Origin of the sequence: Acinetobacter sp. YH01019, from assembly GCF_013420285.1 — a bacterium.
Taxonomy (GTDB): domain Bacteria; phylum Pseudomonadota; class Gammaproteobacteria; order Pseudomonadales; family Moraxellaceae; genus Acinetobacter; species Acinetobacter gandensis.
This window is the reverse complement of record NZ_VOYM01000021.1, coordinates 1-44,131: the sequence shown is the minus strand read 5'-3', so window position 1 is coordinate 44,131 and position 44,131 is coordinate 1. Positions and strand designations below refer to the sequence as shown.

Below are 44,131 nucleotides of genomic sequence, written 5' to 3'. Positions count from 1 at the left end.
TTTAACAATAATATTTTAAGTAATGAACAACAAAGATATTTAATACGACATTCCATGTCGTATGGCTTACGCCAGTCGCTTATATCCTCGTGCTGAACCACGAGGTTTTACGCTCCAAGTGATAAAATTTTATTTTTTAATTTGGGGCTCACGTTATGGATTTTAACGGCTTACTTGACTATATGGTCGAAAAGAAAGCATCGGATTTATTCATTACAGCCGATGTAGAACCGTCCATTAAAATTAATGGTCAAATTCTGCCTATTGGCTCAACCAAACTTCCGGGGCCAATGGTTGGTCAAATTTTAAATTCCATTATGTCGGAAAAACAGCGTAAGGAATTTGCAGATACTCGCGAATGTAACTTTGCGATTAGTAATAACAGCAAATCCGCGCGTTTTCGTGTCAGTGCATTTCAACAACGCGACCAGCCCGGTATGGTGCTTCGTCGTATTGAAACCGTTATTCCAACCATGGACGAGCTGAAATTACCGCCGATTCTCAAAGAATTAGCGATGACTAAGCGTGGCATTATTATCTTTGTAGGTGCAACGGGTACTGGTAAATCAACGTCATTGGCGTCATTAATTGGTTATCGTAATGAAAATACCAAAGGTCATATCATTACCATTGAGGATCCGATTGAATTTGTACACCAACATCGTGGTTGTATCATTACCCAACGTGAAGTGGGTATTGATACCGACTCATTTGAAGTTGCACTAAAAAATACCCTGCGTCAGGCACCTGACGTGATCTTGATTGGTGAGATTCGTTCACGCGAAACCATGGACTATGCCATTGCTTTCGCAGAAACTGGTCACTTGGTTTTTGCGACCCTGCATGCCAACAACGCCAACCAAGCCATTGACCGTATTATCCACTTCTTTGAAGCAGATCGTCACAGTCAGTTGTTTATGGACTTGTCTTTAAACTTAAAGGCGATGGTTGCGCAACAGCTTATTCCAACGATTGATGGTAACTCACGTCGTGCAGCCATTGAAATTTTGATTAACTCGCCATTAATTTCAGACCTTATCCGTAAAGGTGAAGTACATGAAATTAAAGACCTGATGAAACGCTCGCGTGAATTGGGCATGCAAACCTTTGACCAAGCTTTGTATGATTTATATAAAGCTAAACAGATCAGTTATAAAGATGCGCTGAAACATGCCGACTCACCTAACGATCTACGTTTACAAATCAAATTATCGGAAGAAGGTGGCGAACATTTACTTCGTGCCAATTCGAATATTACCTTTGATGGTCAACATTAAGTTTGAGCTATATTCAGAATATAAAAAAACAGACTTCAAAATGAAGTCTGTTTTTTTATTCATTCTAAACTAACAAATGTTAGTTTATTTTTTACGATATGCTTCCTGACAAGCAGGCGCATCGCAATAACCATATAGGTTTAAAGAGTGACCTGTAAGTTCAAAGCCGAACTTTTTAGCCACTTCATGTTGTTCATGTTCAATCACGTCATTGGTGAATTCAACCACTTTATTACAGTTTTGGCACACAATATGATCGTGATGATCTTCTTGCATAATTTCAAAAACTGAATGGTTATTCTCAAAATGATGGCGCTGGATGATACCTGCAGCTTCGAACTGTGTTAACACGCGATACACAGTTGCTAAACCCACATCTTCACCCTGTTCGAGTAAAGTTTTATAAATATCTTCCGCACTTAAGTGATGTTGTCTTGAATTTTCAAGCAATTCCAAAATTTTAATTCGTGGAAGTGTTACTTTAAGTCCAGCTTTGCGTAAATCTTGGTTTGAAATAGGCATGAAAAAAGGTCTCTCAACAAAATTAAAGTTGGAATATGCAACAAAGTTTAGATGCAGTATGATCTATCCTTGGATCAAATGCATCATAATTAATTTGGGATAGTTTAGCAAAATGCAAAAAATCATGCTGACGTTATTCGTCACTTCATTGCTCGTAGGCTGTTCGACCTTGGGCGTTTATAAAGTTGATATTCCACAAGGTACACCATTAACACAAGCACAAGCATCTAAAATTCAGGTGGGAATGAGCCACCAACAAGTCCGCTTTTTGCTAGGTAGTCCAACCATTGCCGATCCCATGAATCCGCTACGTTGGGACTACATTTATAAGTATACCCCAGGAACATATGCTAAAAAAGCCAAGATTCCTGCCGCACACGGTCAACACCTAAAAATCTTCTTCGATCAAAATGGTATTGTGCAACAAGTTGAAGGACTGGAAACGATTCCTGAATCTCAACCAGGCTTACCAGGTTCTAAAGAAGCAATTTTAAATGCGCCACCACTATAGTCGCTTTAAGATAAAAATAAACCCCTTAAATAAGGGGTTTTTTTTATGAGTACAATTGTTTAAAGCGATTACCTCGACAATAACGCCCCACCGGATTTTTCTTCGCTCGATTACGACGAATATCCTTTGGATTAATGGTTAATGCACGATAGATTTCAACACGATCACCGGCTTCTAATACCTGATTTAAGTCCTTTAAACGCGTGCCAAAAATACCAACGGGTAACTCATCGGGCAATTCAACTTGCTGACGAATACCACTTTGTTCAATTGCCTGTAGTGCTGTCATACCAGGGGTAAATGCCAGCGGGATCAAATACTGCTGAGCCTCACCCGCATAAGCAATCCAAACTTGTTCGATGATAGTCATTAGATTAACTGTCCAAGTACAGAAACCAATGCAAGTACAATCGACAATGGCAATACGATTCGTACCGCTATCCGCCAAATATTATAAAAAACTTCACTGCTAAAATTCATAGATTTACGCAAATGGCTTATTTTCATAATCCAGCCTGCAAAGATCGCGTAGATCAAGCAAATGATCAAGCCCCAAACCAATAGCGCTATATTTAATACTGGCACAACTGCATTTAATGTCCACACCAATACAGCAATCGCTAAAACAGCCCATTGCACAATCACTGCTAATTGACGCTGTTGTAATTGTTCACGTGCCATTTGCACCAGTAATGCAGCAGCCGCTACTAGCCCGACAACCAAAGCCAATGCAGGAACTTGCGCTTTTGCAGCAAAATATGCAAATGCAATCACAGCCAACAGTTGCGCAATCCAAATTGGAAATACGGTTTTAGTTGCAATATCTTGTTGTTTTACTGCGGGCAAACTTGACTGCCAATACAATCCTAAACCTAAACCACTAGCAACCAATGCCAATACTGTTGCATTGCCCCATTCGCTAAATTCAAGTGCAGTCATCTTCCATTCTGGCAACGCTGTTCCCATAACATTCGCTACAATTAAAGATGCGATTACTGCAAGCGCGGTAACAATCACCAAGAACTGGCGTGGAATAAAAGAAAAAGCAAATGCAATTACAGCCAATACCGCCAAAATCAAACTATGCGATCCATTATTTAGCGCATGTACACCGACATATTGTGCAGCAGCAGACAACATTCCACCTGCTAAAAATGGAATGAATACGACAGCTAACCAGCCGACTAAACGCCATTTCGGTGAAGCATCAGCATCACGTGTTAGACTTGAAAGCGCTTGAACAGCAGTGGTCTTTGAACGTTTCGCAAGTGCAATTTCTAAATAGCATACAGGCAAAGCCAAAATAAGCATTGTACCGAGCCATAACAGCCAAAAATCTAACTGACGTTCAATCTGAATACCTGTTACTGGTGCAAGCGTTGCAATAATAATAAAAGATAAACAGAATGCCATTAGAGGCGATAACCACTTTGACATCGCATTGTCCTGCATGACAGATTCCTTTAAAAATTCTTGTGCTATTTTGCCTTGCCGAGCTATGAAAATCAAAAACAAAAAGCAAACCACCGTTAAGATGATTTGCTGCGCAAATTTTTTATTAGATTTTAATTTTTTTTATCTCGATTTCACCCTTAAGAAAAGAAACGAGCGAACCAATTTTTACCTTTTTTCTTCTCTTTTTCTTTGATGATACCCATCATATTTTCTTTCACTGCACCTACGTAGTCTGCATCATCGTGTTGAATATGATTAATCAACCATTTAGAAAGCACTTCATGTAGTTCGCCTTCAATCGCTTGACCCATTTCAAAACGATCACGGTAAGATTCAATCTTTTTAATAAATAAATCATGTACACGCTTATGTGGTACACGGTATTTATAACCCGCTTCTTCTTGTAAAGACTCTTCAAAAGTAAAGTGCGACTGTGTGTAATCAATAATGTTTTCCAAAATTTGTTTTACACGGTCACGATCAGTATTAGCGTCAATACCATCGATTTCATTGATGTAATCAAGAATACGTTTGTGCTGATCGTCAATCACATCGATGCCAGTATTATATTCTGGAACCCATTTCATTTTCATTACGACCACCTGCAAATATAAAAGACTTATCACGTAAAATTCATCATATAGATAAAGCACTTAAATAAAAATGAAGTGAAAAGGTTGGTTTTATCGCTTTAACTGCTAATTTAAATGTAATTGTTTGTTTTTATTATGTAAATTTAATTTATCCCGACCATAAAGATCAGATATTTTTTAATCAATTCAATATGTTATAAATATATATTCAATTTTTCTTAATTAAACAGTATTCAACTCTGCATGAATACTGTTCATGTCAAATTAACTGTATTTAATATTGATCTGCGCGTGTGACACGTTTCAACGATGGATCAAGGCGTTCACGTTCTAAACGTTCGATATATGTGAGCGCAGAGCGGATTGGTCGGCCATGCTGAAATAAAATCATTTCGCCAGGTTGATAGGGCTGCCAAACTTCATTTTGAGTTAATGGCTCAGTCGTAATCACAGCTACACGGTCATCCGCTGTCGTAACTTCACTAAAATCCACTTCTACATCTAAATCAATAAGCTGTGCGGGCTGAAATGGATATTCACGCACGAGCCAATGTAATTTGGTGATGGCATAACTAAATAAGGCTTGCCCATTAGATAGACAAAAATTAAAAGTACCATGCTCAGCAATTTGCGGAGAGATCTCTAATAGTAAATCGAAGATTTGATCCAATGTAGGTTCGGTATAGCCGAAACGTTTCACCAGTTGTTCAAGCAAATAACAAAACGCCAGCTCGCTGTCCGTATTACCGACAGGGGTAAAACGACCAGTCAGCTCAGGCTGAAAGCCATGCAAGTCACCATTATGCGCGAATATCCACTGTCTACCCCATAGTTCACGACTAAAAGGGTGTGAGTTTTCGAGGTTGATTTTACCTTGCGTGGCTTTACGAATGTGGGCAATCACATTACGTGATTTGATTGGGTAATTACGAATAAGTTCCGCAATCGGTGATTCTACAGCAGATTGATTGTCGACAAATAAACGACAAGCTTTATCTTCAAAAAAAGCAATACCAAAGCCGTCACAATGATCTGATGTGACCCCTGCTCGCTGCGAAAAGCCCCGAAATGAAAAAGTAATATCGGTGGGTGTCGCACAATTCATTCCGAGCAGCTGGCACATGTTCTATCATCAAGCTAGTAAATCTATGATTTCACTATTGTGCATGACCTTTTTAGCACTTGTAAATCGTTAAAATCATTGCTGATGCTATTTTTGTGCCTTTGTCGTCAGATTACATACTTCATCATTGCATTTGAGTCCAACAGCTATTTGATAAATAATAAAAAAGCCTCAAATGAGGCTTTTTTATTATTTATCAAAACATGCTAAGCATCTTAAGCTTTTTTCACATTCGCACGGTTGGTAATCAGCGTCCCTACACCATGATCAGTAAAAATTTCAAGCAATGTCGCATGTGGAACTCGACCATCGACAATATGCGCACTGATCACGCCACCTTTTACTGCATCTAGCGCACATCCGACTTTAGGAATCATGCCGCCATAAATCACGCCAGTTTCAATCAGACGGTCAACTTCTTGCGTGGTTAAACCAGTTAATAAGTTTTTATTTTCGTCCAATACGCCTGTGATATTGGTCAATAAAATCAACTTTTCCGCGCCAAGCGCTTCAGCCACTTTACCAGCAACAAGGTCAGCATTGATGTTGTATGTATTGCCTTCTTCATCTACACCAAGTGGCGCAATCACAGGAATGAAATCACTTTGTGTGAACATTTCAAGCACATCAGTTTTCACACCAACCACTTCGCCTACTAAGCCAAGGTCGATTTGTTGCACAGAACCATCTTCGGTAGTTTTTTCCATCAATAATTTTTGTGCACGAATCAGGTTGCCGTCTTTACCGGTTAAGCCAATCGCACGACCACCGTGTTTGTTAATCAAATTCACGATCGATTTATTCACGCTGCCGCCCAACACCATCTCTACAACTTCCATCGTTGCAGGATCTGTTACACGCATACCATCAATACGGTCAGACTCACGACCCAGCTGTTTCAGGAATGAATCAACCTGTGGGCCACCGCCATGCACGACAATTGGGTTTAGACCGACTGTTTTTAACAACACGATATCACGTGCAAATGAGCTCTCAAGCTCAGGATCAGTCATGGCATTACCACCGTACTTCACCACCAGCGTTTTACCCGAAAAACGTTGAATATACGGTAAAGCTTCCGTCAGGATTTGTGCCTTGTCGATGCCGGTATGTTGATGTGGCATTTGCCTCTCCTTATTGAGCATCTAATATGTCTTGAGCAATCACTGGATATTGCTCTTTTAACATGGAAACAAACAGTTCTCGTATTTCCTGTAAACGCTCTGGATGATCGGCATCAAAGCGCACTGTGAAATACTCCCCTGTATTCGATGCTCGAATGATGCCAAATCCATCATCAAAATCAAGACGTATCCCATCGATTTTACTCATTTGTGCAGAAATCGCCTGAGATTTTTCCTCAACATGTTTGAGTAGCTGTAAGGGATCATGGTGATGAGTGCTGATATAAAGATCTTCTGTACCAGCGCGTTCAGGGTAAAGTGCTAAGGCTTGGGAAAGTGTTAATCCTTTATCCTGTATAAACTCAATCACTCGTAATGCCGCATAAAGACCATCATCGTAGCCTGCGCCACGTCCATCGTTAAATACATAGTGGCCAGCATATTCGCCACCAAAAACAGCTTTGGCTTGCGATTGGGAAATGTACTTTCGTAAAAAGCTACTTCCTGTTCGAATCATAGTGGGTTGTCCACCCATGCTTAAAACTGTGTCACGAATCATGGTCGAGCATTTCACATCATAAACCACTTCAGATGTAGGCTTAGCCTCCAAACAAATCTGCGCAAATAAACATAACAAACGATCTGCCGAAATGATTTGGCCTAATTCATCCACCAATACTAAGCGGTCACCATCACCATCAAGTGCGATACCAATGTCAGCCTGTTGACTAAGCACCATCTCACGCATTTTTTCTAAATGTTTAACTTGGGATGGATCTGGGGCATGATCTGGAAAATGGCCATCAGCATGACAACGCAAAGCGGTCACCTGCCCGCCCAGTTTATTCAAAAGTAATGCAGCACAATGCCCAGCAGAACCGTGCATGCCATCGATTACCACATTAAAGGGTTGTCGGATATGAATATCATTTAAAATATATTGTTGATATTGCGAACAAAACTCTGGGCGAATCTCATGTTGAGGCAACGCCTGCATTAACGGATTTTTTTGTGGTATGAAAATGTGTTTTGCTTCTTCAGCAACCTGCTGAATCATTGCAGGACAAGGCGGTTCCCCTTGAATAATCCATTTAATACCATTATCTGACTTTGGATTATGGCTTGCAGTCACCATAATGCCATTGCCTCCAAATTGACGTGCAATGTAATACAGCATTGGACTTGAGCAGCAGCCAATGATTTCGGCATCAATATGATGATGTAAGCAAACATCTTGAATAATTTGAGCATAATAAGGACTGGTCAATCGTGCGTCATAACCAATTGCAATACGGTATTGATTGGCTTTTTTATATTGCTTCACTAATCCATGTGCAATTGAATGGACAATATCTGCATTCAGCAGCGATACTTTTCCCCGAATATCGTATGCACGGAAAATATGTGTAGGAAAATTGAACAGTGAACCCATAGTACGTTCTTCTAATCATGCTTAATTTATTGCTACGTTCAATTCTGTGTTGAATTTGAACCTTCAATTAAATTATGAAAACCTGAAAAAGGTGTAGCGTTTTTATAACAAATTAATTTAAGAATCAATTAATAAAAATTAAACAAATGATAAAAAACAATTTATATTATTGCAAAATGTTTCTTAAGATTAAAATACTTTTATTAAAAATATCCGAAGCTTAGAAGCTGAATATTCTATACAACTTACAAAACTCAGAGATTCTCTAAACAATTTATTTTAGTGATAGATGACAGTATTTTATATTTCAATCTGTACAAAAATAGTTAAGCTTGTTTCAGAACGACATCAATTGCATTCAAATAATTGATTTTTGCCGTAATAATCGTTAACCAATACGCATAATCAACCAAATAAAAAACAGATCAAGAGCAAATTGAGATCAACAAAGCTCTACAATTCATTTTCTCTGATAAATTCGATGTATCAATTAACTAAAAAAGGGCAATTTTAATTGCCCTTTTTTAGATCAATTTATGCATATGAAAAATGATGACAATAATTGATTTTTCTTAGACTGTTAAATGCAACTACTTAGTTTTTACCCGTGTGTCCAAAACCACCTGCACCACGCTCAGTCGCTTCAAACTCATCCACAATGTCAAACTGTGCTTGAACTACAGGAACCAAGACATATTGAGCAAGACGCTCACCTGGCTCTAAACTGAATGCAGTTTGGCTACGGTTCCAAACCGATACCATAAGCTCGCCTTGGTAGTCCGAATCAATTAGACCAACAAGATTACCCAATACGATACCGTGTTTATGACCAAGACCCGAACGCGGCAAAATTAAACCTGCAAAATTACTATCTTCGATGTAAATCGATAAACCTGTTTTAACTAGAACAGTTTGGCCTGGTTCAATGACTGTTGTTGCTTCTACACATGCACGTAGATCTAGGCCAGCTGAACCTGTTGTTGCATAAGTCGGCATAGGCCATTCTGTACCTAAACGTGTGTCGAGAACTTTAACTTGAACTTTCATGGTTCATTCCTGTTTCAATAAAACGAATTTCAAAAATAAATAATATTTTCTACGCTTTAAGCTTTAACGCTTAATCAGCGCACGTAAATTTTCTAAATAATGCTGTGCTTGCTGTTTAGGATCGATATCACCGGCCAGTTTTTTCTTGCGACCTAACCATTCCAATTCATCCTGTGGAAGCTCGTCCAAGAAACGGCTTGGTGTCATCTGACGCATTTGACCACCCGCTTTACGCTGCTCAGCCAATGTCATGGTTAAGCCTTGACGTGCACGGGTAATACCTACATACATCAAACGACGTTCTTCCTCGACAGTATCCGCAGCGATTGAGTTTTTATGCGGTAGAATTTCTTCTTCCAGGCCAATCAAGTAGACAAAAGGAAATTCCAAACCTTTCGATGCATGCAAGGTCAACAAATTGACTTTATCGGTATCTTCTTCTTCTTGTTGCTGTTCTAACATATCGAGCAGCACCATTTTACGAATCACACTTTCTATGTTCTTTTCATCGACATCTTCAGCTCGGTTAATCAAACTTTGAATGCTGCTATAAAGTACTTCAATATTATCCAGTTTGGTTTTTTCCTGCGCTGGCGTTGCTGCCGACTCTTTCACATAGTCGATATAACCCGCTTCAATCATCATGCGACGAATAATCGGTACTGGCTCATCATCTTCTAACAATTCACGGGTAAAGGTTGAAATAAAGTCCGCAAATTCAGCCAATTGTGTTGTAGCTTTTTTCGGAATCGCCATACTCAAGCGCTGATCACCTGCCGCACTGAGTAAAGATAAATTACTCTCTTGTGCAAACAGTCCGAGCTTTTCTAAAGTCACAGGGCCAATGGCACGTTTTGGCGTATTGATAATTCGTAAGAATGCACTGTCATCTTCAGGATTGATGATCAAACGCAAGTAGCTCATCAAATCCTTAATTTCGGCACGAGCAAAGAATGACTGACCGCCCGATAATTTATACGGGATCTGCATTTGGCGAAGCTGCGTTTCAAGCGCACGCGCTTGGAAGTTTCCGCGATACAAAATGGCGTAATCTTTCCAGTTTTTACCATTCATCAATTTATGTGTGATCAAGTCTTTAACAACACGTTCTGATTCATCGTCATCATTACGACAAGTAATCACACGAATTACTTCACCATGACCTTTATCCGACCATAATTTTTTATCAAAAATATGTGGATTATTGCCAATCACGGTATTTGCTGCTTTCAAAATACGACTGGTCGAACGATAGTTCTGCTCTAACTTAATCACTTTTAAGTTACGAAAATCTTCGTTCAATAACGCCATATTTTCGGGCTTCGCACCACGCCATGCATAAATAGATTGGTCGTCATCACCTACTGCAGTGAATTGCCCCATCACGCCCACGAGTAATTTCACCAAAATATATTGCGCGGTGTTGGTATCTTGATATTCGTCCACCAATAAATAGCGGATACGATTTTGCCAACGATCACGTACTTCTGCATTTTCCTGCAACAATCGCGTCGGCATCACAATCAAATCATCAAAATCGACAGCATTGTATGCACGTAAATTTCGCTCATATAGTTGATACAGATGCGCAAATTGAACATCTTCAGCCGTTTCACAGGTGGTATGTGCTTGCTCAGGTGGAATCAGATCATTTTTCCAATCTGAAATCATTTTCATGGCCTTGGCAATGAGCTCTTTACTTTCCGCACCCGACAAATTATCGCGGTGCATTAAATCCATCAAAATACGTTTGCAATCATCTGCATCTAAAATAGAAAAATTATTTTTCAGTGGCGTATTTTTTAATTCCAAGCGCAGCATGTTCAGCCCGAAATTATGGAATGTAGAAACCGACAGCCCTTTCGCCTCTTCACGGCTCATTAGCTTGGTCACACGTTCCTTCATTTCACGTGCGGCCTTGTTGGTAAAGGTCATCGCGGTAATACGGTGCGCAGGAATCCCACAATGCTTCACCAAATAAGCAATTTTACGGGTAATCACCGATGTTTTGCCTGAACCTGCCCCTGCAAGTACTAACAAGGGTCCTTGAGTGTATTTCATTGCTTCAAGTTGCTTGTCGTTCAACTGACTTGCCAGTGACATAGTCTTTCCTCTTTTTAATCCGAGGATGATTATAGTCATCTGAACTCATCTTGCCTAATGCAAAATGTGTTTTATCGGTCATTAAAATTGGCATAAAAAAAGCCACCCGAAGGTGGCCTTTATCTACGCAACTAAATTATTTAGTTTCGTAAACTGAAATTTCTACGCGACGGTTTTGTTCACGACCTGCAGCAGTTGAGTTATCCGCTACTGGAGAAGTTGAACCGTAACCACGTGCAGTAATACGAGTTGAAGAAATACCTTGAGACGCTAGGTAGTTTTTCACTGAGTTAGCACGGTTTTGAGACAATGGGTTGTTGATCGCATCAGTACCAGTGTTATCTGTGTGACCGTGTACAACGATTGCAAGTTTGTTCGCAGTACCATCTTCACGTAATACTTTAGCAACGTCATTCAATGCAGATTGGAACTGAGATTGAATTGTTGAAGAGTTAGTCGCGAATGTTACTGATGGCATAACTAGGTTGATTGAGCCATCTGGATTACGGCCTACATCTACGCCAGTACCAGCAAGTTCTTGTTTAAGACGTTTTTCTTTCTTATCAAGAAGAAGACCAGCACCACCACCGACAACAGCACCGATTGCAGCTGCTTGACCCATTTTGTCTTTGTCAGCATTCGAGTAAGCAATACCCGCGCCTAAAAGAGCACCAAGACCAGTACCGATCGCTGCTTTGTCATATTCCATGTTTTGGCAACCAGTAAGTGCCAACGCCCCAACTACTGCCGAAATTACTAGTGCACGCATTGCATGCCTCCTTCTTTGTGTTTTGTTGTATGGTTGAAATGATGAAGTAAAAAAAATGGTCCGACCATTGATTTTTTGTTAATAATAAAGCGTTTATTTACAATTTGTAATATGAACTCGAGAAATAATTGTTAAATCCATCACAATTTCTTCACAGTTGAGCAGATGCTCTTTTTTATTTAATCAACTCGAACTATATTTGTCTGAATCAATCATAATTAGGACGATTTCCGTCAGGACTTTTTTATATGTCATCTCAAAGCAATAAGCAACCGACACTAAAAAAAATTAGCAAAGGATTGACTGTCGGATCTGTCATGACAGGAAGCACATTTTTTCATGGGCCTCCTGTCCTTGCCCTAGGTTTAACCAAACTTTTTAAAAAATCTCGTAAAGTCGATGAAACCAATATCAAAATTACCAACAGCTGGTTAACAGTTAATAACTGGTTGATTGACAATGTTTTACCTAACACCCAATGGGATATCACGATTGATGAAGATTTAGATCTTAATATGCAAGGTCGCTATTTAATGACCTGTAATCATCAAAGCTGGGTGGATACGACGGTCAACCAATATTTTGGTTTAACCCGTATGCCATTGACCCGTTTCTTTACCAAATGGGAACTTATTTTTATTCCCTTTGTTGGACAAGCCTTCAAAATTTTAGGCTTCCCGATGATGAAACGTCACAGCAAAGAACAGATTGCAAAAAATCCAGAGCTTAAATACCGTGATATGGAGGAAGCACGAAAATCTTGTGAACAACTGCTCAGTCAGCCATTTACCCTTTTAAACTATTTAGAAGGTACGCGTTTTACGCCGGAAAAGCATGCTCAGCAACAATCTCCTTACAAAAATCTGCTTAAACCCAAAGCAGGTGGATTGGCACTTGCACTGAATATTTTAGGTGATCAAATTGATGCACTCGTTGATATGACAATCATCTATCCGAATGGTGTCCCAGGTTACGGTGAGTTTTGGCTTGGTGACGTCCCGCGTATTGCCGTTGATTTGCGCAAGATTGAAATCCCTGAGTGGGTACTTGGCGGTAATTATGAAGATGATGCTGAATTCCGTGAAAAATTCCAAAACTGGGTAGATCAACTTTGGACCGAAAAGGATCAGTTAATTGATCGTTTAAAAGCTCAGTATCAAGTGAATAAATAATTAAGAAGAAACTTTATATGACGCAGAACACACAGCAACAAAACAAAAAGTCGAAATACCATCAGGTCAATCCAAATAGCTGGTCGTTTAAGCTGTTCTTGGTCTATGACACTTTTATGGTGTTCATTATTGTTTTTAACTTGTTCTGCCTGTGCATGAACTTTTTCTTAATGAGCAATTTAGGCAGTTGGTTCTTTAATAGCATCCATCTGCCAGATGTGCTTAGTTTTTACCGCGAGCATTTACATCCTTGGGTTATAACCACTGAAGCGTGGTTTATCATCTTCTTGATTGTAGAATTAGTGGTGCGTTGGGCCTATGCCATTATCAACAAACATCATCAACGTTGGTTTTTCTTCCCATTTATTCATTGGTATGAAATTTTAGCCATTATCCCCCACCTACGCTTTTTACGATTATTCCGTGCAGGTGTCATCGCTTATCGTTTGTATGAAATGGGCTACCAAATCATCCCTTCGTCTATTCAAAAGAAAGCCTTATTTTATTATCGCGTGATTATGGAAGAACTCTCTGATCGTGTGGTATTAACGGTACTCGATGGGATTAAGCATGAGCTGAATACCAGTACCACACATAAAGATTTGATTAGCAATGTGGTACAGCACCATCGTGATTTGTTTACACAAGTTTTGGCCGAAATTTTACAAGAAAATTTAACCAAAGAATTACGTGCCGAGCGAGACCTAATTGCGAAAAATGTGGGACAAATTGTCAGTCAAGCAATTGAAGATACTCCAGAACTGACTCAGTTACTTCGACTCATTCCGATTGTGGGTAGTCGTATTGAACAGCAAATTCAAAGTATTGGTCAGCGTTTGGGAGAAAACATTACTGAAGGTTTGATTTCACCATTGGCTTATCCAAATCAATCGACGCAAAGTAAACCTAACTTTTATTTAGATATTTCGAATCGAATCACTCGTATTGAAATTGAAAATAATGAAAAATTAGATGAATTGGTTCGTTCAGCTGTTTTTGAAAGTTTAGAAGCCATTCGCAAACAAGTTAAAGTCAAACAATGGCAGCAAATTATGCAAGAACAAGACCAAGCTACAGAATAAACACTCAGTCAAAAATAATTAGCAACATCCCTAGAGTATTGCTGGAAATTGTTCTAGGATTTGCTCTATTTACAACATAACTACTTCGGCACAATAGCAATAGTTAGAAGTCTCAAGGATTCAATATGGCTGATATACGGATAAAAGGCAAAATGGTCAATGCGATTCGCATTCACCTCGATACCAATGATCATGATGCGATCCGCCAGCAACTCACTCCAATGTTCCAAAAAGCATTTCCACCTGGAACACTCGCTGTTATTGAAAGTACTGTTGATCAAGAGTTGATTGCGCTCATTCAGCTTTTAATTAGCCTAGATATACAGCCTATTGGTGTGACAGAAGGTCCTTTATCGGAACAAGCACGTGCGATTCAGTTCCCTGTTGTTCCAGCAGACCGTCAACTTCAACAAGTGAAGCCAACACGTGAACAAGTGGTTGAAGAACCTGTTACTGCTGCGCCTGTAACTGAAGATCAGCCGGTTGTTACCGCAGCACCTGCAATTCGTCATATCACCTCTTATCACAATGAAATATTGCGTACTGGTCAATGTATCGTTCAAGATCATGGCGATATCATTATCAATGCAGGTATAAACAGCGGCTCTGAAGCAATTGCTTCAGGAAATATACATATTTATGGTAGCGCGCGTGGTAGAGTCATTGCCGGAGCGGGTGGCAACCATGCGGCACGCATTTTCTGTCACTCTTTAGAAGCAGAATTAGTTTCTATTGCAGGGACATATTGCGTGGCAGATGATATTCCACCCCATGTGGTAAAACAGCCAGTTCATATTTATTTGAATGACCAGCAAGAGCTAGTATTTGAAGCTTTGCAATTTTAATGTATAAATAAGCACCAAACCCCTATTAAAAAAAGGGGATTTAAACCATAACAGGAGTGGATTCGGTGGCGAAAATTGTTGTCGTAACATCAGGTAAAGGTGGCGTAGGTAAAACAACTACAAGCGCATCTTTTGCAACAGGTCTTGCCCTACGTGGCCACAAAACTGTTGTGATCGACTTTGATGTGGGTTTACGTAACCTTGACTTAATCATGGGCTGTGAACGCCGCGTTGTATATGACTTTGTGAACGTATTAAATAACGAAGCTCGATTACAACAAGCGCTTATCCGCGATAAAGATATTGAAAATCTCTACATTCTTCCTGCATCACAAACACGTGACAAAGATGCGTTAACTGATGAAGGTGTAGCACGTGTAATGGACGAACTTTCTCAAGAGTTTGATTACATTATCTGTGACTCACCAGCAGGTATTGAGCGTGGTGCAATTTTGGCGATGTACCATGCCGATGAAGCAATCATTGTGACCAACCCTGAAATTTCTTCAGTACGTGACTCTGACCGTATCATTGGAATGTTGGATAGCAAAACCAAAAAAGTAGAAAACAACGAAGGTCGTATCCGTAAACACCTATGTATCACACGTTTTAACCCTGAACGTGCAGATAAGCAAGAAATGTTGACGATTGATGACATTTCAAAAGATATTTTACGCGTACCAACTTTGGGTGTAATTCCTGAATGTAAGAGCGTGCTTCAAGCATCAAACGAAGGTAAACCTGTAATTCTCTTTACTGAAGAGTCAGCGGGTCAAGCCTACGATGACTTAGTGGCTCGCTTCTTAGGTGAAGAGCGCCCTTACCGTCATATTACGGTAAAACCTAAAGGTTGGTTAGCACGTCTATTTGGAGCGTAATCATGGCAGGATTTTGGAGTAAACTTTTTAGCAACGACGAAAAACCGTCTAGTGCACAAACGGCAAAAGATCGTTTAAAAGTCATCGTAGCATCTGAAAATGGTTTAGGTAAACGCCTGAGCCCTGAAAAGATTGACATGATGAAAAAAGAAATCATGCAAGTGGTTAACCGCTATGTTCGTGGTGTAGATGAACAACATATTCAAATGTCTGTTCGTTCAGAAGCGAATATAGAAATGCTTGAAATGAATATCAATTTGCCTGAAGAACGTTAATCTGAATTCTGATTAGTCAAGCATATTGAATCAAGGCAAAATATGAGGCTGGATCAGTAAAGTGCTGCTTTACCCAGCCGTAAGACGAGAAGCTTTGCTTCGAAGTAGCTGAATCATTAGTTTCTACTTTACCCAGCCGCAAGACGAGAAGCTATCCTTCGAGTTGGCTGGATTAGTTTTATTCCTTTGTGAGATCAAAAGCTTTGCTTCGAGTAAACGGGATAACTAAGTATAACTTTTGATCCAACCCTAAAATGAGTCGCTTAACTTAGAGATGGCGAATAAAACCATTTTACTTGCGTACTCATTTTTGCCTTTTTTATGATTAAACCAGCAAGGAGATTGCGATGGCATTATCTCAGCCAGCAACGTTCAATGAAGAATGGTCAGACGAGCGTGTATTTGCCTACTTAACTCAGCTTCCCCCTGAAGGAGTGAATGGCGACTTTCACGTACTCTACCATGCATTCAAACATATGCGTCCGAATGACTATGAACGTCTTTTGACTCAGTTTGTTGCCGATGGCCGTGATGTAAATGCAACCAATCCTGAAGGTCAGCGCATCCATGATGTGATTGCACAGTACCCACGTCAAAGTGCGGGTTTCCTTGAAGTATTGGCAAAATTTGCTTAGCTGCGAATCTTGCAACAAGCCTGCATCATGCAGGCTTTTTTATTAACTCTTTTATTAAATCTAGCACTCTCTACCCTTTTTTCAGTTAATGCACAATCAACATTAAAACTGGGAAAATCAAGCCAAAACCAATAGTCTGCACGCTAATAATCGCAGCCATTAGTTGCGCATCCCCTTGATAGTAGCGCGTTAAAATATAGGACGATGATGCAGTCGGCAAAGCAAAAAATACCACTAAAATTATCCGTTCAAAATCAGTTAAACCCAGACAACTACTTATCACATAAGCCAAACTCGGCATTAAAACTAATCGCCCAATCGTATTTAAACTCAGACGACGTACATCTGCACGCATCTGCTGAAACTGTAATGCCGCTCCCACAGACAATAAACCCAAAGGTAAACTCATTGCCGCCAATATTTTTAGCAGCTCGGTTAAACCATTAAATAAGGTGAGACCTGATAAATTAAATAGAACACCGACTACACAACCTAGAATGAGCGGATTTTTCGCGATAGAAATACAGGTTTGTCCAAGCTGTTTAACGCTGATATTGGAAAAAGACAGGACAGAAATGATATTCACCAAAGGAACAGCCACAGCAATCAACATCGCAAACATTTGCATGCCTTCTGAGCCAAACAGCGCCCCCATTAATGACAAGCCAATATAGGTATTAAAACGAATATGACTTTGTACATAAACACCAAAACGTTGTACTGGGATATGTGTAAATTGCTTAATACCCCAAAGTACTGCACTTGCGATTAATGTACCTAGCACTAAAACAGTGAGCATGCGCGACACAGTTTGCATATCCAGTTGTACCGCAGATACATTTAAAAAAAGCAGCACAGGAAACATAATAAAATAATTCAGTTTCTCAGAATTGGCCCAAAATTCATCTTTAACAAACTGAGTCCTTTTTAGCACATGTCCCATCGCAATTAATGCCACCAAAGGGAATAATGCCACCACAATATTCATGCTTTTTTTGCCTTGAAATAGCGGATCTATTTCATCTTTAACCGTTCATGGTGCACAATATAATCCTCATCATAATTCATACCAAAATGAGTGATTCCTCATGGCAATGACATTCTCTCAACTCGAAATATTTGTCAAAGTCGCAGAGCAACATAGTTTTACGCTCGCGGCGCGCCAACTTGGTATTACTCAATCTGCGGTATCGCATGCTTTAAAATGCTTAGAGCAACATTGGAATGTCAGCTTATTTAGCCGTGAGCAAGGCGCTATTGCCCTAACACATATCGGCCAACAACTTCTACTACACGCAAAGGAAGTACTCAATACAACACAAATCATGCAGCAGGAAGTAAATGCCGTTCATGGTATCCAACAAGGAACTTTAAGAATTGGTTCTTTTGGCTCCTCTAGCTCAATCCACCTTTTACCTGAACTTTTAAAAGCCTATCGTGAACGCTATCCACATATTGAAATTTTTGTCGAGGAAGGCACCGATGCGGAAGTATCTCAGTGGATTGCGGAGCGACAAGTTGATGTCGGTTTTGCTGTTCTTCCAAAATCGCAACTGGTCACATTCCCACTGATAAAAGACATCTTTATTGCGCTCATTCCGGATTCATTTGAAGTCGCGCAACAAGCTAAACTGAATATTCAAGATATTCAAAACTACCCTTTTATTATGACCCGTGCAGGTAGTCAGTCTCATGTGGAAAAGTTACTGCAACAACATCAAATTCAACCCAAAATCACCTATCAAATGTCGCAACTTTTAACCATTTTAAATATGGTGAATTTACAAGAAGGTATCGCTATCGTTGCAGATATGGCTATGCCCAAAGAATTATTAGCTTTACATCCGCATGTGGTGAAACGTCCACTTTCACCTAATACGCAACGACAGATTGGACTCGCAGTTAAAAATCAACAATTAATAAGTCCAGCATGCAAAGCCTTCATTGAATTAGCTCAGCAAAAATTTTATCAATCAAATTAATTCAGTACTAAAAAACCTGCCGAAGCAGGTTTTAGAGAAAGATCTAATCCAATTGATTAAACCAAAATGTCACGCTTACCATTTGGTCCCATACCACTTACGATACCATTTTCTTCCATTTGGTCGATGATACGTGCAGCACGGTTATAACCGAGGCTAAATTTACGTTGCAGCGAAGAAGTAGAAGCTTTACGAGTTTCCAGTACAAAGCTAACGCATTGGTCATACAAAGCATCTCGATCTGAGCCACCGTCCCCATCCTCAAAGCCGCGAGAAGTTGGTTCTTCGTCGTATGGCGTCAGAATCTCATCCACATAGTTTGGCTCGCCACGTTCACGCCATGCATCACAAATACGGTTTACTTCATCGTCTGAAATAAACGCACCGTGCACACGTTCTGGCTCAATCTTACCTGGCCCAAGGAATAACATATCCCCATGACCAAGTAAGTCCTCTGCACCGCCGGCATCCAAAATGGTCCGTGAATCCAATTTACTATTTACCCGCAAAGCTGCACGCGTTGGGATATTAGCTTTAATCAAACCTGTCACCACATCTACAGTTGGACGCTGTGTCGCTAACAACAAATGAATCCCTGCAGCACGTGATTTTTGAGCCAAACGCGTAATCATTTCTTCTGCTTTTTTACCCACTTGCATGATCATGTCAGCAAATTCGTCGGCAACAATCACAATCAACGGCATCGTTTGTAAACGAGGTGCACGACTTTGTGTAGCAGAATCATCTGGCTTCCACGTTGGATCAATCAGATCTTCACCATTGGCGATCGCTTCTTCAATCTTACGGTTATAATCTGTCAGCTTACGCACTTTCATCAAAGACATCAGCTTATAACGACGCTCCATTTCATTCACACACCAATTCAATGCACTAACTGCATCTTTCATGTCGGTCACGACTGGTGTCAATAAATGTGGAATATCGTTATAGTTGGCAAGTTCTAATTGTTTTGGGTCAATCATAATCAAGCGCAGCTGCTCCGGCGTGTATTTCAACAGCATCGAAAGCAACATCGCATTTACAGCCACTGATTTACCAGAACCTGTTGTCCCTGCTACAAGCATATGTGGTGCTTTAGCTAAATCGGCCAAGACTGGATTACCCGAAATATCTTTACCCATTGCCATACTCAGTAAGGCATTTGGATCACGATAAGCAGGTGTTTCTAATAGTTCAATGAGGCGAACCATTTCACGTGAGCTATTCGGCACTTCAATCCCGATATAGGGTTTACCCGGAATGACCTCAACCACACGCACAGAAGCCATGGACATTGAACGTGCCAAATCACGCGAAATATTAGTGACTTTAGAGGCTTTCACACCCGGCGCTAAATCAAGTTCGAAACGTGTGACTACCGGCCCTGGCTGTGCTTCAACCACTTTGGCCTTGACGTTAAATTCTTGTAGTTTAATTTCTAAAAGTTCAGATAATCGAGCCAATTGTTCAGCGGTAAAATTCACTTTTTTATTTGGATCAACTTTATCCAGTATCTCGAGCCCCGGCAAAGTAGGTAAATCTAAACGTTTTTGCGCAACCTGCATAGCGCGTGACATCGGACGACCTGCTGCATCCGTTAATGGTGCATCTAGATCGAAATCTTCTTCAAGATCAAATTCGTCAGGCTTACCAGCAGTTTCTTGCCACACTTCACGGAATACATCTTTATTTGAACTGATTAGGGCTTTTTCATCTTCAGTGACAAAAGTTTGAGGCTGGGTATTAATTTCAGCACGTACTAATGGACTAGATTGAGCATAGCTGCTGGCTGTGCGTACAGGCTGTTCTGTAACTGGATTTGAACGTGCTGCTACCACGTCATCTTCAACCAATAAATCATCTAAACCATCAAAATCAGTTTCTAAAGCGATATTCTTTGGTTGCGCTGAATTAAAAGTTGCAGTTTGAGTCACTGCTGAAACAGCCGCAACAGCTGCTACTGTACTTGTAGGCATATTAGGAGCTGACACATCAGCTTCAGAAATATTGAATGGACTATGCATATCAGTTGCTGTTTTACTATTCGGAACAGCAGCTAACAGCTCATCAAATATTTCATCATCATCCCAGTCCACTGCTTTTTGGTTTTGGACAGGCTTTTCAGCAAAAGATTGCTGTACATTCGGCTGTGTTTCAACCACATTTTGAAAATGTGCAGTTTGTGGCACAGGCTGTTCTTCTTCGGCAGCTTTTAGTAGTGCATCGATATCTTGTTTATGACGTTGATCTTCATTTGAATTCAATGCACGCCAAACTTCACCTGAAGAGACAACACGCTTACTGTCTTGCTCTAGCTGATGAGCTTTCGCAATCGCTTGTTCTAATTCTTCATCATCTTGCTCATCAACAAAACTTTCTCTCTGTTGCTGTGCATTCAATTCTTTATCAGCAATATCATCAAATAATCGCTCTGCAACACGATCTCGCACAATCGGATCGACATCTACGCCATGATGTTCATTTGCTGCTGTTACCGATGCAACTGTTTGTTTTGGTGTACTTGTTACCACATCTTTTTTAGCCGTAGGAACAGTACGATCAAATGCTGTGTCCCCTTCAGGCACATTGCGATAGAACAAATCTTGCAAATATGCAGGCGTTGCTTTCAGCGTTACCCAAGTTTTGTTCCACTTAATACCAAAAGCAAGCGTGAACAGCATGATCCAAAATGCGATCAGGAAGATTGCAGCACCATAGACAGTGAGGATTTGCTCTAAACTTTGCCCAAGTTCATAGCCAATAATACCGCCAGAAGCATTTTCAAGCGTATCTTCAGGAACCGTCCAAAATAAGAACAATAAGCTTGACGTAGCTAACAGAATAAAGAATTGCGCAGCATAACGAAACGGTCGGTTTAGAAAGCTACGTGGCCACCACACTTGTATCGCTTCTATAAACAGATACAACGGAATCAACAGGCTGGCCCAGCCTAAAAATCCAAAGAGTAAATCAGCAATCCACGCCCCTGCGACACCACTGGCGTTGGACACTTGCTGAGTATCACTGGATAAATGCATCCAACCTGGATCAAATGGTGTGTATGTTACTGTTGCAAGGAACAGATATATCCCAAATGAGACAAGGAATAATGTCATTATTAAGCGCTGTGCATAAGCACCCGACACCGCTGTCATATACGATCCTGTAACCAATTCTTCATAAATGTTTTTGTCATTAGCCACAATATAAGTGGGCTGAATCTGAACCCAATATTATGCACCTGTTCAGTTAAAAAAGATGCAAGATAATTTAGGTATAGTTGTTAACTCTATTCTATATAGCTCAAAACGATTTCAATGATCAATAATATCGACTTTAATCGCACACAAACGTTCTAAACTTTGACGTATAATTCCACAAATTATCATATAAAAAAAGGATTCTACCGATGAGCGCTCGTCACTCACGTTTGATTATTTTAGGTTCTGGCCCTGCAGGTTACAGTGCTGCAGTATATGCTGCACGTGCTAACCTAAAACCGACTCTGATCGCGGGCATTCAATTGGGTGGTCAACTTACCACAACAACTGAAGTAGATAACTGGCCAGGTGGTGCAGAAGGCTTAACAGGTCCTGCCCTTATGGAACAGATGCAAGCGCACGCAGAACGTTTTGGTACTGAAATCGTATATGATCATATCAATGAAGTTGACTTAAATGTCCGTCCATTCGTCCTTAAAGGTGATATGGAAGAATTTACATGTGATGCTTTAATTATTTGTACTGGTGCAACTGCACAATATTTAGGTCTTGAATCTGAAGCTGCCTTTATGGGTCAAGGTGTAAGTGCTTGCGCAACTTGTGATGGTTTCTTCTACAAAAACCAAAAAGTAATGGTTGTTGGTGGTGGTAACACCGCGGTGGAAGAAGCACTCTATCTTTCCAATATCGCTTCACACGTAACTTTGGTTCACCGTCGTGACACATTACGTTCTGAAAAAATTCTTCAAGATCATCTTTTTGCTAAAGAAAAAGAAGGCAAAATCAGCATCATTTGGAATCACCAAGTGGATGAAGTGATTGGCGACAATACTGGTGTGACTTCTGTGCGTATCAAATCAACACAAGATGGCTCAACTCAAGATGTTGATGTGACTGGTATGTTTGTTGCAATTGGTCATAAGCCAAATAGCGGTATTTTTGAAGGCCAATTAAACTTACGTGATGGTTATATCCAAGTTCAAAGTGGCACAGCGGGTAACGCAACACAAACCTCAATTGAAGGTGTTTATGCTGCGGGTGACATTGCAGACAGTATTTACCGTCAAGCCATTACATCTGCAGGTTCTGGTTGTATGGCAGCATTGGATGCTGAGAAATATCTTGATGCTCTAGGCAAATAATTTCAGCATTAAGTTAATCTTTCGCAGATCAAACTTAAGACCAAGAAGCCGACCATCAGGTCGGCTTTTTTATGTATGATAAAAATACCTGTACACAACTGAGTAGAGTTTTCATGCAGATTCTCCCACCTTCAGAATTCATTTTTCCCGATCCCATTGACGTTGATCCCGAAGGTGAAGGTTTAATCTGCATTGGTGCTGACCTATCTCCTGCTACATTGTTTGAAGCCTATCGAAATGGTTTATTTCCTTGGTTTTCAGAAGGTGAACCCATTTGTTGGTGGAGCCCTGAACCACGCTGCATTATCCACCCCGAAGATTATTATCCGAGTAAATCACTGCTGCGTAACATGAAAAAGTTGGATTATAAAATTACTGTAAATCATGCGTTTGAAACAGTTATTCGTTCTTGTGCCTTACCACGCAGCTACGCCAATGAAACGTGGATATCAGAAGATATTATTCAAGGTTATTGCGCCATGTTTAAGGCAGGTTATGGCTACAGCATAGAAGTTTGGGAAAATGATATGGTCATTGGTGGCTTATATGGTATCAATATCGGCAAAGGATGTTTTGGCGAATCAATGTTCAGTACCCGAACAGATGTCTCTAAAATGGCATTTTATACGCTCATGTTGATCGGACAAGAAAATCAGTTGCCTTGGATTGACTGTCAATTGGTGAATGATCACCTATTAAGCTTAGGTGCGAGTACACTTTCTCGCCAACAGTACCTTAATTCGTTACAAGATGTTGTAAAACAACCTGCTATCGATTGGAAAAAGTATCAGGACAGTGTATTTTCAAGTAAAACAATAGCGCAATGGGCTCGGCTCAGCGAATGAAAATAAAAGAGGGATACTGCGATGAACTCATATCAGCCCAAATCCCTGCTGAATGAATTACAGTACTACATCACGCCTCCGCATGATTGTAGTTACCTTGAAAATAAATCGGCACGGATGGTTTTTCTTGACCCTGTCCATCGCATTGACGTGGTCACATTATCTGAATTATCCCGAATGGGCTTTCGTCGAAGTGGCGATTTTGTCTATCGTCCTGAATGTCATCTTTGTCGCCAATGCTTATCTTCTCGTGTTCCTGTAAATGAATTTGAAATGAACAGCGTGCAAAAAAAAGCATGGAAACGTAACCAAGATTTAACTGTAAAGATTAGCAAACCGAAAGATGCAAGTGATCTGCATTATGCTTTATATGAACGCTATATCAACGAGCGTCATGCCGATGGTGACATGTACCCACCTAGTCAAGATCAATTTGAAAAATTCCTGATTAACAGCTGTACAGACAGTTTCTTCTTGGAATTGTGGAAAGATGATCTTTTAATTAGTGTTTCAACCTGTGATCCTTTGGATGATGGCCTCTCTGCGGTATATACCTTTTTTGATCCCGATGAAGGTCGCCGCTCACTAGGTACATTTGCCATTCTCAAACAAATTGAGCATGCCAAAAAATTAGGCTTACAATATGTGTATCTCGGCTACTGGGTGCCCGATTCACAAAAAATGAATTACAAGTCGCAATACATTCCTTTAGAGCTTCTACTTGATGGGCAATGGCGTCGACTCAATCGCCCATTAACCCAAGACGAGATAAGTCAATTGGGGGATTCCCTGATGACGACCTTACCTTCAGGTTGGAATAACCCCATTATCAAGTAAAATGATTTTCATTTTAAGTTAAAAAAATCACGGCATGCTCAATACATGACCGTGATTTTTTTAACTTAACCCAATTAAGGCTTCTTCAATAATTATTTAAATAATGCGGCAAAGTCATCACTACAAGCCCGAACCATAATAATGGCATGCTCACGTGTTCCATCCGGATTGGGATAGTAATTCTTTCTTAGGTCGATCTGATGGAAATCAGATTTTTCATACAGTCTTACAGCTGCAACATTACTTTCACGTACTTCTAAAAATATCTGTACAGGATTATTTTTTAATAAAGCAATCGACTCATCCAGTAATTGATAACCTAGACCCTTCCCTTGCTGTGAAGGATGAATGGCCATTAGGAGCAAATTTGCTTCATCCACTACGGGTTGCAAAATACAAAATCCGACCACTTGACCTTGTCGTTCGATCACTGTGCTTTGATATGAATCAATCGATTCTTCAAACTGCTTCAATGTCCAAGGATGGCTCTGCACCAGCTTTTCTATTTCAAATACTTGCTGCACATCGCTATGCTGCATCAAACGAATCATCTTCGTTTATCTTTCATCAATTGCGGAAGTCGCATTATAGGAACTTTGTTCATAAAGTCGAATAAAAAAAAGAGCGATCTTCATCGCTCTTCACAAAAAGTTACCACAGCGCTGTGATTAAAGTCCCAAATATGCTTTCCATGTTTTTAGCAAACCATGTGTATCAATATCATTTGGGTGAAAACCAGGTTTAAAGTACATCAACATTTCTTTGCCCATACCCGTAATAATGCCTTTTGATGGACTATAACCATAGGTATAAATATCTTTCAAAGCAGCGAAATTTAGTTGCTTATCTTCTTTAAGCAAACGTGCCACAAAATAGCTCTGTACAAAGAATAACGTGACCATTGCGCCAACTAATGAACCCGTGCGTAAGGCATAAGCCTTGAAACCTTTACCAAATACGCCTTCAAAGACATCGTACGCAACAGCTTTATGTTCATTCTCTTCAATTGCATGCCATAACCACATATTTTTCATGGTTTCATCTGCCATCAATTCCTGGATGTGTTTATTCACCAATAATTGAGATGCAATCGTTGCTGTAAAATGCTCCAAAGCAGTGGTTGCTGTTAAATCCACCATTTCTTGGGTAATTCCAACGGGTTTACCAATACGTGCAAATACTTTACGTACACCTTGGATTACACGACCTGTGGCTTTATCAAGCGCTTCTACATCATGACCATATTTCTGAGCCGAAGCATTGAAGCCTTCATGTTCTTGTGTATGCATCGCTTCTTGACCAATGAACGCACTGATCTCTTTTTGCAATACCTCATTGTTTTTAATGGCTGGGTGCTGTCTCACAGCACGAACACTGTCAATAAAGAACATTTCACCCGCTGGAAATAATGCAGATAAAGCAGTCATAAAATGCGTTAAACCCGCAGACCCATTCATCCAATATTCAGGCACAGCATCGAAATCAAAATTCATACGACGAACTGGAAAGCTCGCACCTGCGCGATTGGTAATCTTTACTTTAGCATTCATGCAAAAACTCCTACTGAGTGAATACATCACTCATTTATTATTTGTTTTGATGTTTTTTATATTAAGGAATTATTGAATGTTTATTTGTGCAGATAAGGACAGTGAATTATCAGTTAAGGACAGCTTTTAGAATTATTGTTAGACAATCTTTATATTTAATTGAATTTGAATAAAAAAAAGCGCCTCAAAGAGGCGCCTTTTTTACACAATCAGCGATTATGCAGTTACTTTAGCAACTACACCAGCACCAACTGTACGACCGCCTTCACGGATCGCAAAACGTAGACCTGGATCCATTGCGATTGGGTGGATAAGCTCTACTGACATTTCAACGTTGTCACCAGGCATTACCATTTCCACGCCTTCTTTAAGCGCGATCGCACCAGTTACGTCCGTAGTACGGAAGTAGAACTGTGGACGGTAACCGTTAAGGAATGGAGTATGACGACCACCTTCTTCTTTAGAAAGTACGTATACTTCAGCGTCGAATTTAGTATGCGGTTTGATTGCACCTGGTTTAGCAAGTACTTGACCACGTTGAACGTCTTCACGTTTAGTACCACGTAGAAGAACACCACAGTTCTCGCCCGCACGGCCTTCGTCAAGAAGTTTACGGAACATTTCTACGCCAGTTACAGTTGTTTTAACTGTATCTTTGATACCAACGATTTCAACTTCTTCGCCTACTTTAACGATACCAGTCTCAACACGACCAGTTACTACTGTACCACGACCTGAGATAGAGAATACGTCTTCGATTGGCATAAGGAATGGAAGATCGATAGCGCGTTCTGGCTCTGGAATGTAAGAGTCAAGCGCTTCAACAAGAGCAACAACAGCTGGCTCGCCGTATTGACCTTGGTCACCGTTAAGAGCTGCAAGAGCAGAACCACGGATAACTGGAGTGTCATCACCTGGGAAGTCATAAGTAGAAAGAAGTTCACGAACTTCCATTTCTACTAATTCAAGAAGCTCTTCGTCGTCTACAAGGTCGCATTTGTTTAAGAATACAACGATGTAAGGTACACCTACCTGACGAGAAAGAAGGATGTGTTCACGAGTTTGTGGCATTGGACCATCAGTCGCAGCACATACAAGGATCGCGCCGTCCATCTGAGCAGCACCAGTAATCATGTTTTTAACATAATCGGCGTGGCCCGGGCAGTCTACGTGAGCGTAGTGACGAATAGTTGAATCGTATTCTACGTGTGAAGTATTAATTGTAATACCACGTGCTTTTTCTTCAGGTGCAGAGTCAATTGCAGCGTAGTCTTTCGCTTCGCCACCAAAAGTTTTTGCACATACAGTTGCAATTGCAGCTGTTAAAGTTGTTTTACCATGGTCGACGTGACCAATTGTACCCACGTTAACGTGTGGCTTATTACGTTCGAACTTAGCCTTAGCCATGAGATCTTCCTTTTTAAACTACTCATGCAGGGATACTGCATGAGCACTTGGTTTTTAACTATGAATTAGTTTGGGCTTATAGTAATCGAAAGATTACTCGTCGTCACCTTTTTTACCGCCAGCTTGGAACTTAGAAATGATGCCTTCAGCCACGTTACGTGGAGTTTCAGCATATTTAGCAAATTCCATAGAGTATGTCGCACGACCTTGAGACATAGAACGCATATGAGTTGCGTAACCAAACATCTCAGCAAGTGGAACTTCAGCACGGATCGCTTTAGTACCGCCAGGAAGATCGTCCATACCTTGAACCATACCACGACGACGGTTTAAGTCACCCATGATATCGCCCATGTAGTCTTCTGGAGTTTCTACTTCAACTTTCATGATTGGTTCAAGAAGGATAGGATCCGCTTTCATGAAACCGTCACGGAACGCGTAAGAACCTGCCATTTTGAACGACAATTCGTCAGAGTCGACATCATGGTAAGAACCGTCGAACAATGTCGCTTTGATGCCAACAACTGGGTAACCAGCAAGGACACCATTCTTCATACGTTCTTGGATACCTTTGTCTACTGCACCGAAGAATTCTTTAGGTACTACACCACCAACAACTTCTTCAGCGAACTCGTAGTCTTTTTCTGATTCAGGATCAAGCGGTTCTAAACGTACGTATACGTGACCGAATTTACCTTTACCACCAGTTTGACGTACGAACTTACCTTCTTGCTCAACAGATTTTTTAATCGTTTCGCGGTAAGAAACCATTGGTTTACCAATGTTCGCTTCAACACCGAATTCACGCTTCATACGGTCAACGATGATGTCAAGGTGAAGTTCACCCATACCAGCAATAATTGTTTGACCTGATTCTTCATCAGTACGCACGCGGAATGATGGATCTTCTTTTGCCAAACGACCTAAAGCAACTGACATTTTTTCTTGGTCAGCTTTAGTTTTAGGTTCAACTGCAAGTGCAATTACTGGCTCTGGGAATTCCATACGCTCTAGTGTAATTACGTGGTTTTCGTCACATAATGTATCACCAGTAGTCGTGTCTTTAAGACCTACACATGCCGCAATGTCGCCCGCACGAATTTCTTCGATGTCGTGACGATCGTTAGCGTGCATCTGTACGATACGGCCAACACGTTCGCGTTTCATTTTCACTGGGTTATAACACGGGCTACCCGCTTTAAGAACACCAGAGTAAACACGTACGAATGTTAAGTTACCAACGAATTTGTCGTTCATGATTTTGAACGCAAGTGCAGAGAACGGAGCATCGTCAGACGCTTCACGAGAACCTTCAGTTTCGTCTTTGTCGTCAAGAATACCTTTGATCGCTTCTACGTCAGTTGGCGCTGGTAAGAATTCAATAACAGCATCCAACATACGTTGAACACCTTTGTTTTTGAACGCAGAACCACAAAGCATTGGTTGAATTTCGTTCAGCAATGTACGCGCACGAATACCACCAATGATTTCTTCTTTAGTCAACTCGCCTTCTTCTAGGTACTTGTCCATGAGTTCTTCTGATGCTTCCGCAGCAGCTTCAACCATGTTTGTACGCCATTCTTGAGCAAGCTCAACTAGGTCAGCTGGGATCTCACCGTATTCAAACTTCATACCTTGAGATGCTTCATCCCAGATAATCGCTTTCATTTCGATAAGGTCAACAACACCTTGGAAGTTTTCTTCAGCACCGATTGGAACAACGATTGGCACTGGATTACCGCCAAGACGTGTTTTAACTTGTTCAACAGCACGGAAGAAGTTAGCGCCAGTACGGTCCATTTTGTTAACGAACGCGATACGTGGAACTTTATATTTATTAGCTTGACGCCATACAGTTTCAGACTGAGGTTGTACACCACCTACAGCACAGTAAACCATGCACGCACCGTCAAGAACACGCATAGAACGCTCAACTTCAATCGTGAAGTCAACGTGTCCCGGTGTGTCAATTACGTTAATACGGTGTTGTTCGAACTGGTTGCCCATACCTTTCCAGAAGCATGTTACAGCTGCTGAGGTAATAGTAATACCACGTTCTTGCTCTTGTTCCATCCAGTCAGTTGTAGCTGAACCTTCGTGAGTTTCACCTAACTTGTGGCTCTCACCTGTGTAGAACAAAATACGTTCAGACGTAGTTGTTTTACCAGCATCAATGTGCGCTGAGATACCAATGTTACGGTAACGAGAAATTGGGGTTTGACGAGCCATGATTTCTTGCATTCCTAAATTTTGTTGTTTAAAACAGGACGCTTTAAGTTGCTAGCAACTTAAAGCGTTTTAATGACAAATTGGTGACAACCAACCTGTCAACTTCCTGATTAGGGCCTGTTTTATTTGCTTAGAAACGGTAGTGAGAGAATGCTTTGTTGGCTTCAGCCATACGATGCACGTCTTCACGTTTTTTAACCGCTGCGCCTTTACCTTCAGATGCATCAAGCAACTCACCAGCAAGACGTAAAGCCATAGTTTTTTCAGAACGCTTAGCAGCAGCATCTACTAACCAACGCATAGCCAAGGCAGTACGACGGGATGGGCGCACTTCCATAGGAACTTGGTATGTAGCACCACCAACACGGCGTGCTTTTACTTCGACCATAGGACGAACTTTTTCAAGCGTAGCTTCAAAAAATTCAACTGGGTCTACTTTTGATTTTTCTTGAACGCGGTCTAAAGCACCGTAAACGATACTTTCAGCAATAGATTTTTTACCATCTTGCATTACGTGGTTCATGAATTTAGCGATTGTTTGGCTGCTGAACTTAGGATCCGGAAGGATTTCTCGAGCAGCGACTACGCGACGTCTTGGCATTTTAAACTACCTATAAATATGACACTTCAGGTTTATCCAGCATGAGTACAAAGTGTCGTGTACATTTCGCTGGCCTTACTACACGTCGCTTGAATTTCACAAAATTAAATGCAGAAATCAGACAAGCGAGACGATAAAGGATTGCGGTCTTGCGTTCTTAAGAAGTTAATCTAAAAAGATTATTTCTTAGGACGTTTAGTACCGTATTTAGAACGAGACTGGTTACGATCTTTAACACCAGCGCAGTCTAAAGAACCACGAACGGTATGGTAACGTACACCTGGTAAGTCTTTAACACGACCACCACGGATAAGAACAACACTGTGCTCTTGTAGGTTATGGCCTTCACCACCGATATAGCTAGAAACTTCGAAACCTGAAGTTAAGCGAACACGGCAAACTTTACGCATTGCTGAGTTAGGTTTTTTAGGTGTAGTTGTGTAAACACGTGTACAAACACCACGACGTTGTGGACAAGCCTTCAACGCAGGAACTTTTGATTTTTCAATCAAAGTTGTACGACCCTTACGGATCAACTGATTTGTTGTTGCCATTTGGCAAATCTCCCGTTAATTAAAAGCCCCAAAAAATACTACTTTTTGAGGGCATGCAATTGTAAGCGAAGACTTAATTTTGGTCAACATTTCAGTGCCATTGAAATCTAAGTGTTTACACCTATTGCACACTTATTCGCCTGCAAATAAGTGGTTTAATTTTAAACAGGTTCATCTGGTTTTTTTGTAACTGAATCTTCTTGTTTCACTTTGGCTTTTTGTGCTTTTGCTTTAGGCTTTGGCTCAACCTCAGCTAACACTTGCTCTTCTTCAAGATCTAAATCCGCAGTAAATTCTTCACTTTCACTAAGAGCTGGCTTTTGCGCTGCAACAGGTTGATGCGGCTCAACCACTTTTTTTGCCAGTGAATCCAAACCTTCAAACACTCGATCTTCCTGATTCGACTGATCATCAACAGCTTTTATGTGGGTCTTTTTAGTGACTTTAACATTACGAATACTGTCATGCCCTTCTACTTCAACCACTTGATCCAATACAGGTTCAGCACCACCTAAGCTTTTCGCTTTAATAGTTTCGATACCTTCTAATAATTTAGGTGTCGCCTGTGCCAACAATTCAATTGAACGCTCATAGGCATGTAAAGGCGGAAGTGTCAGATCTTGGTGCTGAATAATGTACTGACGTGCATTCGAGAAAACTTGTTGTGCTTTTTGATTCACTTCATCAACCAAACGGCGACTATAAACCGCACTGATCCCCGCGCTTGCAACAGGCGATAATCGTGTAATTTGATTCAACAGTGAAACCTTAGGTAATTGGTTCAGCCATGCCCATTTGAATTGACCCTGCTCATCCAGCACGTACTTTTTCAGTGCCGCAGCATCAGTATCTGAACCCAACATTTGTTGCAATTGGCTAAGATCATTGGTTTGCAAGGTATTGGTTAATGCTTTAACAGCCATTAACAATGTTTGCTTTTCAGCAATTAAACTTAGATCAACCTGCTTAAAAATAAACTGCACAATGTCTTGATCTGTTTCTTTGCTCAAATCAAAGCCATAAGAACGTCCAACCTGATAGATCACCCGAAGTGTCATTAACAAAGATGCAGGGATATCAATTGTTGAACCCAGCAAACCTGTAGCACCCGTGATTGCACCTTGTATAGAAGCAATCCATTTGTTTTGTTCAGCCAGTGCCTGACTAATGCGATGAGAACGATCTACATCTTGGGTTAAGACTTCTAAGTCTCGTACACCCGCTTCATCAAGTACCGCATCCACAGAAGACAATTCAGAGCTAAAATGATTCAACTGATCAAATAAATAGTCAGAAATTTTATCGGTAAATTGTGGTGCGACAAAATTCGCTACATTATTAACAGTACTAAAATGACGACCAAGCAGTTGCCTAGAAACATTCGGCACATGTTCACGTAAAATTTGTTGCGGATTGTCATATTTTTTAACATCAAACAAGCCTGTTTGATGTGACTGCCCTTCTAAAGTTTGTCCATTTTTTTGCGGCTGTATAACCTTTGTTACCGACTCTGGTGCCACATGATTAATAATTGACACCCCTGTAGAACTGAGCTTTTTAGCCACTCCAAAGGCATTTGAGAGCAAACTATTGGTTGGTTTATTATTCGATTTCGCCATTCCCGACCCCATTCTAACTATTCTTGAAATTCTTGATAAATACTAGGTGTAGTCAAACTTTATCACAACTTGAATATGTATCTTTTAGTTAAGATTTTCATAACAGCACAGTAAAAGTACATAGACAAAAATTGGCATAGGATTTGCCATAAGAATTCAAAATGCTTTCTGCTATTATTATTCCATTCAAAATACATGAGTCAGACTGTGTAGATGCCCTCTCCTAAAGGCTATTCCACATCTCACTCACTACTCGCTATAAAGGATCTGTAGATGAAACGTGTTGTAATCACTGGTATGGGCATCAACTCATGCATTGGTAATACATTAGAAGATGTTACTCATTCTTTGCAAAACGGGATTTCTGGAACACGTTTCAACCCAACTTATGCAGAACTCAATTTTAAGAGCCATGTAAGCGCTGCAGCCGAACAAAATTTTGACGGAATTGACCGTCGTTTAAAACGTTTTATGGGCGTTTGCGCAATGTATGCATATAACGCGGCTGTTGCTGCTGTTGAAAATGCAGGCTTGACTGCTGAACAACTTGCAGGTAATCCACGTTATGGTATTACTGGGGGTTCAGGTGGTGGTTCAACCGCTTCTGTCATCGAAATGAATGAACTACTACAAACAAAAGGTGCACGTAAAGTTGGCCCTTTCTTTGTACCGCGTAACATGACAAACACGATCACTGCAAACGTGGGTGTAGCCTTTAAATTACAAGGTATTGCTCATACCATTACCAGTGCTTGTGCAACATCTGCTGATGCAATTGGCTATGCATACAATATGATTCAACTTGGCAAGCAAGATTTAATGCTTGTGGGTGGCGGTGAAGAAGATCATTGGTCTCAAAGCCTGCTGTTTGATGCAATGGGGGCATTGTGCTCTAAATACAATGAAACTCCTGAAACTGCATCACGCCCATACTCTGCTGACCGCGACGGTTTTGTGATTGCTGGTGGTGGTGGTTTTGTAGTGCTTGAATCACTTGAACACGCTCAAGCACGTGGCGCAAACATCCTTGCTGAAGTTGTCGGTTATGCTGCAAACTCCGATGGCGCAGACATGGTTGCACCAAGTGGCGAAGGCGCAACACGTTGCGTACTTATGGCGCTTGAAGAAGCAAAACAACATGGTGTAGACAAAATTGATTATGTAAACACCCACGGTACATCTACACCTGCTGGCGATATTACTGAACTTAAAGCAATGGAAAATGCGTTTGGTGTAGGTAATGTACCACCACTTAGCTCAACCAAATCTATGACAGGTCACAGCTTAGGTGCGGCAGGCGTACAAGAAGCCATTTATTCTGTATTGATGATGCAAAATGACTTCATTGCACCAAACATCAACGTAACTGAGCTTGATGAAGGTGCAAAACCTTTTGATATCGTACTTGAAAAACGTAACACAAAACTGAATACTGTGATGAGTAACAGTTTCGGTTTCGGCGGTGTAAATGCCTGCCTCGTTTTCAAAAAATGGGAAGGCTAATCCGCCCAAGATAGGGTGATTTAATGGATGCTCCTTCTGATGCTTTCTTGTGGTTAAAAGCATTACATATTATTGCTGTGGTGTGTTGGTTCGCTGCGTTGTTCTACCTACCACGGCTCTATGTTTATCATGCGATGAGTGATGATGCTACCAGTCACCAGCGCTTCCAGATTATGGAACGCAAGTTGTACCGAGGTATAATGTGGCCAGCGATGATCGCCACACTCATCACAGCCCATTTTTTAGTTGATTGGGGGGATGCAACCCGCCATTACCACGAAGCTTTATGGTTCTACCTTAAAGTTGGCTTAGTTGGTCTTTTAGTAATTTATCACTTAGTATGTGGTTATTACCGTAAAAAGCTGATCGAGAATGCACACTATAAGTCACATAAATTTTGGCGTTACTTTAATGAAATGCCAACATTAATTCTTTTTGCAGTTGTAATTTTAGTGGTTGTTAAACCCACCTTCTAAATTTATTCTCCGCAAAAAACCTCCAAATTGGAGGTTTTTTTATACCTATCAAGACTAAATTTATAAAAATTAAATTCAAGCTCTTTTCATATCGATTTCGCATTCCAGTACATCAACATTAATACCCAATCAAGTCACTACGTTGAACACCCTAAAAAGCACAAAATTCAAGATCTTCAACTTTGATGATTATTTATCATACCAATTACATGTTCACCGATTATGTCTATCACAAATTATTCATACAAAAAAACCGCTGACTCAGCAGCGGTTTTCACTCACCAACAATTAAGCAGGAATACGAAGCACTTGACCTGGGAAAATGTCATCTGCATTCTTTAACAGCGGACGATTCGCTTCAAAAATTTTATTATATTGATTTGCATCACCATAAAATTCTTTTGAGATTTTCGATAAGCTATCACCTGATTTCACAGTATAAAATTTGCTTTCAGGCTCTGGACTTGCAACTGTGAGTTGATCATCAACTTGCGCCACATGATCAATATTACCCACCGCAAGAATAATTTTTTCACGATCGGCTTGGCTCTGCACTTGACCCTTAACCGTTGCCAAGTCAGATGTACCGTTATAACTCACAGATAAACCTGTAACAGGTAAACCTAAGCTCTTAACGTGCCCCAATAGCTTATTTGCGATTTCTTGAGCAGAAGGCTCTGATGGTGTTGCAGGAGCAGCTTGTGGCTCTGCTGGTGCTGTATTCTTTTTACCAATACCTTTTACAAAATCAAAAAGACCCATGTTTTTCTCCGTTGTTTTACTGTTTTTCAAGATTAAATTATTTATGAAACATTCTTTTTATAGCTAAAAAATAACCTGTTTTGAGTTGCCATTGGTGACATAAACGTAAGTTAATGTAAAAAACATCTTAAAAAAATATAGGTATAAAAAAAGCTGCCAAATGACAGCTTTTTAAATCAGCATCGCTGAAATCTTAAATTAACCTAGTTTTTTAGAAACGTAGTCAATTGCAGATTGCACAGTAGTGATTTCGTTTGAATCTTCATCAGGAATAGTAATGTCGAAATCGTTTTCGAAAGACATAACTAATTCAACTAGGTCAAGAGAATCTGCACCTAGATCATCCATGAAAGAAGCTTCGTTTTTGATCTCGTCTGCTTTAAGACCAAGTTGTTCAGCTACTGCTTGTTTTACGCGTAGTTCGATATCGCTCACAGGAATTCTCCTCATTGCTTGTGGCGTTTTTAATGCCGTTAGTTTAATTGAATCTAAATCGTTTTGAAAGTTTATACTTAAGCGCTTAGCTCATGTATAAACCACCATTTACATGTAATACAGTCCCAGTAATGTAACTTGCCTTTTCGGAAGCCAAGAAACTTACGGCATTTGCGATATCTTGCGGCTCACCCAAACGGTTTAAAGCCACTTGATCACTCATTTTTTTACGAATTTCTTCGCTCAACTGTTCTGTCATTTCTGTTGCAATAAAGCCCGGAGCCACTGCATTTACAGTGATTTGGCGGCTTCCCATTTCTTTTGCAAGACTGCGACCAAAGGCCTCAATCCCCGCTTTCGCAGCAGAATAATTTGCTTGCCCAGGGTTAGCAAAATGCGCAACCACAGAACTAATATTAACAATTCGGCCAAAACGTGCTTTGGTCATACCCTTTAAAACACGTTTAGAAAGTCGATAAACGGCTTTTAAATGAATATTGAGAATATCATCCCAATCATCTTCCGACATACGAAGTAACAAATTATCTTTGGTTATACCCGCATTATTGACTAAAACCAGTACTGAACCATAGTTCTGTTCGATGTCAGACACAAGTGCATCAATCGCAGTTGCATCACGTACATCTAAAACTTTACCTGCACCATTTTCAGCAAAAGCAGCAGAGAGTTTTTCTGCACCTGCCTCTGAAGTAGCCGTACCAACAACAAAATAACCGTCTTGAATTAATTGCTGAGCAATTGCAGCCCCAATCCCTCGGCTCGCACCTGTGACTAAAGCAACTTTGCGTTCTTGTGTCATGCAATTTTCCCTTCTGCCACTAAAATGGCATTCAGCGCATCTTCCATACGAACTTTAGTGTCCAGTGGAAATGCTTTTTCAATATTTGGTAAACGTTTTGCGAGATTCGCAAGGACATTACCTGGACCACATTCAGCAATATACTGAATTCCCTGATCTTGCAGATACTGCATAGTCTTTGTCCACTGCACAGATTGATACAATTGTGCAGTTAACGCCTGACGTAATTGCGCTACATCTGTCGCGATTTCAGCGCCTACATTTTGTATTACAGGTATAGTCGGCATCTCAATGGCAGTTTGTTCCAATGCTGTTGCGAACTGTTCTGCAGCAGGCTTCATCAATGCGCAATGTGATGGAACTGAAACTGGAAGTGCAATTGCTTTACCCCCATTTTCCTTTGCCGATGCCATAACTGCCTCAACCGCATCTTTGTCGCCTGCAATAACCACTTGGCCTTGCGCATTATAATTTGCAGCATTAACAGAGCCTTCAACTTGGGCGCAAAGCTCAATCACTTTAGCATCTTCAAGTCCAAGAATGGCAGCCATTGCACCCTGACCTGCAGGGACAGCACTTTGCATCAACTGACCGCGCAAATGTACCAATTTCACTGCATCACCCAAGCTCATCGCACCTGATGCAACTAAAGCGCTGTATTCACCCAAAGAATGGCCTGCCAAGTACTTCGGCGCAACGCCGCCCAGCTCTAACCATACACGCCATAACGCAATACTTGCAGTTAATAATACGGGTTGAGTAAATTCAGTTTGATTTAAACCTTCGCCACTTTGTGCAATATGCCAAAGATCAAAACCGACAGCTTGAGATGCTTCTGCAAAAGTTTCTTGCACACCACTAAACTGTTCCGCAAGCTCTGCGAGCATGCCGACTTTTTGTGAACCCTGCCCTGGGAATACAAAGGCAGTTTTAGTAGCTTGAGCTGCTTGCTCGAGTTGTTTAGCAGACATAAAAAATCCTTTATCAAGATGGCTTATTTTTTGCCGTTTGGACATAAAACAAACACAATCTCATGTACGCTTATTTCAGGGACGGAAATTTAACACTTAATTTTTGACTTGGTAATTGCCAAATGCAACAAAAACACGATACAAAAAAAGGGAGCTTAACGCTCCCATTTTTTCTACTAAGCTTGACGCTTAATACATCATCAATTATTCAGCAGATGCTTTAGCGAATAATTGACGACCACGGTAGATACCATCTTTAGATACGTGGTGACGACGATGAGTTTCACCAGTAGCTTGGTCTACAGTTAATGCATTCTCAGTTAAAGCGTCATGTGAACGGCGCATGTCACGGCGAGAGCGACTTTTACGGTTTTGCTGAACGGCCATGATGGCTCCTTACAAATATCGAAAAAATGGATCAGAACAAATTCAGTTGTCTTATACTTCACAGTATAACACAAAAATTAGTTAAGTTTACCCTTCAAACCTGCCAAAACATCAAACGGGTTATCCCGTTTTTCTTCAACAAGCTCTTCTACGGCAGGTTGATGCTTATGTTCACAAAACTCATGTTTCGGAGACAACGGCATCAACAATAACAATTCATCTTCTATGAGTGCGAGTAAATTAGCAGTCGCAGGCGCATCAAAGCTTCCTTTAACTGTTGCTTCACTTTCACCTAGAACAATGAAATCAGCATCCTCATCCAAGCGCTCTATCAGTGACTCATCATCCACAAGAGCTAGATGAAAATCTGAAACAAGTTCAAGTTCTACAGTATCCAGACAACGCTGGCATTCTACAGGCACTTTTGTTTCAACGTGACCATCTAGCCATACAACGCGATGATATGCATCCATTGATAGCTTACAGTCTATGTTAATCAATTGATCATCAATTGATCCAACAGCTTCACGGGATATTCGAACAAAGCGTGATAATGGCAGTTGACCTGTCCATTTGAAGCCCTGTTCGGCCCATTTAAACGGCTCTATCTGTGCCGGAAAGGTATTTGCTGACATAATTAAGGCGGCAATTCTACAAATTCATCAGTACTCTGTCAAAGATTAAGATACAATTTTGTACTTATTTAGACAGACCTATTGGGTAAATTAAGTCATGCATCTGTTGCAGCCGCAAACAGAAGTGAATATTTCATCACTTGTTAGCACAATTTCAACCATCGATTCTGACATTTCAACCGACCAAGTGCAACTCTTGGACTGGGAGAAACTTTCTACAGAAGCAGAACAAGTTGATTGGCTCATCTTACACTTTAATTCTTGGTTTTCCCACCTGAATGTGACATTAGTCAAAGGTGATTTTGAACCCGAATATTTCCCAGCGAGTGAACACGCTCCTGCACGTATTCAATTTGCCCATGGCTTTTTCAATAGTGCCTTGCATGAGATTAGCCATTGGACCATTGCGGGTGATAAACGTCGCTTACTTCCAGATTTAGGCTATTGGTATGCACCCGATGGCCGTACAGCCGAACAACAAGCCTTATTTGAACAAGTTGAAATTAAACCGCAAGCCATTGAATGGTTATTCGCCCAAGCCTTTGGTAGAAAGTTTCGTGTTTCTTTAGATAACTTGACGGGTGAAGGTGGCAATGGCAGCAGTTTCAAAGACAATGTATATGCTCAACTTCAGCAATATTTTAGTGGTGAAGCAAAATTACCACGTGACGCACAACACTTCATTTCGTGTATTTGTGCTGCAACGCGCGCTGGCAAAATGTTACAAGCGAATGAATTTAAGCGTGAAATGCTTGATTAAATTATACAAATTGGCACTTTTTCAGATTGCACAATGCAGATCGACAAAGACATAATGGCATGAGCACCCAATAATAAGAGGAAAACGATATGTTACATTTGAGAATACATCCGGAAAATCCTCAACCACGCTTAATTACTCAAGCAGTGGAACGCATTCGCGCTGGAGATGTAGTGGTTTACCCTACTGATGCTGCTTATGCCATCGGTTGCCAAATTGGCAACAAGAGCGCTATGGAGCGCATTGCCCAAATTCGTCAACTTGATGCTAAACATCAATACGCCATTATTTGCGCCGATTTATCTGACATTGCCACTTATGCCAAAGTCGACAATGCCATGTATCGTTTATTGAAAAATAATACGCCTGCAGTGACCACGTTTATTTTGCCTGCGACCAGTGAAGTACCTCGCCGTTTAATGCATCCCAAAAAGAAAACCATTGGTTTGCGTATTCCAAGTAATCCGATATGCCAGTTGTTGCTGAAAGAGCTAGATGAACCACTTCTTACATCTACCCTCATCCTACCTGGGCAAAGTGAACCGATTGACGATCCTTATGAAATTGAAATGCAGATTGGTAAGCGTATTGATGTATTGATTGATGGCGGCTTAGGTACACTGAACACTACAAGCATTGTTAATTTGGCTGGCGATTACCCAGAAGTAATTCGTCGCGGTGTCGGTGATGTGAGTGCTTTTGAATAAGCACTCCACGTTTGCCTTACCTTATACAGCGTAAAGTTGCATAAAGTCTTTTAAATGAATTTTCTGTTGCCCATCACCATCGAAATTGTCGGGTTTTAGCCACGCCTGATAGGCTTGGAGAATATCATTCCACTGATGGTCGAGCATCGAAAACCATGCTGTATCGCGGTTTCGACCTTTCACGATCACATGTTGGCGAAATAAGCCTTCATATTCAAAACCGAAACGTAATGCTGCCTTTTTTGATGGCATATTTAAATCATCACATTTCCATTCTACCCGTCGATAACCCGCCGCAAAACACGCTGCAAGCAGAAGGTAAACGGTTTCAGTGGCAGCCGTTGAACGTTTCATAACATTTGAAAAATAAACATTGCCAATTTCAACAACAGCGTGATGTGGTCGCAGATTTAACAAAGCGATCCAACCTACAACCTCATCATTAATCTGAATGACGTAATGAATCGCCCCTTCAAAACAAAATGCGTTTTGGAAATAATCTTGTAATTGCTGCAAATTTTGCATTTGTTCATATGGCAAATAAGTCCAGCAACTTGCATCTGGCTCCTTTTGCACGGATTGCCACAATTTCTTGATTAGCTGATTATCAAGTTGATTAGGCAACATTGGAATCAATTGCACCGTTCGCCCAACTTCAGGCTGAATCGTAAGCTGACAAGGCTCAATAAAATTTAGCGCTGCCCCCACTTCTTGTCCGAATTGATTTTGTTGTATAAATCTTTGCATCATTTTTCTTTCTATTCATTTTGCCATTTGAATGATTGTAGCCTGTAGATATTTAGATCTCTGTAATAAATCCCAAAGAAAAACTGAATAATTTTAAAGCAATAAAAACCCTCAAATGTTAACCCTGTCACTGTTCACAGATTATTTTTAGTTTTTTAAGCAATTCAACCGTTGAGTAATTTCTTTAAAGCCAAATTTCCTTTACACTATTCCCTATAAACTGTGTGCTTTTACTTTTCGATGTGAGATCGAAGCAAAAGCTGTCTGCATGCCTTTGAAAATTCGCGTGGCCTATAATTGCAATGAACCCTACTGTCCATAATTCTATGGAAGATGCTCCACACATTCGTGTTTTGGATGAGTGGCAAGAAGCTATTCCAGAAGATTTGTACATACCGCCTTCTGCATTTGAAATCCTGCTTGAGCATTTCGAAGGACCACTCGACTTCCTAATTTATCTAATCCAAAAAAACGGTTTTGACTTATTACAAGTTGATATAGCGCCAATTGCTGCTCAATATTTATCGTATATGGATGCGATGAAGTCATTGAATATCGAGCTAACAGCCGACTATATGGTCATGGCAGCTTTACTTGCAGATTTAAAATCACGCCTCCTGTTACCTAAACCTAAATCTGTCTCTGCGCATGAGCAAGACCCAAAACAAGAATTGATTGACCGTCTTGAAACCTATTTACGGATTAAACAAGCGGCCGAACGTTTAGGACAAATGTCTGTCCTTGACCGAGACACATTTGATACCAATGTCAGTTTAGGTACAGTCATTGAAAGCAATGATGGTTATGATATTAATTTGCTTCGTGATGCCATGCTCTGCGTGTTTAACCGACCAGAGCCTGTTACTCATCAAATCTTACAAGAGCCTGTGCTGCTTGAAGAGCGTATTGCATTTATTGAAAGTAGGCTTGAATCGGGCGAAGTTTTAGATTTTGCTGATTTGCTCAAGCCAAGCCAAGGTCGTATGGGTGTTGTGGTGACGTTTATGGCCATTTTAGAACTGACACGCCAACAAAAAGTACAGATTGTCGCATCAGGTGTAGAAGCACCGCTTGCAATTCAAGGAGCACGTGCATGAACACTGAATCGACTCAAATGACAGCCATGTCATCTGAAGATAATCTACATGAAATTTTGATGCAGCTTGAGGCTATTATTTTTGCGAGCGATGCTGCAGTAAGCATTGCACGCTTAAAAGAAGCCTTCCAAGACCGTTTTACCAAAACAGAATTACGCCAATACTTGCAACAACTATCCATGTTGCAACATGGCAGATCAATTGAACTTGTTGAAACCATTCAAGGTTTCCGTTTTCAAGTACGTGCAAAATATCGTAATATTATTGCACAGACCTGGCCTGAACGACCGACTCGTTTATCGCCATCCTTGCTCGAAACGCTTTCTGTCATTGCTTATCATCAACCGGTAACACGTGCAGATATTGAGCAAATTCGAGGAGTGACCAATAACAGTCAAATTTTACGTACTTTATTTGATTGGAACTGGATTAAAGAGTCTGGTTTTCGTGAACTCCCAGGAAGACCCGCGTTGTTAGTCACAACGTCACAATTTTTAAATGCTTTTGGTCTAACCACTTTAGGCCAATTGCCTCCCCTGCAGGATGCCAAGGAAGCTTTTATGGCGCTCGATGCAAATGCACCGAAGTCATAAATAGGTGAACTGTTGATGATAATTTCTAAGGTTATGCTGTCATGAGTGAAAAATTGCAAAAGGTGCTTGCACGCGTTGGTTTGGGTTCTCGCCGTTATATGGAAGAAGTCATTGCCGCTGGTCGTGTAAGCGTAAATGGGCAAGTTGCCCAAGTGGGTGAACGTATCGAACCAACTGATGAGCTTCGCATCGACGGTCGTAAAGTTCAGTTCCAAATTGAAGATGAAATTCGTCGTCGTGTGTTGATTTACTATAAGCCAGAAGGTGAAATCTGCTCGCGTAACGATCCTGAAAATCGTCCAACTGTATTTGAACAATTACCGCAAATTACTGGTGATCGTTGGGTGATGGTTGGTCGTCTAGACATTAACTCGACTGGTCTTTTGTTATTCACTAACGATGGTGAATTAGCAAACCGCCTAATGCATCCTTCTAGCGAAATTGAGCGTGAATATGCTGTTCGTGTTATGGGTGAAGTAACGCCTCAACTAAAAAACAACATGCTACAAGGTGTGGTGTTAGATGATGGCCCAGCGAAGTTTGAATCATTCTCTGAAATTGGCGGTGAAGGTATTAACCGTTGGTTCCAAGTCGTGGTAAAAGAAGGTCGTAACCGTGAAGTACGTCGTATCTTTGAATCACAAGGTTTAAAAGTAAGTCGCCTTCTACGTACTCGTTATGGTTCGGTTATTCTGCCACGTGAACTTCGTACAGGCCGCTGGATTGAACTTGATAAACAAGATATTGACAACTTAACCAAATCTGTAGAGCTAAAACCACGTCAAGGTACAGGCCTGTTTGGTATGGCAAAACGTCGTACAGAACGTATGCAAGACAAACCAATGGCTGCTCGTCGTGGTGGTTATTTACGTCAACAACGTCGTGATACCGATGAAAATCAACCACAAGTAACTGGTCAACAGTTCAACCGTGGTGAACGCCGTAATGATGGTGCTCAAGGCAATAGCTTCAATCGTGGTGAGCGCCGTGAAGGTTTCCAGGGCAATGGTTCTAACCGTAGCGAGCGTCGTAATGATAGCTTCCAAGGTAATAGCGCAAACCGTGGTGAACGTCGTAATGATGGCTTCCAAGGTAATAGCGCAAACCGTGGTGAACGTCGCAACGACAATTTTGGTAATCGTGAACGTCGTGAAGACTCAGTACCAAGCCGTGCATTTGGTGCAAATAAAGGCTTTAAGAAATTTTAATTTTAAGCCATAAAAAAAACCGCTCTTTTGAGCGGTTTTTTTATTTAAGACATTTAGGAAAATTGTTCTGTCGGTAAGCGTCCGCTGAACCCCATGCCTATTTTTTAATTTGAGTTGGATTTCCAGCGATGTGGTAGTAATTCTTCTATTTGGGTCGCTTTATGCGTCGGCAGCCTTTTCAGCACATCACTGAGATAGGC

Annotated in this window: 45 protein-coding genes and 1 pseudogene; 19 read left to right on the top strand and 27 right to left on the bottom strand. The window is 40.7% G+C overall.

Annotation, left to right across the window (positions count from 1 at the left end; translation table 11 throughout):
- Positions 1 to 155 precede the first annotated feature (155 nt).
- Complete coding sequence (locus FTT84_RS07365) at positions 156 to 1,277, top strand: PilT/PilU family type 4a pilus ATPase (protein WP_067766228.1); 1,122 nt, start codon at positions 156 to 158, stop codon at positions 1,275 to 1,277.
- 84 nt (positions 1,278 to 1,361) lie between these two features.
- Here FTT84_RS07365 and fur read toward each other — a convergent pair whose 3' ends face one another.
- Complete coding sequence (fur, locus tag FTT84_RS07360) at positions 1,362 to 1,799, bottom strand: ferric iron uptake transcriptional regulator (RefSeq protein WP_067766225.1); 438 nt, start codon at positions 1,797 to 1,799, stop codon at positions 1,362 to 1,364.
- A gap of 112 nt (positions 1,800 to 1,911) precedes the next feature.
- Between fur and FTT84_RS07355 the strand changes: the two genes are divergently transcribed.
- Entirely contained in the window at positions 1,912 to 2,310 is a 399-nt protein-coding gene (locus FTT84_RS07355) for an outer membrane protein assembly factor BamE (RefSeq protein ID WP_067766222.1), read from the top strand.
- Positions 2,311 to 2,353: 43 nt separating this feature from the next.
- Here FTT84_RS07355 and FTT84_RS07350 read toward each other — a convergent pair whose 3' ends face one another.
- From FTT84_RS07350 to FTT84_RS07310, 9 genes are all read right to left on the bottom strand, one after another.
- Positions 2,354 to 2,680 carry an RnfH family protein gene (locus FTT84_RS07350; protein ID WP_180080666.1) on the bottom strand — a complete coding sequence of 109 codons (327 nt, stop codon included), beginning with the start codon at positions 2,678 to 2,680 and terminating at the stop codon, positions 2,354 to 2,356.
- Positions 2,680 to 3,762, bottom strand: a complete 1,083-nt coding sequence (locus tag FTT84_RS07345) for a hypothetical protein (RefSeq protein ID WP_180080664.1) — start codon at positions 3,760 to 3,762, stop codon at positions 2,680 to 2,682. Before FTT84_RS07345 ends, FTT84_RS07350 begins: the two co-directional genes overlap by 1 nt.
- Before the next feature lie 140 nt (positions 3,763 to 3,902).
- Entirely contained in the window at positions 3,903 to 4,358 is a 456-nt protein-coding gene (locus FTT84_RS07340) for a bacteriohemerythrin (RefSeq protein ID WP_180058818.1), read from the bottom strand.
- A gap of 274 nt (positions 4,359 to 4,632) precedes the next feature.
- Complete coding sequence (locus FTT84_RS07335; protein WP_180080662.1) at positions 4,633 to 5,481, bottom strand: class II glutamine amidotransferase; 849 nt, start codon at positions 5,479 to 5,481, stop codon at positions 4,633 to 4,635.
- 215 nt (positions 5,482 to 5,696) lie between these two features.
- A complete protein-coding gene (gene argB, locus FTT84_RS07330) occupies positions 5,697 to 6,605 on the bottom strand; it encodes an acetylglutamate kinase (protein WP_067766202.1) in 909 nt (302 codons plus the stop codon).
- A 10-nt stretch (positions 6,606 to 6,615) separates the two neighbouring features.
- On the bottom strand, positions 6,616 to 8,037 hold the full coding sequence (locus FTT84_RS07325; RefSeq protein ID WP_180080660.1) for a phosphomannomutase/phosphoglucomutase: 1,422 nt from the start codon (positions 8,035 to 8,037) through the stop codon (positions 6,616 to 6,618).
- 594 nt (positions 8,038 to 8,631) lie between these two features.
- Positions 8,632 to 9,084 carry a dUTP diphosphatase gene (gene dut / locus FTT84_RS07320; RefSeq protein WP_067766198.1) on the bottom strand — a complete coding sequence of 151 codons (453 nt, stop codon included), beginning with the start codon at positions 9,082 to 9,084 and terminating at the stop codon, positions 8,632 to 8,634.
- A gap of 63 nt (positions 9,085 to 9,147) precedes the next feature.
- Positions 9,148 to 11,187, bottom strand: a complete 2,040-nt coding sequence (locus FTT84_RS07315; RefSeq protein WP_067766191.1) for a UvrD-helicase domain-containing protein — start codon at positions 11,185 to 11,187, stop codon at positions 9,148 to 9,150.
- A 136-nt stretch (positions 11,188 to 11,323) separates the two neighbouring features.
- Positions 11,324 to 11,956, bottom strand: coding sequence for an OmpA family protein (locus FTT84_RS07310; protein WP_067766185.1), 633 nt, complete (start codon positions 11,954 to 11,956; stop codon positions 11,324 to 11,326).
- A 248-nt stretch (positions 11,957 to 12,204) separates the two neighbouring features.
- Here FTT84_RS07310 and FTT84_RS07305 point away from each other — a divergent pair, with 248 nt between their 5' ends.
- The 6 genes from FTT84_RS07305 to FTT84_RS07280 all read left to right on the top strand — a co-directional run bounded on the left by FTT84_RS07305 (position 12,205) and on the right by FTT84_RS07280 (position 16,843).
- Positions 12,205 to 13,128 (top strand): acyltransferase, encoded by a 924-nt coding sequence (locus FTT84_RS07305; RefSeq protein WP_180080658.1) that lies wholly within the window; start codon positions 12,205 to 12,207, stop codon positions 13,126 to 13,128.
- A 17-nt stretch (positions 13,129 to 13,145) separates the two neighbouring features.
- Positions 13,146 to 14,210 carry a preprotein translocase subunit SecA gene (locus tag FTT84_RS07300; protein WP_180058740.1) on the top strand — a complete coding sequence of 355 codons (1,065 nt, stop codon included), beginning with the start codon at positions 13,146 to 13,148 and terminating at the stop codon, positions 14,208 to 14,210.
- A 125-nt stretch (positions 14,211 to 14,335) separates the two neighbouring features.
- Positions 14,336 to 15,055, top strand: a complete 720-nt coding sequence (gene minC, locus FTT84_RS07295; RefSeq protein ID WP_180080656.1) for a septum site-determining protein MinC — start codon at positions 14,336 to 14,338, stop codon at positions 15,053 to 15,055.
- A gap of 65 nt (positions 15,056 to 15,120) precedes the next feature.
- Positions 15,121 to 15,933, top strand: a complete 813-nt coding sequence (gene minD, locus FTT84_RS07290) for a septum site-determining protein MinD (RefSeq protein WP_067766170.1) — start codon at positions 15,121 to 15,123, stop codon at positions 15,931 to 15,933.
- A 2-nt stretch (positions 15,934 to 15,935) separates the two neighbouring features.
- Entirely contained in the window at positions 15,936 to 16,208 is a 273-nt protein-coding gene (minE, locus tag FTT84_RS07285) for a cell division topological specificity factor MinE (RefSeq protein WP_067766168.1), read from the top strand.
- A gap of 347 nt (positions 16,209 to 16,555) precedes the next feature.
- A complete protein-coding gene (locus FTT84_RS07280) occupies positions 16,556 to 16,843 on the top strand; it encodes a PA4642 family protein (RefSeq protein ID WP_067766167.1) in 288 nt (95 codons plus the stop codon).
- A gap of 85 nt (positions 16,844 to 16,928) precedes the next feature.
- On the opposite strand, the gene FTT84_RS07275 is transcribed toward FTT84_RS07280, so the two are convergent.
- Complete coding sequence (locus FTT84_RS07275; protein ID WP_180058742.1) at positions 16,929 to 17,831, bottom strand: AEC family transporter; 903 nt, start codon at positions 17,829 to 17,831, stop codon at positions 16,929 to 16,931.
- Positions 17,832 to 17,937: 106 nt separating this feature from the next.
- On the opposite strand from FTT84_RS07275, the gene FTT84_RS07270 reads away from it, so the two are divergent.
- A complete protein-coding gene (locus FTT84_RS07270; protein ID WP_180080670.1) occupies positions 17,938 to 18,825 on the top strand; it encodes a LysR family transcriptional regulator in 888 nt (295 codons plus the stop codon).
- A gap of 56 nt (positions 18,826 to 18,881) precedes the next feature.
- Here the strand turns inward: FTT84_RS07270 and FTT84_RS07265 are convergent, their stop codons facing one another.
- A complete protein-coding gene (locus FTT84_RS07265) occupies positions 18,882 to 21,980 on the bottom strand; it encodes a DNA translocase FtsK (RefSeq protein WP_180080654.1) in 3,099 nt (1,032 codons plus the stop codon).
- A 254-nt stretch (positions 21,981 to 22,234) separates the two neighbouring features.
- Here FTT84_RS07265 and trxB point away from each other — a divergent pair, with 254 nt between their 5' ends.
- The 3 genes from trxB to FTT84_RS07250 all read left to right on the top strand — a co-directional run bounded on the left by trxB (position 22,235) and on the right by FTT84_RS07250 (position 24,870).
- Positions 22,235 to 23,188, top strand: coding sequence for a thioredoxin-disulfide reductase (trxB, locus tag FTT84_RS07260; protein WP_067766160.1), 954 nt, complete (start codon positions 22,235 to 22,237; stop codon positions 23,186 to 23,188).
- 113 nt (positions 23,189 to 23,301) lie between these two features.
- Complete coding sequence (aat, locus tag FTT84_RS07255) at positions 23,302 to 24,033, top strand: leucyl/phenylalanyl-tRNA--protein transferase (protein WP_067766157.1); 732 nt, start codon at positions 23,302 to 23,304, stop codon at positions 24,031 to 24,033.
- Between the two features lie 21 nt (positions 24,034 to 24,054).
- The gene (locus FTT84_RS07250) at positions 24,055 to 24,870 is read left to right on the top strand and encodes an arginyltransferase (protein ID WP_180080652.1); all 816 of its coding nucleotides are present in this window, start codon (positions 24,055 to 24,057) and stop codon (positions 24,868 to 24,870) included.
- A gap of 92 nt (positions 24,871 to 24,962) precedes the next feature.
- Here FTT84_RS07250 and rimI read toward each other — a convergent pair whose 3' ends face one another.
- The 7 genes from rimI to FTT84_RS07215 form a co-directional block, all read right to left on the bottom strand.
- A complete protein-coding gene (gene rimI, locus FTT84_RS07245; protein WP_067766151.1) occupies positions 24,963 to 25,421 on the bottom strand; it encodes a ribosomal protein S18-alanine N-acetyltransferase in 459 nt (152 codons plus the stop codon).
- 117 nt (positions 25,422 to 25,538) lie between these two features.
- Positions 25,539 to 26,420 carry a metal-dependent hydrolase gene (locus tag FTT84_RS07240; protein ID WP_180080650.1) on the bottom strand — a complete coding sequence of 294 codons (882 nt, stop codon included), beginning with the start codon at positions 26,418 to 26,420 and terminating at the stop codon, positions 25,539 to 25,541.
- A gap of 216 nt (positions 26,421 to 26,636) precedes the next feature.
- The gene (gene tuf, locus FTT84_RS07235; protein WP_067761367.1) at positions 26,637 to 27,827 is read right to left on the bottom strand and encodes an elongation factor Tu; all 1,191 of its coding nucleotides are present in this window, start codon (positions 27,825 to 27,827) and stop codon (positions 26,637 to 26,639) included.
- A 93-nt stretch (positions 27,828 to 27,920) separates the two neighbouring features.
- Positions 27,921 to 30,056, bottom strand: coding sequence for an elongation factor G (fusA, locus tag FTT84_RS07230; protein WP_180080648.1), 2,136 nt, complete (start codon positions 30,054 to 30,056; stop codon positions 27,921 to 27,923).
- A 130-nt stretch (positions 30,057 to 30,186) separates the two neighbouring features.
- The gene (gene rpsG / locus FTT84_RS07225; RefSeq protein ID WP_064096978.1) at positions 30,187 to 30,657 is read right to left on the bottom strand and encodes a 30S ribosomal protein S7; all 471 of its coding nucleotides are present in this window, start codon (positions 30,655 to 30,657) and stop codon (positions 30,187 to 30,189) included.
- A 179-nt stretch (positions 30,658 to 30,836) separates the two neighbouring features.
- Entirely contained in the window at positions 30,837 to 31,211 is a 375-nt protein-coding gene (gene rpsL / locus FTT84_RS07220; RefSeq protein ID WP_004648013.1) for a 30S ribosomal protein S12, read from the bottom strand.
- A 161-nt stretch (positions 31,212 to 31,372) separates the two neighbouring features.
- On the bottom strand, positions 31,373 to 32,830 hold the full coding sequence (locus FTT84_RS07215; protein WP_180080646.1) for an EcsC family protein: 1,458 nt from the start codon (positions 32,828 to 32,830) through the stop codon (positions 31,373 to 31,375).
- A gap of 273 nt (positions 32,831 to 33,103) precedes the next feature.
- Between FTT84_RS07215 and FTT84_RS07210 the strand changes: the two genes are divergently transcribed.
- Positions 33,104 to 34,333: a beta-ketoacyl synthase N-terminal-like domain-containing protein gene (locus FTT84_RS07210; RefSeq protein WP_180080645.1), complete on the top strand. Its 1,230-nt coding sequence runs from the start codon at positions 33,104 to 33,106 to the stop codon at positions 34,331 to 34,333.
- A 23-nt stretch (positions 34,334 to 34,356) separates the two neighbouring features.
- A complete protein-coding gene (hemJ, locus tag FTT84_RS07205) occupies positions 34,357 to 34,809 on the top strand; it encodes a protoporphyrinogen oxidase HemJ (protein ID WP_180080644.1) in 453 nt (150 codons plus the stop codon).
- A 288-nt stretch (positions 34,810 to 35,097) separates the two neighbouring features.
- Here hemJ and lysM read toward each other — a convergent pair whose 3' ends face one another.
- From lysM to FTT84_RS07175, 6 genes are all read right to left on the bottom strand, one after another.
- Positions 35,098 to 35,571: a peptidoglycan-binding protein LysM gene (gene lysM / locus FTT84_RS07200; protein ID WP_067766136.1), complete on the bottom strand. Its 474-nt coding sequence runs from the start codon at positions 35,569 to 35,571 to the stop codon at positions 35,098 to 35,100.
- 198 nt (positions 35,572 to 35,769) lie between these two features.
- Positions 35,770 to 36,006: an acyl carrier protein gene (acpP, locus tag FTT84_RS07195; protein WP_067766132.1), complete on the bottom strand. Its 237-nt coding sequence runs from the start codon at positions 36,004 to 36,006 to the stop codon at positions 35,770 to 35,772.
- 85 nt (positions 36,007 to 36,091) lie between these two features.
- Positions 36,092 to 36,826, bottom strand: a complete 735-nt coding sequence (gene fabG / locus FTT84_RS07190) for a 3-oxoacyl-ACP reductase FabG (RefSeq protein ID WP_180080643.1) — start codon at positions 36,824 to 36,826, stop codon at positions 36,092 to 36,094.
- Positions 36,823 to 37,797 (bottom strand): ACP S-malonyltransferase, encoded by a 975-nt coding sequence (gene fabD, locus FTT84_RS07185; protein ID WP_180080642.1) that lies wholly within the window; start codon positions 37,795 to 37,797, stop codon positions 36,823 to 36,825. Before fabD ends, fabG begins: the two co-directional genes overlap by 4 nt.
- 204 nt (positions 37,798 to 38,001) lie before the next feature.
- On the bottom strand, positions 38,002 to 38,184 hold the full coding sequence (gene rpmF, locus FTT84_RS07180; protein ID WP_004279227.1) for a 50S ribosomal protein L32: 183 nt from the start codon (positions 38,182 to 38,184) through the stop codon (positions 38,002 to 38,004).
- 77 nt (positions 38,185 to 38,261) lie between these two features.
- On the bottom strand, positions 38,262 to 38,819 hold the full coding sequence (locus FTT84_RS07175) for a DUF177 domain-containing protein (protein WP_067766123.1): 558 nt from the start codon (positions 38,817 to 38,819) through the stop codon (positions 38,262 to 38,264).
- Between the two features lie 97 nt (positions 38,820 to 38,916).
- On the opposite strand from FTT84_RS07175, the gene FTT84_RS07170 reads away from it, so the two are divergent.
- Together FTT84_RS07170 and FTT84_RS07165 are read left to right on the top strand one after the other, a co-directional pair.
- The gene (locus FTT84_RS07170) at positions 38,917 to 39,579 is read left to right on the top strand and encodes an elongation factor P hydroxylase (protein ID WP_067766120.1); all 663 of its coding nucleotides are present in this window, start codon (positions 38,917 to 38,919) and stop codon (positions 39,577 to 39,579) included.
- An 89-nt stretch (positions 39,580 to 39,668) separates the two neighbouring features.
- Positions 39,669 to 40,286, top strand: coding sequence for an L-threonylcarbamoyladenylate synthase (locus FTT84_RS07165; RefSeq protein ID WP_067766117.1), 618 nt, complete (start codon positions 39,669 to 39,671; stop codon positions 40,284 to 40,286).
- A gap of 21 nt (positions 40,287 to 40,307) precedes the next feature.
- On the opposite strand, the gene FTT84_RS07160 is transcribed toward FTT84_RS07165, so the two are convergent.
- On the bottom strand, positions 40,308 to 41,033 hold the full coding sequence (locus FTT84_RS07160; RefSeq protein ID WP_180080668.1) for a GNAT family N-acetyltransferase: 726 nt from the start codon (positions 41,031 to 41,033) through the stop codon (positions 40,308 to 40,310).
- 302 nt (positions 41,034 to 41,335) lie between these two features.
- Here FTT84_RS07160 and FTT84_RS07155 point away from each other — a divergent pair, with 302 nt between their 5' ends.
- The 3 genes and pseudogenes from FTT84_RS07155 to rluB form a co-directional block, all read left to right on the top strand.
- Positions 41,336 to 42,130, top strand: coding sequence for a ScpA family protein (locus FTT84_RS07155; protein WP_067766113.1), 795 nt, complete (start codon positions 41,336 to 41,338; stop codon positions 42,128 to 42,130).
- Positions 42,127 to 42,723, top strand: coding sequence for an SMC-Scp complex subunit ScpB (gene scpB / locus FTT84_RS07150; protein ID WP_180080640.1), 597 nt, complete (start codon positions 42,127 to 42,129; stop codon positions 42,721 to 42,723). Before FTT84_RS07155 ends, scpB begins: the two co-directional genes overlap by 4 nt.
- Positions 42,724 to 42,764: 41 nt before the next feature.
- Positions 42,765 to 43,667, top strand: a pseudogene (gene rluB, locus FTT84_RS07145) (23S rRNA pseudouridine(2605) synthase RluB); the annotation flags it as partial.
- Between the two features lie 368 nt (positions 43,668 to 44,035).
- Here rluB and FTT84_RS07140 read toward each other — a convergent pair.
- On the bottom strand, positions 44,036 to 44,131 hold a 96-nt coding region (locus tag FTT84_RS07140; RefSeq protein ID WP_143242124.1), incomplete at its 5' end, for a transposase domain-containing protein.

Coding starts and splice junctions, on each gene's coding strand:
- FTT84_RS07365 (WP_067766228.1), top strand. CDS start 156: ATGGATTTTAACGGCTTACTTGACTATATGGTCGAAAAGAAAGCATCG.
- fur (WP_067766225.1), bottom strand. CDS start 1,799: ATGCCTATTTCAAACCAAGATTTACGCAAAGCTGGACTTAAAGTAACA.
- FTT84_RS07355 (WP_067766222.1), top strand. CDS start 1,912: ATGCAAAAAATCATGCTGACGTTATTCGTCACTTCATTGCTCGTAGGC.
- FTT84_RS07350 (WP_180080666.1), bottom strand. CDS start 2,680: ATGACTATCATCGAACAAGTTTGGATTGCTTATGCGGGTGAGGCTCAG.
- FTT84_RS07345 (WP_180080664.1), bottom strand. CDS start 3,762: ATGCAGGACAATGCGATGTCAAAGTGGTTATCGCCTCTAATGGCATTC.
- FTT84_RS07340 (WP_180058818.1), bottom strand. CDS start 4,358: ATGAAAATGAAATGGGTTCCAGAATATAATACTGGCATCGATGTGATT.
- FTT84_RS07335 (WP_180080662.1), bottom strand. CDS start 5,481: ATGTGCCAGCTGCTCGGAATGAATTGTGCGACACCCACCGATATTACT.
- argB (WP_067766202.1), bottom strand. CDS start 6,605: ATGCCACATCAACATACCGGCATCGACAAGGCACAAATCCTGACGGAA.
- FTT84_RS07325 (WP_180080660.1), bottom strand. CDS start 8,037: ATGGGTTCACTGTTCAATTTTCCTACACATATTTTCCGTGCATACGAT.
- dut (WP_067766198.1), bottom strand. CDS start 9,084: ATGAAAGTTCAAGTTAAAGTTCTCGACACACGTTTAGGTACAGAATGG.
- FTT84_RS07315 (WP_067766191.1), bottom strand. CDS start 11,187: ATGTCACTGGCAAGTCAGTTGAACGACAAGCAACTTGAAGCAATGAAA.
- FTT84_RS07310 (WP_067766185.1), bottom strand. CDS start 11,956: ATGCGTGCACTAGTAATTTCGGCAGTAGTTGGGGCGTTGGCACTTACT.
- FTT84_RS07305 (WP_180080658.1), top strand. CDS start 12,205: ATGTCATCTCAAAGCAATAAGCAACCGACACTAAAAAAAATTAGCAAA.
- FTT84_RS07300 (WP_180058740.1), top strand. CDS start 13,146: ATGACGCAGAACACACAGCAACAAAACAAAAAGTCGAAATACCATCAG.
- minC (WP_180080656.1), top strand. CDS start 14,336: ATGGCTGATATACGGATAAAAGGCAAAATGGTCAATGCGATTCGCATT.
- minE (WP_067766168.1), top strand. CDS start 15,936: ATGGCAGGATTTTGGAGTAAACTTTTTAGCAACGACGAAAAACCGTCT.
- FTT84_RS07280 (WP_067766167.1), top strand. CDS start 16,556: ATGGCATTATCTCAGCCAGCAACGTTCAATGAAGAATGGTCAGACGAG.
- FTT84_RS07275 (WP_180058742.1), bottom strand. CDS start 17,831: ATGAATATTGTGGTGGCATTATTCCCTTTGGTGGCATTAATTGCGATG.
- FTT84_RS07270 (WP_180080670.1), top strand. CDS start 17,938: ATGACATTCTCTCAACTCGAAATATTTGTCAAAGTCGCAGAGCAACAT.
- FTT84_RS07265 (WP_180080654.1), bottom strand. CDS start 21,980: ATGACAGCGGTGTCGGGTGCTTATGCACAGCGCTTAATAATGACATTA.
- trxB (WP_067766160.1), top strand. CDS start 22,235: ATGAGCGCTCGTCACTCACGTTTGATTATTTTAGGTTCTGGCCCTGCA.
- aat (WP_067766157.1), top strand. CDS start 23,302: ATGCAGATTCTCCCACCTTCAGAATTCATTTTTCCCGATCCCATTGAC.
- FTT84_RS07250 (WP_180080652.1), top strand. CDS start 24,055: ATGAACTCATATCAGCCCAAATCCCTGCTGAATGAATTACAGTACTAC.
- rimI (WP_067766151.1), bottom strand. CDS start 25,421: ATGATTCGTTTGATGCAGCATAGCGATGTGCAGCAAGTATTTGAAATA.
- FTT84_RS07240 (WP_180080650.1), bottom strand. CDS start 26,420: ATGAATGCTAAAGTAAAGATTACCAATCGCGCAGGTGCGAGCTTTCCA.
- tuf (WP_067761367.1), bottom strand. CDS start 27,827: ATGGCTAAGGCTAAGTTCGAACGTAATAAGCCACACGTTAACGTGGGT.
- fusA (WP_180080648.1), bottom strand. CDS start 30,056: ATGGCTCGTCAAACCCCAATTTCTCGTTACCGTAACATTGGTATCTCA.
- rpsG (WP_064096978.1), bottom strand. CDS start 30,657: ATGCCAAGACGTCGCGTAGTCGCTGCTCGAGAAATCCTTCCGGATCCT.
- rpsL (WP_004648013.1), bottom strand. CDS start 31,211: ATGGCAACAACAAATCAGTTGATCCGTAAGGGTCGTACAACTTTGATT.
- FTT84_RS07215 (WP_180080646.1), bottom strand. CDS start 32,830: ATGGCGAAATCGAATAATAAACCAACCAATAGTTTGCTCTCAAATGCC.
- FTT84_RS07210 (WP_180080645.1), top strand. CDS start 33,104: ATGAAACGTGTTGTAATCACTGGTATGGGCATCAACTCATGCATTGGT.
- hemJ (WP_180080644.1), top strand. CDS start 34,357: ATGGATGCTCCTTCTGATGCTTTCTTGTGGTTAAAAGCATTACATATT.
- lysM (WP_067766136.1), bottom strand. CDS start 35,571: ATGGGTCTTTTTGATTTTGTAAAAGGTATTGGTAAAAAGAATACAGCA.
- fabG (WP_180080643.1), bottom strand. CDS start 36,826: ATGACACAAGAACGCAAAGTTGCTTTAGTCACAGGTGCGAGCCGAGGG.
- fabD (WP_180080642.1), bottom strand. CDS start 37,797: ATGTCTGCTAAACAACTCGAGCAAGCAGCTCAAGCTACTAAAACTGCC.
- rpmF (WP_004279227.1), bottom strand. CDS start 38,184: ATGGCCGTTCAGCAAAACCGTAAAAGTCGCTCTCGCCGTGACATGCGC.
- FTT84_RS07175 (WP_067766123.1), bottom strand. CDS start 38,819: ATGTCAGCAAATACCTTTCCGGCACAGATAGAGCCGTTTAAATGGGCC.
- FTT84_RS07170 (WP_067766120.1), top strand. CDS start 38,917: ATGCATCTGTTGCAGCCGCAAACAGAAGTGAATATTTCATCACTTGTT.
- FTT84_RS07165 (WP_067766117.1), top strand. CDS start 39,669: ATGTTACATTTGAGAATACATCCGGAAAATCCTCAACCACGCTTAATT.
- FTT84_RS07160 (WP_180080668.1), bottom strand. CDS start 41,033: ATGCAAAGATTTATACAACAAAATCAATTCGGACAAGAAGTGGGGGCA.
- FTT84_RS07155 (WP_067766113.1), top strand. CDS start 41,336: ATGAACCCTACTGTCCATAATTCTATGGAAGATGCTCCACACATTCGT.
- scpB (WP_180080640.1), top strand. CDS start 42,127: ATGAACACTGAATCGACTCAAATGACAGCCATGTCATCTGAAGATAAT.